Raw genomic sequence first — 56,023 nt, forward strand, 5'->3', positions numbered from 1 at the left:
CACCCCCACACACCCCCATCCCCGGCATAAAATAGACCCTCATTCCCCGATTCACCCAAGAAGCAGCACCGGCACTCAACACCATGACGCAACAAGCAGACACCTTCACCCTCGCTGGCCGCGAATACAAATCCCGCCTACTGGTAGGCACCGGCAAATACAAGGATTTCGAAGAAACCCGCTTGGCGCTGGAAGCCAGCGAGGCCGAAATCGTCACCGTCGCCATTCGCCGCAGCAACATCGGCCAAAACCCAGACGAACCGAATCTGCTCGACGTCATCCCCCCCGACCGCTACACCATCCTGCCCAATACCGCCGGCTGCTACACCGCACAAGAAGCCGTCCGCACATTGCGTCTCGCACGCGAACTGCTGGATGGCCACAACCTCGTCAAACTGGAAGTCCTGGGCGACAAAGACAACCTGTTCCCCAACATGCCCGCCACCCTGGAGGCCGCACGCACACTGGTGGCCGACGGTTTCAAAGTCATGGTGTATTGCACCGACGACCCCATCCAGTGCCGCATGCTGGAAGATATCGGCTGCATTGCCATCATGCCCCTGGCCTCACTCATTGGCTCCGGCATGGGCATTCTCAACCCCTGGAACCTGCGTCTCATCATTGACCAATCCAGCGTGCCCGTGCTGGTTGACGCCGGCGTGGGCACCGCCTCCGATGCCGCCATCGCCATGGAACTCGGTTGCGACGGGGTATTAATGAACACCGCCATCGCCGGCGCGCGCAACCCCATCCTCATGGCATCGGCCATGAAGAAAGCCGTACAAGCCGGCCGTGAAGCCTGGCGTGCAGGCCGCATTCCGCGCAAGTTCTACAGTGCAGACCCCAGCTCCCCGGAAGAAGGGTTGCTGACTCCCCTGAACACATAACAATCAAGCCATGATCCCCAACACCCTTACCATTGCCGGGGTAGACCCCTCCGGCGGGGCCGGTATTCTGGCCGATATCAAAGCCATGAGCGCACTGGGCGCCTATGGCACTGCCGTAGTCGCCGCGCTCACGGCACAGAACACCCAGGGCGTGACCGGCATCTCAGCCGTGCCTGCGGATTTCGTCGCCGCACAGATCGACACGCTATTTGCCGACGTACGCATTGACGCCGTAAAAATCGGCATGCTCGGCCAGCAAGCAGTTACCCGCGCCGTCGCAGACCGCCTGGAACATTGGAAGCCCAAACATATCGTGCTGGACCCGGTCATGATCGCCAAAAGCGGCGATGCCTTGCTGGAGCGCAGCGCCGTGGATGAATTGCGCGAAAGCCTGGTGCCGCAATCCACCATGATTACCCCCAACTTACCCGAGGCCGGAGTATTGCTGGACAGCCGCCCGGCGGAAAACCTCAAGGAAATGCGCCGCGCCGCTGAACGCCTGCGCCGCCTGCTGGCCGACGATGGCCAGCGCTGGGTCTTCCTGAAAGGCGGCCACTTGCCGGGCAACGACACCATCGACGTGCTGCACGACGGCGACCAGATGCTGGAACTGCCGGGCACACGCATTCACACACGCAACACACACGGCACGGGCTGCACCTTGTCTGCCGCCCTGGCTGCCCTGCTGCCCCAGTGCGCCGATGTTCCCGAAGCGGCACAACGCGCCAAGGCCTACCTAGTTGAAGCCATCGCCCGTTCCGGCGAACTTGAGGTGGGTTCCGGCCATGGGCCGGTTCACCATTTCCATGCGCTATGGGGCGGCACAAATAGGCTATAGTAGGCAGATTGCACATGCTGCGGCCTGCCGCACGCACTTGTCAGAAACATCATCCAGAAAAGATCATGAACGCCACAGCCCTTTCCGAACTCGAACTTGCTCGCTTCAACATGGTGGAACAACAAATCCGCCCATGGGATGTCAGCGACGAAAACGTTCTGCAGGCGCTTTTCGATGTCCCTCGCGAACGCTATGTTCCCGCCCCCATGCAGGGTCTGGCTTTCTCCGATATCGAGCTGCCGCTCATCATCAATTCGGAAGACACCCGGGAAACCATGTTGCACCCCAAGCTGGAAGCTCGCTTGGCTCAGGAACTGCAACTTAAACCCACAGATTGCGTACTGGAAATCGGCACAGGCTCCGGCTACCAAGCCGCCCTGCTCGCCCGCCTGGCCCAACAGGTCACCACGGTAGAAGTCGACAGCCGCCTGGCCGCTTTTGGCGCCGAGAACCTTAAGCGCAACCAGGTGCACAACGTCACGGTGGAAACCGGCGACGCGCATGAAGGCTGGGGCACCACCGAATACGACGCCATTCTGGTCACCGGCTCCGTTCCCACCGTACCCGATGCACTCAAGTACCAGTTGCGCGTGGGCGGCCGCTTAGTCGTTGTAGTCGGTCAAGCGCCCGTCATGACCGCCTACCGCATCACTCGCAGCAGCGCCGCCAGCTTTGAAAGCACGGCCCTGTTCGACACCCTGATCAAGCCGCTGCGCGGCGTGTCCGTCTCTCAATTCAAATTCTGAATGCGTTGGCGTAGTTGGCACGCACTGCCATTGGTGCTGGCCCTGTTTGCGGGCCAGTCTTCTGCACAGGGCCGCGACCTCATGGAGGTCTGGCAACTCGCGCTTGAGCGCGACCCCATCTACGCCGCCAGCGGGTTCGCCAGAACCGCCGAACAAGAACGCGTACCTCAGGCGCGTGCGCAGTTACTGCCCCACGTAACCGCCGATGCAGGCGCACAGCTCGACAACAGCCGCCGCACCCGCAATCTTTCGGGTAGTGAAAGCCAGCGGCGCGCTGCATGGTCACTGGCTCTTGTACAGCCACTATTCGACCTGCCCGCGTGGAACACACTGCAGCAGGCCGATTTCTTCGCCAGCCAGGCCGACATCGCCTACCGCATGGCTTATCAGGATCTTCTGCTGCGCACGGCACAAGCGTATTTCGATGTGCTGGCCGCCCAAGACAGCCTGCGAGCCTTGCTGAGCGAGAAAGCGGCCATCGAAACTCAGCTCAGAGCGGCCCAGCAAAGCTTTGAACTGGGCGCCACCACCATAACCGACGCGCATGAAGCCCAAGCACGGCTAGACTTGGTCAGCGCCAGTGAAATCAACCTGCGTAATGAACTGCAACTGGCTGAAGACGCACTAGCACGCATCATTGCCGAGCGCCCAGGCGAACTGGCGGTACTGGCGCGCGATGCCGCGCTGCCTGCTCCTGAGCCTAACCGCCTGGACGACTGGGCTACCCAGGCCTCCCATGCGGGCTTGAGCGTAGCGAACGCGGATCTCCAAACGCGTATTGCGCAGAAAGAACTGGATATCGCCCGGGGCCAGCACGCCCCCACAGTCGAATTTGTTGCCCGCACCGGCAGCGCTTCCGACTACGGCATGAATGGCTACCGCTCAGGCCCCCGCTCACTCGACAGTACGGTGGGTGTGCAGCTGTCCATTCCCCTATTCACAGGCGGAAGCATTTCTTCACGTGTGCGCGAACAGACATCCCGGCTGCAGCAGTCCCGTGCGCTACTGGAAAACACCCGTCGTGAAGCCGTGCAAGCCGCCCAGCGCTATTTCAATGGCGTGGTCTCCGGGTTATCTCAAGTCGCCGCTCTGGAAGCGGCAGAGCGTTCCAGCCAGGCGGCTCTGCAAGCCAACCGCACGGGCTATGAAGTCGGCGTGCGCATCAATATCGATGTTTTGAATGCCGAACAACAGCTGTATGTGACTCAGCGCGCACTGGCTCGCGCCCGTTACGACACGCTGATGGACGGCCTGCGCCTCAAGGCCGCTGCCGGTATTTTGCAAGACGCCGACCTCGCCGCCATCAACGAACTGCTTACTCCGCCCGAATCTTCTTCAGAAGCGCAGTAGTCGAGCGCTCAAACTCAAACGGGATTGCCACGGCGTCACCCCCCCAACTGCGCACAGCCGCCGTTTCTGGCAGAGTTTCCATGTCGTAATCGCCCCCCTTCACAATGAGTTCGGGCTGCAGGGCTTCTATCAGCGCCTGGGGGGTATCTTCATCAAACCAAGTCACGACATCCACACACCCTAATGCCGCCATCATGGCCAGGCGGTCGGCATGGTTGTTGAGCGGGCGATCGTCGCCCTTACCCAGCCTCCGCACCGAAGCGTCGGTATTCAGCGCCACAACCAGCGTAGCGCCAAGTTGAGCGGCGGCATCCAGATACGTGGCGTGGCCACGGTGCAGAATGTCGAACACGCCGTTGGTGAACACCAGCGGGCGCGGAATCTGGCCTTCTTGCAAACGTTGACGCAAGGTGGCGGGATCTATGATTTTGGATTCGAAGCGGGCGGACATAGGCGATGAATAGAGTGGAATATCAGCGAAGAATGGCCCAGACCGCGACGCCCACGCCCACCGCCATCACAGCGATCAGCGCACTCAGCAGGCGGTTATTGCGCCGCTGCGCCTCGTGCAGCTGTTGCAGTTCATGCCGGATAGCCGGGCCGGAATCTGGGGTGGCCAGCCTGGCATGAACCAGCCGGGGCAGCTGCGGCAGCAATTGCGCCCATTGGCTGGCTTCTTTTTCTAGCTGAGTCTTCAGGCCCGACAAGCCAATGCGCTCGTGCATCCAGCGCTCAAGATAGGGTTTGGCGGTTTTCCAGAGATCCAGGCCCGGATCCAGCTCACGCCCCATGCCTTCCACATTCAACAGCGTCTTTTGCAACAACACCAGTTGCGGCTGAATTTCCACATTGAAGCGCCGAGAGGTCTGGAACAGCCGCAGCAACACCTGCCCCAGAGAGATTTCCGACAAAGGCCGGTCGAAGTAAGGCTCGCATACCGCGCGTACAGCCCCTTCAAGCTCCTCTTCGCGAGTGGTGGCAGGCGCCCAGCCCGATTCGATATGCAGCTGCGCCACGCGCCGGTAATCACGCTGGAAGAACGCCAGGAAGTTCTGGGCCAGATAGTTTTTGTCGAATTCTGACAACGTGCCCACAATGCCGAAGTCTAGCGCGATGTAACGCCCCAGCGTGGCGGGCTCGTCAGAAACATAAATATTGCCCGGGTGCATGTCGGCATGGAAGAAACCGTCGGTAAACACCTGGGTGAAAAAAATCTCCACCCCGGTGCGGGCCAGCGCTTTGATATCGACGCCCGCTTCCGTCAGCCGGTCGATATGACTGACGGGAATACCACGCATCCATTCCATGGTAAAGACATTGGTAGCGCAGAACTCCCAGATAACTTCCGGCACCATGAGCAGGCCGACACGACCATTTTCCGGGCTGAAGTTACGGCGCAGCTGGCTGCAGTTGGCCGCTTCGCGTATGAGATCGAGTTCGTCGTTCAGGTAGGTATCAAATTCCGCCACCACCTGGCGCGGCTTCAGGCGCCGGGCGTCGGGAGACAACTTTTCCACCAGTCGCGCCACAACACGCATGAGGGTGAGATCTTTTTCCAGCACCTCGCGCATGCCGGGACGCAGCACTTTTACGGCGACTTCACGGCCATCGTGCAACACGGCGTAGTGCACTTGTGCGATGGAAGCCGAGGCGATGGGGTCAACCTCGAAATGGCGAAACAATGTGTGAGGCGACGCACCAAGGGCCGTTTCTATGATTGCCGCAGCCTGCGCGGATGGAAACGGCGGCACGCGGTCTTGTAGCAGCGCCAGTTCAATGGCGACATCCAGAGGGATGAGGTCGCGACGGGTGGAAAGCACCTGCCCGAACTTAACAAAAATCGGCCCCAGGGTTTCAAGTGCGCGACGCAAGCGCACGCCGCGCTCCATCTTAGGCGGGCGCCCAAACCGTAGAATCTTAAGCAGGCTGTAGGCCAGCGGGTGACGGATGCCCGAGACCACGAGTTCGTCGAGCCTGTAGCGCAGGCAAACGAGAATAATGTAGAAAAGGCGGAACACGGGAAACATGGTCAGCTCTCCGCTGCCGCACGCTCGGCGTTGGCGACCCGCTGCTCAAGCGCATCCAGCCTGCGCTGCAAGGCGGCGCAATCGGCGTTGAAAGCGGATACACCATGCCGCGTTGCCAGCACCTGCCCTTCCTCGCCCAAGAATTCCGCTGCGTTAGCAGCAAGCCGCCTTGCCGCAGAATCAGCAAACCCAACGGCCGTCCGCCCGCCTTGCACCAGCCCCGGCCCGATCAGGTCGCCAAAGCGGCTGGCCAGGTCTTCTTCGATATCCCACCGCAAATCGCGAGCGAGTTCTGACACCAGGGTCGCAAGCGCCGCGTCGCCCTGCACGTGGAGCTTCTCCGTGATGGCGTCGAGATCGCCCCCGCGCAAAATGCCCGGCAGATCGACCAAATGCTCGGTGGCGATAGACAGCGACACATCAGGCACAACAGCCGGATGACTGGCCCGCAACATGCCTGTCGCTTCGATGCTGTAAATCACCTGAAGGCGACCCACGTTAAAACGCAAGGATTTCCCTGCATGGCGGCTTAACTTGTCCGCCGCCCACGGCTCGCGGCGTAACAACGCGTTCAGTAAGAAAGCGGTCATCACATTGGGAGAAAACACCGAAGGCAAGGGCAGCATGGAACAAGCACTCAGAGAGGCATCAGGCTCCCCAATGGAGCGCTGAACAAGCCTAGAGTTTAACGGGAATTGAAGAAGGCACCACCAGGGTGCCTTCAGAAAGCCGGATGGCCGCAGCCATGCTTGCGAGACCCGGCTTGCGACCGGCCAAAACCGCTTAGCTGGCGTATTCCACAGGAATCTGCTGAATACCGGCCAACAGCCAGCCTGCGTTCTCGCCCTTGTAGAGATTCCAGACTTCCTCGAATCGGAACGCTTCGCCCTCACGGTTTTCGCGCAGCATGCCGGAATAACGCACACTGGCCAGATGGCCGTCGGACACTTGCTCAATGCCCAACAGCTCGGCGTTCAGCAATACGACTTCAGTGTGGTTATCTTCGCCACGGCCCATGAGTTCGGGCTTGATCTCGGCGATGAGGTCGTCAGTCATGTAGTCGCGCAGTTCGTCGAGGTCGCCGCGATCCCAGATGCCTTGGATCTTGATGAACTGCTGCTTGGCGTTGGCCAGAAAAGCCGGAGTGTCGAAATCTTCTGGCACAAACCAGCTTTTATCGACCGGCGCGGCAGGTACCGCCGGAGCCGCAGCCACAGGCGCTGCCGCCGGGGCAGCCGGAGCTACGGGCGCGGAGGGCTGCTGACGCTGAAAGCTGCCACCCGTGTCGGCGTTACGATAGCTATTGTTGTTGCCTGCCTGCGCCATGGCCGGCTGGCGCGCACCGCCACGCAGACGGCGCACGAGATACATAACGGCAAACACCACTAGACCAATAAGAATGGCGCTGGACAGAAATTCAAGTAAAGCACCGCCCAGGCCTAAGTGCGACAGCAAAGCGGCGATGCCCAGACCTGCCGCAATACCTGCGATGGGGCCCAGAAAGCGGGACATGCCGCTACGCGCGGCGCCTGCGGTTGCCGCACCAGCGGCTGCACTGGAAGCCGGCGCTGTGGCGCTGCGAGTGGGGTTGGTGGTGGCTGCAGGCGGTGTGGCAGGCGCACGCTGAGTAGTGACGTTGCGGGACTGCATGCCAAAGCTCTTGCCACCGCCGGCGCGGCGGGCTTCAGCATCGAACGGCATGGCCAGCATGCTGACAGCCGAAACCGCCAGGATCGCCATGGCGAAGAATCGCGAAATACGACGTTGCGACATTATGAATGTCTCCTGTGGGCGCACGACCAAACCGTGCGCAGAAATGAAAATCAGGGATTAAGAACTGAATCTTACAAGAAGCTGAACGATGACACAATGCTGGGTGACCACGCAGTGTGCTACTTCTTATAGATTGACGCCCTCGTGCAAGGCGACAATACCTGCGCTCAAGTTGAAGTACTTCACCCGAGACAGGCCCGCCGCTTCAAGCATGCCGGCCAGTTCCTGCTGGCCAGGATGAACCCGTATGGATTCGGCCAGGTAGCGGTAGCTTTCAGCGTCGCCGGCCACGCGGGAGCCGAGCCAGGGCAACACATTAAAGGAGTACCAGTCGTACAAAGGCGCCAAAGGCTTGGCCACCTTGGAAAACTCCAGCACCAAGAGCTTGCCGCCGGGCTTGAGCACCCGACGCATCTCGGCGAGCGCACGGTCTTTGTGGGTCATGTTGCGCAAGCCGAACGCCACGCTGACCCGGTCGAAATAACCATCGGGAAACGGCAGTTTTTCGGCGTCGCAAACGGCAGTCGGCAGCAGCAGGCCGTCGTCAGTGAGGCGGTCGCGGCCAACCCGCAGCATGGATTCGTTGATGTCTGTCAGCCAGACTTCGCCGCCGGCCCCTGCACGCCGCGCAAAAGCGCGTGCGAGGTCGCCCGTGCCGCCCGCGATATCGAGCACTTTCATGCCGGGGCGGACATCGGCCCGGGCAATGGTGAAGGCCTTCCAGGCGCGATGCAACACGCCCGACATCAGGTCGTTCATGATGTCGTAGCGGCTTGCCACGGAATGGAAAACTTCGGCCACCTTGGCAGCCTTTTCGCTTTCGCGCACGCTGCTGTAGCCGAAATGAGTGGTGGCGTCGGTGTCGGAGGGGGAAGAAGGCGTTTCTTTCATGATTTTCGTATCGTACATCATCCATTCGTGGCCGTGAGCCACAAAATGCGTTCAACAATTCACAAACCTGTAATATTGCCGCCATAGTATGCAGGGAGCGCTAAAACAAAATGCCAGCGCAACACGACTCAAAGCTTTCCGGTAAGAACGCTGCGACGGCATGCACTCCCTGACCTTATTCAGACTATATAGATATGAGCACCACCATACTCGTTGTTGAAGACGAGCCAGCCATCCAGGAACTGATTTCCGTCAACCTTTCCTTTGCCGGCCATAAGGTGCTGCGCGCTTTTGACGCTGAACAAGCCCAAACTCTGATTCGCGCCGAACTGCCCGACCTTATTCTGTTGGACTGGATGCTGCCGGGCGCTTCCGGCATCACTCTGGCACGCAGCCTGCGCAGCGATGAGCGCACCCGTCAGGTACCGCTCATCATGCTCACGGCCAAAGGCGCCGAGCACGACAAGGTAGAAGGCCTGGAAGCGGGCGCCGACGACTACATCACCAAGCCGTTTTCGCCCAAAGAGCTGATCGCCCGCATAAAGGCCGTGCTGCGCCGCCGCGCACCGCAGCTGACCGATGACATTGTCGAAATCGGCACCTTGAGCCTCGACCCCAGCACTCACCGCGTAGCAGGCAACCAGAAAGCGCTGTCTGTCGGCCCGACCGAATTCCGGCTGCTGCACTTCTTCATGACACATACTGAACGCGTGTTTTCGCGCGCGCAGTTGCTTGATCAAGTTTGGGGCGACCACGTTTTCGTCGAAGAACGAACCGTAGACGTGCACATCCGCCGATTGCGCAAAGCTCTTGAGCCCACCGGACACGATGCGCATATAGAAACCGTGCGCGGTGCGGGTTATCGTTTCGCTGTCCAACCTCTACGCTGATTTTAGGCGGCCATCGTTCCGCAGACCGTATGACGAAAACGTTGTTTACAGTATTTTTATGGGCCCTCGCAGGCTATGCCTTGGGCTCGTGGTTCGGCCCGCATATCGGCTGGGGCACGCTCGTCTTCGGTTTATTGCTGATGGTATTGGTCAGCGGCAGGCAGGTGTCACAAATCACGCGCTGGGCGCAGGATATCGAACGCGCGCCGCCCGCTTCAGTCGGCCCGTGGGATGACATTCTTTCGCTCATCTACCGCAAGCTGCGCAACGACCGCAGGGTGATCGAAAGCCAGGAAAACGACATGAAGCGCATGCTGGAAGCGGCTGAAGCATTACCTGACGGTGCGGTGACGCTGGACGGCGATATGAATCTGACCTGGTGCAACCGCAGTGCACGCCAACACCTGGGCCTGCGCTCCAAAACCGATATTGGTCACAGCATATTCAATATCCTGCGTGCCCCCGAATTCGCCGCCTACGCCCGCCAGGGGCGCTGGAACGAAGCCTTACAACTGCACACGCAAAGCAGCGACGGCCAGCCCAAGACCCTGCTCCTGCAACTGGTGGACTACGGGCGGGATCGCTTTTTGATGGTGACCCGCGACATCACCCAGATTGAAAGGCTGGAAACCACGCGCAAGGATTTCGTCGCCAACGTTTCCCACGAATTACGCACCCCCCTCACGGTGCTGACCGGCTTTCTGGAAACCCTGCAAGACATGCCGCCGGATTCCCTGTCTTCCGAACAGCGCCTGCGTTATGTAGGGCTGATGCAGGAACAGGCGGCACGCATGGAAGCCATTGTTTCCGACCTGCTAACGCTGTCCACCCTGGAATCCTCTCCTCTGGCCGATGCAGAGCCTGTTGATATTAGCGCTCTGGTACAAAAAGCTTTGCAGCAAGGTCGTGTACTATCGCGTGGGCAACACGTTTTCGTGGAGCACTGCGACGAGACCTTGCAAATTGAAGGCGTAGATACCGAACTGGCGTCAGCGATTTCCAACCTGATTACCAACGCTGTGCGCTACACCCCTAAAGACGGCACCATTACCGTGAGTTGGTATCGTGATAAAGACGGCAGCGCCGTGTATTCCGTGCAAGACACCGGCATTGGCATTGCTGCACAAGACCTCCCGCGCCTGACGGAACGCTTCTATCGGGCAGACCGAGGCCGCTCACGAGCCACCGGCGGCACCGGCCTGGGGCTGGCCATCACCAAGCATGTCGCAATGCGCCACGATGCCGAGCTGCGTATTCAAAGCCGCTACGGGTCAGGCAGCACCTTCTCTCTGGTGTTCCCGCCCAAACGCATCATCAACACCACCGAACAGGCCTGACCCCCCGCCGCTTTCGTGCCTGCGGGTTTCCGCTGTCTCGACGGCGCGGACCATCTGTATAAGAATACAGCCTGACCTTCAACCCTCACGTAGCACCGGAAACAGGGGCATGGCTGAATATTCTGAAGACACCGACTGGGATATCGTTGCGCATGGCGATCGCTGCCTGGTGATTCGTTTTGGCACCGGCATCGACATCACAATCGGCCACCGCTGTGGCGCTGCGGCAGCCGCCTTACGCAGAGCCGCAATACGCGGCGTCAGCGATATCGTTCCCACATTCAACACCGTGGCCGTTCATTACCTGCCGGGGCGCTTTTCCGTTAATACCAGCGTGCGCAACCTGCAGGCCGAAATCGAACGCGTGCTGCACGACGCCGATCTGGACACCGGCAGCACGGGGGGCCAGGTCATAGAGTTGCCCGTCTGCTATGGTGGGGAATACGGCCCTGATCTACCGGATGTCGCCCAACGCACGGGCCTGAGCGAAGAAGACGTCATCGCTTTACATGGCCGGGAACCTGCTTATGTATTCATGCTGGGTTTCGCCCCGGGCGCCCCTTTCATGGGGGTGCACGATGAGCTTTTCGCTCTGCCCCGCCGCCCCACGCCGCGCACCTCCATTCCGGCGGGCTCTGTCGCCATCGCCAACCGGCAGACTGTCATCTACCCCAACGACCTACCCGGAGGCTGGCACATTATCGGTCGCACGCCGCTGGCCCTGTTCGACCCGTTGCGTGAGCCCGCCACCCTGATTTCCCCCGGCGACTCTGTGCAGTTCCGCCCTATTTCCGCTGATGCATTCAAGGATTGGCCCCGGCAATGAGTATTACCGTCATCCGTCCCGGCCTAGCCAGCACTTTTCAGGACTGTGGCCGCCACGGCCACCAGCACCTGGGTGTGCCCGTAGGCGGCGCCATGGATTTGCGCGCCCATCAACTGGCCAATCTTATCGCTGGCAACGAGCACGACCACGCCACGCTGGAAATCACCCTGATGGGGCCGACATTACGCTTTGACGCACCGACGTGCATCGCCCTTACTGGCGCCGACCTCAGCCCTACGGTCAACGGCCTGACCGTCCCCTTGGGCAGGCCGCTCATCATGCATGCCGGCGATATCTTGTCTTTCGGCGAACGCCGCAACGGGGTGCGCTGCTATCTGGCCTGGCATGGGGGCATCGCGCTGCCTTCCCTGCTGGGTAGTCAGAGCACCTACTTGCGCGGTGCGCTGGGCGGCTTCCAGGGGCGGACTTTGCGCAAAGAAGATGTCCTGCCTCTCAATTTATCGTTGCGGGCCAACACCCTTGAGACGCTGGAGGAAAGCCTGGACAGAATGTCCATCTACCTGCCCTCTACCCTGGCGAACAACCCGCGCACGCATTTACGCGTTATGCGCGGCCCACATACGGAACTGTTCACACAAGAAGCCGTGCACGCGTTGTTTAACAGCCCTTATGTCATCACCAACGAATCCGACCGCATGGGTTTTCGCCTTCAGGGGCAGGCCTTGCCGGTACGCGAAAACCGCCAGCTGCTTTCCGAAGGGGCGACCTTTGGCAGCATACAAGTACCTGCCGACGGCCTGCCCATCGTGTTGATGGCCGACCGGCAATCCATTGGCGGGTATCCGAAAATCGGCCACGTGGCTACGGTAGATCTGCCGCAACTGGCCCAATGCATGCCAGGCGAAGCGGTGCGATTCGAGGAAATCAGCCTGGCTCAGGCTCAGCAGTTGGACAACCTGCGCGAGCAGGCTTTAGGGCGGCTGCGCACATCGCTGGCCGGCCTGCGCGAACTTATAGCGCGATGCGTTGCCAACCCTGCCCCATAAGGAAGCGCTGAGCCGGCCACCGCACTTCACACCCTCAAAGGCTTAAAGAAAGAGGGGGTAAGCCGGGTTGTCCGTTTCGTTCCAGTACGGGTAGCCCAGCCCTTCTAAAAACGCCTTGAGCGCTTTTTTATCGGAAGGCGGCACTTGCAGGCCGACCAGTACGCGCCCGTAATCATCACCTTGGTTGCGATAGTGGAACAGGCTGATATTCCATTCCGGGCTCATGGCGCTCAGGAAGGTGGTAAGTGCGCCAGGGCGCTCTGGGAACTCGAAACGGAACAGCATCTCGTTCTCGGCCAAAGGCGACTTCCCACCCACCATGTAGCGCAAATGGGTTTTAGCCATTTCATTGCCGGTGAGGTCCAGCGTTTCGAAGCCCTTACGGCGAAAGCCCGCTTCGAGCTTCTCGATTTCCGGTTCGGAACGTATTTGCAGCCCCACGAACACATGGGCTTTTTCCGAATCGGAAATGCGGTAGTTGAATTCGGTAACGTTACGCCGCCCCACCGCTTCGCACAAACGCATAAAGCTGCCGCGCTGCTCGGGTATGGTCAGCGCGAACACGGCTTCGCGCGCTTCGCCCACGTCGGCACGCTCCGCCACCAGGCGCAGGCGGTCGAAGTTCATATTGGCGCCACTGGTCACGGCCACCAAGGTTTTGCCCTTGAGCTTATGCTGGGCTGCATACCGCTTGGCGCCGGCCAACGAAAGCGCACCGGACGGCTCAACCACGCTGCGCGTGTCTTGGAAAACATCTTTGATGGCCGCACAGATGGCGTCGGTATCCACCAGCACGAAGTCATCCACGTACTTCTTCGTCAGGCGGAAGGTTTCTGCGCCAACGTGTTTCACCGCCGTGCCGTCGGCAAACAAGCCGACATCGTTCAACCGCAGGCGGCGACCGGCCTTGACACTGCGCGCCATGGCACAAGAATCCACGCTCTGAACACCGATCACCTTGATTTCGGGGCGTAGCTGCTTCACATAGGCGGCTACGCCGGAAATCAAACCGCCGCCCCCTACGGGCACGAAAATCGCCTCGATGGGGTCGGGGTGCTGACGCAGGATCTCCATGGCTATCGTGCCTTGGCCGGCAATCACGTCGGGGTCGTCGAAGGGGTGCACAAACGTGAGCTTCTCCTTCTTCTGCAACTCCATAGCGTGGTCGAAGGCGTCGTTATAGCTATCGCCCGCCAGCACAACCTCACCACCCAGCGTGCGCACAGCGTCGACTTTCACCTGAGGCGTGGTTTCCGGCATCACAATCACGGCGCGACAGCCCATGCGGCTGGCGCTCAACGCCACTCCTTGCGCATGATTGCCCGCCGAAGCGGCAATCACGCCGCGCTTGCGTTCAGCAGGCGTCAGCGCCGCCATCTTGTTGTACGCGCCACGCAACTTGAAACTAAATACCGGCTGAGTGTCTTCCCGCTTAAGCAACACCGTGTTGCCAATGCGCGCCGACACCTGAGGCGCCGGGTCAAGATCAGATTCAACAGCAACGTCATACACCCTGGCTGTCAGGATGCGTTTTAGATAATCAGTAGACATGAGAAGAGAACGCGCGCTCGAACGGCGAAGACAAGCCAAAAAGAATACCACCAAACTTGGCTAAATTGGGGTCTGACCCCATTTCAGCAAAAATCGGGGTCAGACCCCATTTATACTAGCGCTCTGTTTGACCCCGCTCTGAAATGGATGGGGCTTGCGCTTAAGCGCGTGGTCAGGCACGGCATTAGCGTTAGATGTAAGTATTAACCGAGCAGGACATTCTCGGCCTGTTCTGATGTGGTTGCTATGGAAGCCTGGCTATATTCTTCAATTCAATGGTTGCTGGACACCCTGGCCTTACCTAGTGTGGGGCTAAGCGCTATTTTTACCGTAGCACTGATCTCAGCGACCTTGCTGCCGTTGGGTTCCGAGCCGGCTGTGTTCGGCTATCTGCAGATTGCCGAAGGCATGTTCTGGCCTGCGGTGCTCGTCGCCACGCTGGGCAACACGATAGGCGGCACCATCAGCTATGGCATGGGTTATGGCGCTGTGAAGGCGGTGGATCGTTACCGCGAAAAGCATCCTTACCAGCCACGCACGCAAACCACCGGCCGCTGGCACGACTACGTGAGCTGGTGGCTGCATCGCCTGGGGCCGTCCGCCCTGCTGTTTTCATGGCTGCCGATCGTTGGCGACCCTCTGTGCTCGGTGGCGGGCTGGCTGAAACTGCCGTTATTGCCCAGCATAATTTATATGGCTATCGGCAAATTCTTGCGCTATGTGACGATGACCAGCGCTTTGCTGTGGTTTTTCCCCGGGAAAATCTGAAGCCGCAGCCCCATTCGATTAAACTGATGCTATCTATTCCCGCATCACTACCCTTTCAGGGTGACCGTTCCGCTCATGAATGCCCCCCTTGCCAGTCAAATGCTTGCCGCGCAGGCTCCCCAGCACGTTTCGCCGCGTCTACGCGAAATTCCTTATAACTACACATCGTATTCAGATCGAGAGATTGTTCTGCGCCTGTTGGGCGAAGAGGCCTGGCGGCTGTTGTCCGAACTGCGCGCTGAACGGGTCACCGGCCGTTCGGCTCGAATGCTGTTCGAGGTTCTGGGCGACATCTGGGTGGTTCGACGCAACCCCTATCTGCAGGACGACTTGCTCGACAACCCCAAGCGCCGCAAGTTGCTGATCGAGGCCCTTGAGCACCGCCTGGCCGAAGTTGACCGCCGCCGCGACCTGCGTCACCCCGAACGTGACGCCAAGGTAACCGGCCTGCTGTACGCCGCACGGGCGGCCGTACAGGATTTCGACAACGACTTCACACTGTCGAGCGAATTGCGTAAGCAAGTCGTGCGTAAACTGTCACGCATTACCGCCAAAGACAATATCAAGTTCGACGGGCTGTCGCGCGTCTCGCACGTCACCGACGCCACTGACTGGCGAGTGGAATACCCTTTTGTGGTGCTGACGCCTGATAGCGAAAGCGAAATCGCCGCCCTGGTGCGCGCCTGTATCGAGCTCGAACTCACCATTGTGCCGCGCGGCGGCGGCACCGGCTACACCGGCGGCGCCATCCCCCTCACCTGGCGCTCGGCCGTCATCAACACCGAAAAACTCGATCGCCTCACCGCAGTCGAACACGTCGAACTACCCGGCTTGGCCGACCCCGTTCCCACCATCCACACCGGTGCGGGCGTGGTCACACGCCGCATTGCCGAAGCCGCTGAAGCCGCAGGCTACGTATTTGCCGTTGACCCCACATCCGCCGACGCCTCCTGTGCGGGCGGCAACGTCGCCATGAACGCCGGTGGCAAAAAAGCCGTACTGTGGGGCACTGCGCTGGACAACCTCGCCTGGTGGCGCATGGTGGACCCGGAAGGCAACTGGCTGGACGTTACCCGTGTCAGCCATAACCTCGGCAAAATTCACGAAGTCGACGAGGCCCGCTTCGAACTGGTGTGGTCTGATGGCAAAAGCGCACCCGGCGCGATTGTGCTGCGCAGGGAAACCTTGGTTATTGAAGGCAGCCGCTTTCGCAAAGTGGGCCTGGGTAAAGATGTCACGGACAAGTTCTTGGCCGGCCTGCCCGGCGTACAAAAAGAAGGCTGTGATGGCCTGATCACCGCAGCCCGCTGGATTGTGCACCGCATGCCCGCCCATACGCGCACGGTCTGTATGGAATTTTTCGGCCAGGCGCGCAATGCCGTGCCTTCGATTGTCGAAGTCAAACAATATCTTGACGGCCCGGGGCGCGAGCGCGGCGCTTTGCTGGCCGGCCTGGAGCACCTGGACGAACGTTATCTGCGGGCTGTGGGTTACGCCACCAAAAGCAAGCGCGGCGACCTGCCCAAAATGGTGCTGATTGGCGACATCGTCGGCGATGACGAAAACGCCGTGGCCATCGCCGCCAGCGAGGTCGTGCGCATTGCCAACAGCCGTCACGGCGAAGGCTTTGTCGCCGTGACCCCTGAAGCCCGCAAAAAATTCTGGCTGGACCGCGCCCGTACGGCCGCCATCGCCCGCCACACCAACGCCTTCAAAATCAACGAAGACGTGGTGATTCCGCTGGACCGCATGGGCGAATACACCGATGCCATCGAACGCATCAATATCGAACTGTCGACTCGCAACAAGCTGCGCCTGCTCGATGAAATCGAGACCTTTCTGCAAGGCGAGCTGCCCGTCGGCAAGGTAGACATCGACGACGTTGAGCACACACGCGAAGCCGTCCTGGCTCGCCGCACCGAAGACGCCGTCGCCGCCCTGCGCGGGGTACGCGAACGCTGGAGCTGGCTGCTGGCCAACCTGGATGAAAGGCTTTCGCAAAGCCTGGACACGCTTGAGGCCATTGGCCTGGGAGACCTCAACGAGGCCTTCAAGCAAAGGCTGGTTGAACAGCCCAACACCACTGTGTTCGATCTGGTGCAAGACCACACCATCCGCATTTCGTGGAAGACCGAAGTGCGGGCGCTCATGGAACGGCTTTTCGCCGGGGCAGATTGCGCCGCTGTGCTGGCCGGCATTCAGGCCGTTCACGACCGTGTGCTCAAAAGCCGTGTATTTGTGGCGCTACACATGCATGCGGGCGACGGCAACGTGCACACCAACATCCCGGTCAACTCCGACGATTACGGCATGCTTCAGGAGGCCAACGAAACCGTTGTCCGCATCATGAAGATCGCCCGCGATTTGAATGGTGTGATTTCCGGTGAACACGGCATCGGCCTGACCAAATACGAGTTCCTCACGGAAGAAGAGCTGCGCCCCTTCCACGAGTACAAACAGCGCATCGACCCGAATGGCCGCTTCAACGCGGGCAAGCTGATGCCGGGCGCTGACCTGCGCAACGCCTGGACGCCCAGCTTCAACCTCCTGGGCCACGAATCGCTCATCATGCAGCGCAGCGAAATCGGCGACATTTCCCACGCCATCAAAGACTGCCTGCGCTGCGGCAAATGCAAACCGGTCTGTGCCACCCATGTGCCGCGCGCCAACCTGCTGTATTCGCCGCGCAACAAGATTCTCGCCACTTCACTGCTGATCGAGGCCTTCCTGTACGAAGAACAGACCCGACGTGGCGTCAGCATCAAGCACTGGGCCGAGTTCGAAGATGTGGCCGACCACTGCACCATCTGCCACAAGTGCTACAACCCCTGTCCGGTGGATATCGACTTTGGCGATGTCTCCATGGCCATGCGTTCGCTGCTACGCAATATGGGCAAGAAGTCGTTCAACCCCGGCACAACCGCGGCGATGTTCTTCTTGAACGCCAAAGACCCTCGCGTGATCAAGGCGACACGCAAGGGCATGATTGACCTGGGCTACAAGGCGCAGCGCATGGCGCACGATATGCTGGCGCCCACCGCCCGCAAACAGCTGTCCACCCCGCCCGCCACTGTAGGCAAGGCACCGTTGCGTGAGCAAGTGATTCACTTCGTCAACAAGCGCATGCCCGGCGGCCTGCCCACGCAAACGGCCCGCAAGCTGCTCGATATCGAAGACGCTCGCTACATTCCCATCATCCGCGACCCACAAGCCACCACAGCAGAAACCGAATCGGTCTTCTACTTTCCGGGCTGTGGTTCCGAACGCCTGTTCTCGCAAGTGGGCCTGGCCACGCAAGCCATGCTGTGGCATGCAGGCGTACAAACGGTGCTGCCGCCCGGCTACCTGTGCTGTGGCTACCCGCAACGCGGCAATGGCATGGAAGACAAGGCGGAAAAAATCATCACTGATAACCGGGTGCTGTTCCACCGCCTGTCCACCACGCTGAACTACCTGGATATCAAGACCGTGGTGGTGAGCTGTGGCACCTGTTACGACCAACTGGCCGGCTACGAATTCGAAAGAATTTTCCCAGGCTGCCGCTTGATCGACATCCACGAATACCTGCTGGAAAAAGGCATTGATATTCAGGGTGTAGAAGGCACGCGTTACGTGTATCACGACCCCTGTCACACGCCGATGAAGCTGCAGGACCCGATGAAAACGGTGAAGGCACTGGTGGGCGACACCGCCATCAAGACCGACCGCTGCTGCGGTGAATCCGGCACCTTGGCAGTGAGCCGCCCCGACATCTCTACCCAGGTGCGCTTCCGCAAGCAGGAAGAATTGGCCAAGAACAGCCAGCAAATCCGCGCCGACGGCTACACCGGCGAAGTGAAGATGCTCACGTCCTGCCCGTCCTGTCTGCAGGGCATGTCACGCTATTCGGAAGACACCGGCATGCAGGCCGACTACATCGTGGTCGAAATGGCCCGCCACATCCTGGGCCAAGACTGGCTGCAGAACTACGTGAAGCAAGCCAACAACGGCGGCATTGAGCGCGTATTGCTGTAAGTTTGAACACTTATCTTCGGCGCCTGGGCCCGCCATGCTGCGTTGCAAATCCTCGCGATAGCACGCTATCGCTGCGGTTTGCGCCTTGCCTGACAAGCCCATGCATCCGAATCTAAGCGCACAAACCAACAAAACCAGGCACCCCGGATCGGGATGGAATACGAGGCGCAAAGCACAGCAATAGTTCACTATTGCGAGGATTTGCAACGAAGTAGATCGCCCGCTCCCCACGGTTCCAGGCGCCTCGGAGCGGGATGAGATACGAGGCGCAAACCACAGCAATAGTCATACTATTGCGAGGATTTGCAACGAAGTAGATCGCCCGCTCCGAGGATGCCTTAAGGGTCAGAGCTGGAGAAGGAGCAGACCGTGTACACCTCTAGCCCACTATCACGCATGGATTGCCCGCCGCCCAGGTCGGGAAGCTCAATGATGGCGGCGGCTTCGTGTACGTTGGCGCCCAGGCGTTGCAGCAGCTTGGAGGCCGCAATCATGGTGCCGCCTGTAGCGATGAGGTCGTCGATGAGCAGAACGCGCTGGCCGGGACGTACGGAGTCGGTGTGCATTTCGACCGTCGCATTACCGTATTCGAGCGAATATTCTTCCGCTACAGTGCGAAACGGCAGTTTGCCCTTTTTGCGCACCGGCACAAAGCCTAGGTTGAGCTCGTAAGCCAGCACAGAGCCGAGGATGAAGCCCCGCGCATCCACGCCTGCGACAAGGTCCAGGCGCTGACGCATGTAGCGGTATACAAACATGTCAATCAGGACGCGGAAGGAGCGCGGGTCCTGCAAAACCGGAGTAATGTCCCGGAAGGTCACACCCGGCTTGGGCCAGTCCGGCACGCTACGAATCGCATTTCGGACATAGACGGCAGGATCGATATTCATGTGGGATGACGCCTGAAGGCGCTGAAATGAAGACAACCGTGGCAGTGTACACAATGCCGATTAAAATTCAGTCATGAACCAAGATACTAGCGTAGGGTCGAGCCAACATCTGGCTTCCGCCCGTCGGACGTTCTCTATAGAGATACAGGCGCTGCAGGCGCTGCGCGACCGCCTGGATGAGCACTTTGAGCAGGCTGTCGAGATGCTGCTGGGCTGCCAGGGGCGCGTGGTCGTCACCGGTATTGGAAAATCCGGCCACATCGCACGTAAAGTGGCGGCCACCTTGGCTTCCACCGGCACCCCTGCCTTTTTCATGCACGGTGCTGAAGCGATACACGGCGACCTGGGCATGTTAACGGGGCAGGACATCGTGATCGCTATTTCGTATTCCGGTTCCGCTGCCGAGCTCATGACAATTCTGACTGTTGCCAAACGCATGGGCGCGCGCATTATCACGATTACCGGCAACCCCCAGTCTGAACTGGCGGTTAATGCCGACCTGCACCTGGACGGCGGCGTTGAGCACGAAGCTTGCCCGCTTAACCTGGCCCCCACAGCCAGCACCACCGCCGCCCTGGTGCTGGGCGATGCCTTAGCGGTGGCTTGCTTGCAGGCCCGCCACTTCAGCGCTGAAGACTTTGCCCGTTCACACCCGGGCGGCGCGCTGGGCAGGCGGCTTCTGACCTATGTACGCGATGTCATGCGCCATGGCGACGCCCTGCCGCTGGTGCATGAAGACACCCCCATGCACGAAGCGCTGAAGGAGATGTCTGCCAAAAGCATGGGCATGACGATTGTCATCGACGCTGAGCGGCATCCTATTGGTATTTTTACCGACGGCGATCTGCGCCGCCTGATCGAAAAGCGCGGTGATGTGCGGCACCTAAAGGTGGGCGATGGGATGACACGAAACCCGCGCACCGTTTCTCCCAACACCCTGGCCATCGAAGCTGCGGCTTATATGGACGCCGGGCGCCTCAATCAGATTCTCGTGGTTGACGAGGCCGGGCTATTATTGGGGGCTCTGCACATGCACGACCTTATGGCCGCAAAAGTGATTTGAACCATGAACATCAACAACATTCCTCACCCCGCTGAAGCCCTGATCCTCTCAAAAGCCAGCGCTGCCGTTATTGAGCGCGTCCGGCCGCTACGGCTTATGGCGTTTGATGTGGATGGCGTGCTGACTGACGGCCGCCTCTGGTACAGCGCGGAAGGCGAACAGCTCAAGTGCTTTCATGTGCTTGATGGGCACGGCCTCAAAATGCTGATGGAAAGCGGTATTCTCGTTGCCCTGATCACGGCCCGCGATGGCGCGGTGATCGGCCGCCGCGCGGCGGAATTGGGCATCGGCCTCGTGCAGCATGGCATACGCGACAAGGCCCAGGCTCTGCAGGCACTGGCTCAGGAACACAATTGCAATCTGAGCGAAGTCGGCTACATGGGTGACGACATCATCGACGTGCCCGCCATGCAGCGTGCAGGCTTTGCCGCCAGCGTGGCCAACGCCCCGGCTTATGTCGCGCAAGCGGCCCACTGGCAAGCGCCATCAGCGGGCGGCGCGGGTGCGGTACGCGACTGCTGCGACCTCATCCTGGCCGCACAAGGCAAGCTGGGGGCCTTCTTTTCCCCAAACACGCTACGCCCCGGCGGTACGATTCAATAGTGGTTCGCCGCCTGTTTGCCGCCCATAACCGTGCGGCACACCTCCCAATATGAAAGATCGCCTGCCCTCCGTCGTCGCCCTTATATTGCTGATCGGTTTGGTTATCGGCACTTGGTGGGCGGCCGACTATGCCCAACGGGCCGTTCCCATCGACCCGCCTCGCCGCGTGACACACGAGCCCGACCATTGGGCCTCCCAGTTCGTGCTGATTCGCGGCGACGAACACGGCATGGCCATCAATCGGCTGGAAGGGGATTATCTGGAACACTTCCCGGATGATGACTCATACGAGATTCAACAGGCGCACGCCATTGGCCAACGGCCCGATTCGCCCTTGACCATTGCCTCTTCCGACACTGCGGTGATGGATGAAGACGGCGCCCGCATCACCATGACGGGCAACGCCCACGTGCATCGCAAGGAAGACGCAGAAAACCGGCCGCTCGATGTCAAAAGCGATGTCTTAATTCTTTTGCCTGACGAAGACGTGGTTTATACCGACCACCCCGCCCTGGTTGTGCATGGCAAATCGACCATGAACGGCACCGGCATGCGCTACGATAACAAGACTCAGCAATTGCAGGTCTATTCAGCCACCGACGTCAAAATTTCCGGGCAAGACACCCAGGAACGCCGTTCGCGCTCCTCTGATAGGACAGAAAAACAACCATGACGCCACTTCGCCTACTTATTCCTTCCCTCCTGGCCGCCAGCCTGGCATTGAGCGCCCCCGCCGCCGCCCAGCAAGGGCAGGCTCAGGAAGAACCCGACACTCTCATCATTTCCGACACGCTCAACTACGACGACGGCACCAAAGAAAGCATCTTCACAGGCAATGTGGTGCTCACCCGAGGCAACATGACTTTGCATTCCGATCGCCTGGTCATGCGTGAAGATGCCGAAGGCTTCCAGCACGGTACCGCCACCGTGGCAGCCGGCAAGCTAGTCTTCCTGCGCCAGGAAAACCCTGACAAATTTGAAGTCTTGGAAGCGCGCGGTGAGCGGGCCGAATACAACGGCAAGACCGAAGAAGTCGAGATGATCGGCAAAGCCATCGTCACACGCTTTATCTGTGGCAAGCCCTTCGACAACATTCAGGGCGAACGCGTCATCTACCGGCAAAAATCCGAAACCTACCAAGCGTTTGGCGGCCCCAACTCCGCCGCCCCAGGCGGGCGTGTGCGTTCACTGGCCACGCCTCGTGCACGTGCCGATGCGGCCATCGAAGCCTGTCGTAAGCAGCAGGGCGCTGGGAATTAAGGAGCCATCTTGCCTAGCAACAACTCTTCATCGAGAAACGCTCTCGCGGGCCAAGCGCGTCGCGCTGCCAGCAACGTTCCTGGCAGCCTGCGGGCCACGGGCTTGCGCAAGATCTATGGCAAACGCACCGTGGTCGAAGACGTCTCTCTGTCGGTCGATAGCGGCGAAGTCGTGGGCCTGCTTGGCCCCAACGGGGCGGGTAAAACAACCAGCTTCTACATGATTGTCGGCATCGTCCCGGCTGATTCCGGTCGTATCGAGATCGATAACCAGGCAATTACCAACATGCCCATGCACCGGCGCGCGCGGCTAGGGCTGTCGTACCTGCCTCAGGACGCATCCGTTTTCCGTCGCCTGACAGTCGAAGAAAACATCCGCGCGGTGCTGGAACTACAGCTCGACGACAACAACCGCCCCCTTTCCTCAGCCCAGATCGGCGAGGCGCTTGAATCGCTGATTGATGAGCTGCAGATCAATCACATCCGCAACAACACCGCCATTTCTCTATCCGGTGGTGAACGCCGCCGAGTGGAAATCGCCCGGGCATTGGCCACCAGCCCGCGCTTCATTTTGCTGGACGAACCGTTCGCGGGGGTCGACCCCATCGCGGTCATCGAAATTCAACGTATCGTCCAGTTTTTGAAAAATCGCAATATCGGCGTACTCATAACCGACCATAATGTCCGTGAAACCCTAGGCATTTGCGACCGCGCCTACATCATCAGCGAAGGCCGCGTGCTGACAAGTGGACACCCGAACGAAATCATCGATAACGAAGCCGTACGGAAGGTCTACCTGGGTAAGAACTTCAAAATGTAATCGTGTTCAGGCCAACCTGACATCCAGCTGAAATGGGGACAGACCCCTGTTGATTTTGGCGCCCGAAGCGATACACTGAAGTTATTGTTTCAACCCACTTTATAAGGAGCCCCGAACCAGCCAGACACTGGCGCAATCTGCGCCGCAAACCTTAACTGTAGGAGCGTTTTATATGAACCTGAGCATCAGTGGACGTCATCTCGAAATCACCCCAGCCATCCGTGAATACGCATCTTCCAAGATGGCGCGCATCGGTCGCCACTTCGACAATGTCATCGACGCACAAGTCATGCTCTCGATCGAGAAGCTTCAACATACCGCCGAAGTGACCGTCCGCCTTCCGGGCAAAGACATTCACTGCGGAGCCAGTGACGAAAACCTTTACGCTTCCATCGACCTGCTGGCTGACAAAATCGATCGCCAGGTCATCAAGTACAAGAGCAAGCTTCAAAATCACGCTCACGAGCCCATGAAGAGGCAGGAAGTGCCCGCCGAATAAACCGGCGTCGTTGTACACCTGCCAACAAGCCCCCGGAGTCATGAACAACCCGGGGCGAAGAAAGCTCTGAAACCCCCGCTGCGGGCTGTGTTCAGAGCTTTCTTGGTTTCCAGCCCCCGTTTGTATAAGACCGCCGCGCACACGCAACACTCCCTTTGTATGTTGCAGAGCAATAAACATATAATGAGCGGCATGAACCTAATGTCGCGCATCCTCCCGCTGTCGAATGTTGTTCTTGACCTCACGGTCACAAGTAAGAAACGGGCATTCGAACAAGCTGGCCTACTCTTTGAAAACCATAACGGCATTTCACGGACTGCCGTATTTCAAAGCCTCATCACGCGTGAACGCCTCGGTTCCACTGCCCTGGGGCATCAGGTCGCAGTTCCGCATGGCCGCATCAAAGATCTTAAAGAACCCTGTGCGGCATTTATCCGCCTCACCGACCCGGTACGGTTTGACGCAACCGACGGTCGCGCAGCCAGCCTGCTGTTCATTCTGCTCGTCCCGGAAAACGCCACCCAAACCCACCTTGATCTGCTCGCCGAAATCGCCCGGCTCATGTCCAACGCCGACATCCGCCACGCCTTGGCAACAGAAACCGACCCGGAAGTCGTCCACCGCCTGCTGACCAGCCCCATTTCCCAGGAATAAAGCCATGCTGACCGTGCGAGAGCTTGTCAAGGACAATGCCAACGACATCAGCTTCATCTGGCTGGCCGGCCAGCAAGCCACAGACCAAGCTCTCACCAACCACCCTGGTCGCGCCAGCGCCGACTTGGTCGGTCACCTCAACCTCATTCATCCCTCCCGCATCCAGGTGCTGGGCGCTGAAGAACTCGCCTACTACACCAACTTCAATGCGGCGCGACGCCTCCATCTGTTAGAAGAATTGCAAGCGGGCGGTGTACCCGCCATTCTTATTGCCGAAGGCCTGCAAGCGCCGGACGGGCTGCGCGACTTTTGCGAAACGAACGCGATTCCTCTGCTTGCCACCCACATTGACGCCGCCCAGCTCATCGACTTGCTACGCATCTATCTGGGTAAACGTCTGGCGCCCAAAACCCTGATGCATGGGGTCTTTCTCGATGTGCTGGGGGTGGGCGTACTCATCACAGGAGAATCGGGCCTGGGTAAAAGCGAGCTGGCGCTGGAACTGATTTCACGCGGCCACGGCCTGGTGGCAGACGACGCAGTAGAACTCTCGCGCATCGCCCCCAGTATTGTGGAAGGGCACTGCCCTGCCTTGTTGCAAAATCTGCTGGAAGTGCGGGGTCTCGGCCTGCTCGATATCCGCACCATCTTTGGCGAGACATCCGTGCGCCGCAAGATGAAGCTCAGCCTGATGGTCCACTTGGTGCGCTCCACTCCGGAAAACTTCGAACGCCTGCCCGTCCAAGACCAGACCGAAGACGTGCTGGGCATTCCTGTGCCGCGCGTCATGCTGCAAGTTGCTGCGGGGCGCAACTTGGCCGTGCTGGTGGAAGCCGCCGTGCGTAACGCCATCCTGACCTTGCGTGGCATCGACACCATGGGCGAATTCATCGAACGCCAAGCGCTGGCCATCATGGAAAACAGCCGCAAAGATTAGCCACCTCACCCGCCCTCGCCGGGGGCGATTAGAGGTAAGGGCAGTCAATCTGCTTCGCACTTCGGGCTGCACGCCGCGCAACTGACACCACAATCCGCTGTGGACTGTCACTCAACTTTGGTACCATTGTCTGGCAGCAAGCCTGCAAACACGCGGGCACCGGCCAACACTGAAGATCATTCCATGCAAAACATCGTTCTCCTCACCGGCATTTCAGGCTCTGGGAAATCCGTGGCTTTGCGCTTGCTGGAAGACGCGGGTTATGTCTGCGTCGACAATTTGCCAGTACGCTTCCTTCAGGAATTCATCTCCACCACACAACAGCAGGGGATAGAACGCGTAGCCGTCGCCATCGATGTGCGCACAGTAGGCGAACTGGATGAGCTCCCGGCCACTGTTCAAGAAATGCGGGCACAGGGCACCGCATTCCGCGTCATCTTCCTGGATGCCAACGACCATACCCTGCGCCAGCGTTATTCTGAATCCCGGCGCCGCCATCCACTGACAGACAGGCTGGCACTGCAGCATGGCCGCACGCCGTCGCTGCAGGAATGTATCGACACCGAACGTGAAATGCTGGCGCCCCTGCGCGAGCAAGAACATACCATCGACACGTCCGACCTCACCCCTGGCCAGTTGCGCGCCTGGGTGCGCGATCTCGTGCAAGCCGACCGGGCGCCTGTGGTGCTGACCTTTGCCTCATTTGCCTATAAGCGCGGCGTACCGGGCGACGCCGACCTCGTATTCGACGTGCGCTGCCTGCCCAACCCCCACTACGACCAAGCGCTGCGCCCCCTTACCGGGCGTGATGAACCGGTAGCGAAATGGCTGTCGCAGTTCGGCAGCGTGGAAGCCATGGTGACAGACATCGCCGGTTATATAGAGCGCTGGCTGCCCCTGTACATGCAAGACACCCGCAACTACCTCACCGTAGCCATTGGCTGCACGGGTGGTAAACATCGTTCGGTGTATGTGGCCGAAGAACTTGCCCGCCGCTTTGCGGATCATGCGCCGCTGATCCGGCACCGCAACCAACCACCGCCTCCTGAGCGCCCTTAGGAGCCCACGCCGGCCATGACGACAACGCCTTCCCCAAGTACACCCTGGAAAACGCTTGCCGTTTTGCTAACGATTGCGGCCATGCTGGCAGGCTGCGGCTCATCGCCCAAGCAGCGCTCGTCAGCAAGAGGCGCCCCGCCCTATACGGGCGGCGGCTATTACAAAGACGACGGCCCTGGCCGCAACATCCCCGCCAATGTGGCCAACACGCCCGATGCCGTACCGCGCATCGAGCCTCACAACAGCGCCAATTTCCGCCCCTATACAGTGTTGGGCCAGCGCTTTGTGCCCGTCAGCGCCACCACCCAATTGCGCCAGCGCGGGGTGGCGTCGTGGTATGGCCGTAAATTCCATGGCCAGAAAACGGCTAACGGCGAAACCTACGACATGTACGCTATGACAGCGGCCCACCCAACCCTGCCGCTACCCAGCTACGCCCGGGTCACGCATGTGCAAAGCGGCCGCAGCATCATTGTGCGCGTGAACGACCGCGGCCCTTTCCTGCGAGGCCGCATCATCGACCTCTCCTACGCAGCAGCTGCCAAGCTGGGCATCATTGGTCAGGGCAGCGATGTGGTGGAAGTCGAAGCCATCACCCATGCGGATATCCGCAAGGGGCTGAACATGGCGGCCGCTCCGGCGCCCTCCAAATCCATCGCAACCCAAACGGTGCAGCCAACGAAAACTGTGGCCTCGGCGGCCCATGCACCCGCACCGGAACCCGCCCGGGCCTCGGCTTCCCCCAATTCCCAAGGATCGGAGCCTGACACCACTCCAGCACCGATTCCAGTGGCCACCAGTTCCCCTCACAGCCCCCAGGAAGTCGCCGCCGACTCCCCCGTCACGCCCGACGCCCTGGCGGCGCTTGATCAGCAAACACTAGAAACCTTACGAGGCAGCCACAGCCCGGCTGTCACTCAAGAACCGAGCGAAGGCATTTATCTGCAGTTCGGCGCTTTTGGCAGCTATATTTCTGCCGATCAACTTGCCAACCGCCTGAACAACGAAATCGCCCACGTAGAAACCCGCAACGCCCGCGTCCATAGCGGGCAAGACTTGCACCGGGTACGCATCGGCCCTTACCCATCCCGCACTGCTGCGGTCAACGCGGCTGTCCGTATCCAAGAGGCGACTGGCTTGCAACCCACTCTGGCGCAGCGGTAAGTCAGGCCGCGGCAAGCACACCGCGGCTCTAGGGCCAACCGTGTTTCCTAAGAATCTCTGCTTGCGCTACGCTCTAGCGCCACGGCGTACAGTGCATCGCGCGGGGCGCCACTCACTTTGGCCGCCACCTTTACCGCATCACGCACGGACAACACCTCAAGTAAAGCGTCCAATAAGGTAAGCGCCTGCGCATCTATGGCGTCGCCGACAGCAGCTTCGGCTTCGTGCAGAATCAGCACGAACTCCCCCTGGCTGCGGTGGCTCTCGGCATCGAACCAAGCCGCCGCGTCGGCCAGCGCCAGTGTTTCTACCTGTTCGAAGCGCTTAGTCAGTTCCCGGGCAATGCTCAAGCGCCGCGTTGGACCCCATACAGCCAGCATGTCATCAACCGTGGCCCGTACCCGGTGCGGCGACTCGAACAGCACCACAGGTGCCGCCATGGCGCCCCACTTCTGTAACCACTTGCGGCGGGCGCCCTGCTTTGGCGGCGCAAACCCGGCGAATATAAAGGCTGGGTTTTCATCAGAAGTAACACCTGCCGCCATCAGCGCCGTAATCACCGCACTTGCACCCGGTATCGGCACCACTTGATAGCCCGCCTCGCGCACCCGCCGCACAATGCGCCCGCCTGGGTCGCTGACAGCCGGTGCACCAGCGTCGGAAATCAGGGCCACTCGTTCACCAGCCTCCAGGCGCTGCACAATAGCGTCGGCTGCGGCCGCCTCGTTATGCCGATGCGCCGCCATAAGCGGGGTGCTGATGCCCCAGGCGTCCAGCAAGGGGCGACTGGAACGGGTGTCTTCGGCAGCAATCACATCGCATTGCCGTAAGGCCTGCCAGGCTCGCAAACCCAAATCGCCCAGATTGCCGATCGGCGTTGCGACGACATATAGCGCCGCCGTCGGCCAGTGCTGGCCCGCCACACGCTCAGCGAGATGTTTCCATGTCGCTGAGGCTTCCATAAATTGACTATCGTCGTTCATACTGCGCTTATCCCGCGTAAAGGCAATGATGACATGGCACCTTCCCCCTCCCAGACAACCGGCCATCAATCAGAACACCGCAGCGCTGTCTGGCTGGAACGTCAGGGCTTGCAGGTGCTAGAGCGCAATTTGCTCTGCCGGGCCGGCGAAATCGATCTGGTTGCCCGCGATGGCGACGTGCTGGTATTCGTGGAAGTCAGACACCGGGGCTCCGCCAGCCACGGCGGAGCCGCTGCCAGTGTAAACCGCCGTAAACAACAGCGCTTGCTACGGGCTGCCCGATTTTTCCTTCCAAGTATCGTCCGGCGTCACTTTCTGGGGCGCACTCCCGCCTGCCGTTTTGACGTCATCTGCGAGCAGGAAGGGCGGATTGAATGGATTCGACACGCCTTCATGCAAGAATACCGCTGACTAAAAATCGAAAAATGAGATAATCGGGTCTATGGACATGACAGCACACATGGCATCGCACTTTGACGACGCCGTCGATACGTTCAAAGCCAGCGCGCGCGAACTGGCTGCGCCGCTCTCGGTCGCCGTTGAACACCTCTTTGGCGCACTAGCCAACAACAACAAAATACTCGCGTGCGGCAATGGGGGTTCTGCAGCGGATGCCCAGCACTTCATTGCCGAACTCGTCGGCCGCTTTGAGCGCGACCGTCTGCCGCTTGCAGGTATCGCCCTCAACACAGACACCTCTATTCTCACCGCCGTGGGTAACGATTACGGCTTCAACGCTGTATTCGAGCGCCAGGTCAACGCACTGGGCCAGCCGGGAGATGTCTTGGTGGCAATATCCACCAGCGGCAACTCGCCCAACGTCATCAAAGCCATCGAGGCCGCCCACGACCGCGAAATGACGGTGATCGCCCTTACCGGTAAGGGCGGTGGCGAAATCGGCGGCATGCTCAGCGACGCCGACATCCACCTTTGCGTTCCGCATGACCGCACCATGCGCATCCAAGAAGTCCACATCCTTTTGCTGCACGCTTTGTGCGACGGCATCGACGCCCTGCTCCTCGGAGACACACTCTAATGTCACGTACCCATTCCTCGCCACGCCTGCTGTTCACTTGCCTGTCTCTGGCCGCCCTGGTCACATTATCCGGCTGCGGCGCAATTGTTGTTGGCGGCGCTGCGGCGACCACTGCAGTTGTCGCTACCGACAGGCGCACTGCAGGCGAACAGGTTGAAGACAAGGCCATCGTTCTGAAGGTCGAAAATGAAATGCGCAACCTCTTTGCCGACACCCAGAATCTGCGCATCAATGCCTATTCCTATGCCGGCCAAGTTCTGCTGCTGGGCGATGTCCCCACCGCACAAGACAAACAACGCGCCGGCGAGGCGGCGGCCAAAGTAGAAAAAGTCCGGCGAGTCGTTAACGAATTGCGGGTGGGCGATATCACGCCGGTCAGCGTACGCACCAACGACACCTGGCTTAGCTCCAAGGTTCGCACTACGCTTATCAACACCAAAGACGTCCCGTTCCGCACCATCAACGTCACGACGGAACGAGGCATCGTTTATCTTCAGGGCCGCGTCACCCAAGACGAAGCCGACCGTGCGGGCATTGCTACTGCCGGCGTATCCGGTATCAACAAAGTCGTAAAATTGTTCGACATCGTTTCGCCCGAAAGCCTGCTGCAACCGACGTCGTCCGCGCCGATCGAAGAGCCTAACCTACAGTCCACCAATAACACCACCGACACCGCCCCCCAAACCGGCGATGTCCAAGCAATGCCTGTGCAATGAAGAAACTATTTTTAGCCATCATCGCCATCGTAGTCGTAGCAGCCGTGGTTGTCTGGCAACTGCCTAGCGACGCCCAAACCGCGCCTGATGTCCAATTTACTACGCTGGACGGCGAACAGTTCACCACTCAAGACCTGCGTGGCAAGGTCGTGCTCGTAAAGTTCTGGGCCACAAACTGCACCACCTGTGTTGCACAAATGCCCAGCAACATCGAGAACTACAACAACCTGAAAGATCGTGGTTACGACACCATTGCTGTAGCCATGAAGTATGATCCGCCCAATTACGTAAAGAACTTTGCTGAATCGCGTCAGCTGCCCTTTAAGGTCGTCATCGACTCCACCGGCGAACTCGCCCAAGCATTTGGCGATGTCCGCCTGACACCGACTGCATTTCTCATCGACAAGCAGGGCAACATCATCCGGCGCTACCTCGGCAACTACGACAAAGAAGCCTTTCTGGCTACTGTTAACAAGGCTTTGGGCTGATCCCACCTACGAGACATGACTGACACCGAAAAAAATTACTCCGCCACCGTCAAGGCTGACGTCCTTTCGGAGGCCTTGCCGTATATCCGTCGTTTCCATGGCAAAACCATTGTCATCAAATACGGCGGCAACGCCATGACGGAAGAGCACCTGCAGCGCAGCTTTGCGCACGATGTGGTGTTGTTGAAATTGGTTGGCATCAACCCCGTCGTCGTGCACGGAGGCGGCCCGCAAATCAATGCAGCGCTGAAGCGCATTGGCAAGGAAGGCACGTTCATCCAAGGCATGCGCGTCACCGACGCCGAAACCATGGAAGTGGTTGAATGGGTGCTGGGCGGCCAAGTGCAACAGGACATCGTCATGATGATTAACGAGGCGGGTGGCAAGGCCGTCGGCCTCACAGGGAAAGACGGCTGCCTGATCCAAGCGCGCAAAAAGCTGATGGACAACCCGGATCAACCCGGCGAAACCCTCGACATCGGCTTTGTGGGCGACATCACCCGGGTGGAGCCTGCCGTCGTCAAGGCTCTGCAGGACGACCAGTTCATCCCGGTGATTTCTTCTATTGGTTACAACGAAAGCGATGGCCAGGCCTACAACATCAACGCCGACGTCGTCGCCGGCAAGATGGCCGAAGTGCTGGGTGCAGAAAAACTCGTCATGCTGACCAACACACCTGGCGTGCTCGACAAACAAGGTGAGCTGCTGCGCAAACTTTCTGCCAGCACCATCGACGCGCTATTCGCAGACGGCACGATTTCCGGCGGCATGCTGCCAAAAATCGCCTCGGCACTTGATGCCGCCCGCACAGGCGTCAATTCCGTTCACATCGTAGATGGCCGAGTTCCGCATTGCCTGTTGCTGGAAATCCTGACCGACCAGGGCGTCGGCACCATGATCACTTCGCATTAATTCAGGTGCTCATTCCCGCCCCGGTATGGCCACGCCGGGGCGCCAGTCGCGCAAGCGCCTACCGCTGCACAATAGGCGCTGCCGTAAACCGGGGCGGCAGCCCTGCTTCCTCTCAAATGCCCCCATTACGCAAACCCACCGCCTTGCACTACCCTCGCCGCCCTGGCGCGGACGACACGGTATGGCTGTTTGACCTCGACAATACGCTGCACGATTGCTCACGCCATATCTTCCAGCGTATCGACAGCAAAATGTCCGACCTCATCATGGAATGGCTGGATCTTGACCGTAACGAGGCCGACGCATTGCGTCTGGACTACTGGAAGCGCTACGGCGCCACCGCAGCGGGCCTGGAGCTTCACCATGACATCGCCGCTTCCGACTTCATCGCAGCCGCTCACGACTTTGATGTGCGTGGCCTAGTTCACGCCGAACGCGGGCTGGCTCGCAAGCTGGCCCAATTGCGGGGGCGAAAAATACTACTGACTAACGCACCGGAACGCTACGCACGCGACGTTCTACGCATTCTGGGAATCTTGCACCACTTTGAAATGCTCTGGAGCATCGACCACATGCACCTCCAGGGGCGACTGCGCTGCAAACCCTCCGTCGCCATGATGCGCCAGCTGCTGGCCCGCCTACGCGTACCCGCCCATCGAGTCGTGCTAGTGGACGACACCCTTGCCAACTTGCGTAGCGCCAAAGCCATCGGCATGGGCACCGTACTGTGCCACCACCCCGACACCCCGCACAACGCCCGCCACCATGGCCGCAGCCCCTACATCGACAAACGCATCAACCGCATCGGCCAACTCCTTAAAACGGGGTCTGTCCCGGTTTAAGGAGTTTGTCAGGTTTATTAGCGGCTGGTGGTGGCTTCCATGCTGCGCATGACTTCTTCTTGCACGGTGCCCCAGATTTGGGACTTCAGTTCGTTGTAGCGCGCCGAGAGTTGGACGTCGGCATTGCGCGGCATGGGCAGGTCGTTCTGCAAGTCAGTGACGATGCGACCGGGGCGGGCGCTCATGATGAGCATGCGTGTAGACAGCAGCAAGGCTTCATCAATTGAGTGGGTGATGAAGACAATGGTCTTGCCGCTTTGTTCGTAGATACGCAGCAATTCGTCTTGCAGGACTTGGCGCGTCATGGCGTCAAGCGCGGCAAAGGGTTCATCCAGCAGAATGACGTCGGGGTCGTTGGCCAGCACTCGGGCAATTGAAACGCGCTGTCGCATGCCGCCGGACAGGGCATTGGGGAACTTATCTTCAAAGCCCTGCAGCCCGACCATGTCGATAAATCGCTTGGCCGTTTCGTTGCGTTCGGCTTTGCCGATGCCCTTCATCTTCAGGCCAAACGCCACGTTGTCCAATACGGTCAGCCACGGAAATAAAGCGTATTGCTGGAACACCATGCCACAATGCGGGTCCACCTTGGTGACTTCGCGACCGTTGACCATGATGCGCCCTTGTGTCGGGCTGAGGAAGCCCGTGATCAGGTTCAGTAAAGTGGATTTCCCACAACCTGATGCCCCAAGCAGTACGGCGAATTCGCCCCGCTTGATTTCAAGATCGACATTTTGCAGGGCTTGAAATTCGCCGAAATTCTTCGAAACGCCCTGGATGGAAATCATGGATTCACTCATTGCTGCCACCTCAGGATGTGGTTTTCGATCAGTCTGAACACGAGGTCGGTGATCAACACCGTTATGCTGATCATCACCATGCCCAGTACGACCACTTCCGTTTGGAAGAACTCCTTACCGTTCATGATGAGGAAACCCAGGCCTTCGCGCGCAGCAATCAATTCCGCCGAGATCACACATGTCCAGGCAAGGCCCAGAATAACTTTCATGCCGCTCAGAATCTGCGGCAGGCTACCTGGCAGAATCACTTCCCGCATGACTTGCCAACGGCTGGCGCCCAGATTCTGTGCGGCACGAATCCACAAAGGGTCTACATTACGAGTCGCTTCAATGACGTAGACCAGAGCGGGCGCAAACGTGCCCATAAAGACAATGCTGTACTTCTGAGTTTCGGTGATGCCGAACCACAGCAGGGAAAGCGGAATCCAGCTCATAGAAGGCAGCGGCCGCAAAAACGACAGCAGCGGGTCGAATGCGGCGCGGGCATAGCGCGAGGTGCCCAGCACAATGCCCAGCGGTATCGCTACGATCACCGCTGCCAGGAAACCCATCATGACCCGACGCGCTGAAGCTAGCACATGGCCAAGCAGCGAGCCGTCCTCCCCCATGGCTATGCCCTTACTCAGAACATCACTGGGCGGCGGCAGAAAAATCGGGTCGACTAGACCCACCCTGCAGGCAAGTTCCCAGAACGCCAGAAACACCAACACCGAGACTGCGCTCGTTGTCAGTAGCGACGCCCTAGAGGGAGTGACATGGCTCATATAGTTATCTCCTGTGAAACTCAGATGAAGGACGCATCCACCCAATCCTTGACGGTAGGCGCCTTATCAATCTGCTTGTAGCGGACCAACATTTCCGCCAGCTCCTGCAAACCACCGATGAACGGGCCGTTCAACAAACCGTCCTGCTGGCTTGCGTCGAACCAGTCCGCGCCCTTAACAGCAGCCAGTTGATCTTCAATGTCGATATTGGTCAGGGTGAGGAGCTTCTGAGCAGCCTCTTCGGGTTTGTCGCGCAGGAATTCGCAGGCGCGGAAGTAGGCACGCAGATAAGCCTTCACGGTATCGGGGTTCTTTTCTGCGAACTCGCGGCGCACGATCAGCACGTCCGGGCCCGGCGTGACTTGGTGGGAGTCATAGAGCGAAAACGCCGTATCGTCAGCCAACAGCGTGTTGCCGGGCTGACGCAAAATATGGTCGAACTGGGGCGTCCAGGCTGCGGCGACATCAATCTGACCGGCTTGCATGGCAGCGGGCAGCTCAGGGGCGGGCACATTCAGCACTGTGACGTCTTTCTCAGTCAGGCCGGCTTGGTCAAGAATATCCAGCACTAGCAGGTGGGCGCTGGATGCAAAAGTCACACCCACCTTCTTGCCTTTCAGGTCGTCCAGGCTTTTGACGTTTTCACGCCCGATCAGCCCTTCCACCCGGCCAAAGGTCTCAGGAATCGCAATAATCGAAAACTGGCGAGCGCCACGCGCCATCAGGGCCAGCGCCGACACGATGCCGGTGCAGGCAATATCGACGCCGCCTGACATCACCGCCGTCATGCGTGCGGAAGATGTGCCGAACGATTCCCAGCTCTGCTCAATGCCTTCCTTGCCGAACAGGCCTTCGTTCATCGCCAGGTAGGCCGGATAATGGCCCAGCCAGGCGGACCCACCATAGCGCACGGCCTGTTTATTGGCCCACGCCATGCTGGGCAAGGCAGCGACAACGCCCGATGCGGCGGCTACCTTGAGAAAATCTCGACGATTCTGTTTCATGCAGTTCTCCTTTTTTATGAATGCAAGGGCTGGTTGCTCCGACCTGACGACTCAAGACAAAGTCATGCTGTCGTCTAGCCAAGGGATGTAATCCCTGAGCAGAGGGAAAATTTCTCCCTCCAGCACACTACGGCTGGCCTGAAAAACGTGGCCGGCCATTTCTTCGTACTCGCCTTCGCGCGACAGCTGATGCACCGTGCGCGAAAACGGTGTTCCGGGAAGCGGAAGAATGGCTATTTGCTGCAAATAGGCTCTGCCTTGCAGCACACATAGCGGGGTTGTGATCGACCAGCCGAGGCCCGCGGCCACCATGGCCATCACAACGTCGGCAGTGTCAATCTCCAGCGATGGCACAGGGGAATGGCCAGTGCGTCGCAAATGGCGCTCAATCGTGGCTCCGAAATGCGAACGCGCGCTGAAGCGGATGAAGGGAGCAAGCTGAATCGCCTGCAAAAGGCTGACGCCTTCGAATTCTTTCTTCTTCTGAGCCGGTACTACCAGAATAAATGGCTCCGTAAAGATAACACGTCTAACGATTCGATCAACGTCCTCTAGGGTATCAGAAGTGATGATGAGATCGAGCTGGCGGTTCAAGAGGGCCTGAGAGTGGCTATTGGCCAGCCCCGACCACAGCAGCAATTGGCTGGCTGAAGCGGTGACCTTCTTGACGATGGCCGGCCCGGCAGTCGCCGCGAACGAGTCGATCATGCCCACCCGGATGGCGGGGCGGCTGGCTAGATCTGCTTCACGCACGTCAGACACGAGGCGATCGATATCGTCGACGATGTGGCGCGCGCGGCGGCTTAGCGCGATGCCTGCTGGAGTCAGCGTGAATGGACGGTGCGCGCGATCAAATACCGGCGTTCCCAAAATGCGCTCCACCTGGGCCAGCGCCTGCGAAACGGCTGATTGCGTGATTCCTAGTTTTTCAGCAGCGCGAGAGACATTGCCGGTGGCGGCAACTGCCTCGAAAATACGCAACATGCGCACATCCAGCAGCCCCCCTTGCTTCACGCAGCGCCCCCCAGCGTTGATTTATCAAAATTTGTTCTAATGGTAACGATTAGGAGGGCTAACGTACATCAACTTAAGAAAAACTAATAATTATTATCAGCACTACTCATGGACCGCCCCCTTCCTTACAAACACCTGAAACCGGGACAGACCCCATTTTTGAGCAGACGGGGCATGCGGGGTCGCGGCTGTAGCGCAGGGTTTGCCATTGCATGGTGAGGGCGTCCAGGCAGAGCAGGCGGCCGGTGAGGGGTTCGCCCATGCCGACCAGCAGTTTGATGGCTTCGATGGCTTGTGTGGCGCCGACGACGCCTACCAGCGGGCCCAGTACGCCGGTGGTGGCACAACGTAGTTCTTCGACGTCTTCTGCTTCGGGAAACAGGCAGTGGTAGCAGGGCGCGTCGTCACGTCGCAAGTCGAAGACGCTGATCTGGCCCGCGAAGCGGATGGCTGCACCCGACACGAGTGGCTTACGCAGGGCCACGCAGGCCCGGTTGACCGCATGCCGGGTGGCGAAGTTATCGCAGCAATCCATGACCAGGTCGACTTTGGCCACCCACTCGAGCAAGGCGGCATCATCAAGACGCTGCACCACGGGCAGCACCTGGACTTCGGGGTTCAGCGCGGCCAGGGTGCGCCGCCCCGATTCCGCTTTGGGCATGCCCACGCGATCTTGGCCATGCAAGATTTGCCGTTGCAGGTTGCTAAGGTCCACCTCGTCGTCGTCGGCCAGAATCAGCGTACCGACGCCCGCTGCCGCCATGTACAGGGCTGCGGGCGACCCCAGGCCGCCGGCCCCCACAATCAGCACTCGGGCAGCGCTCAGACGCTCCTGCCCCTCAATGCCGAACTCATCGAGAAGAATATGTCGCGCATAGCGCAAAAGCTGATCGTCATTCATGCTGCAAAGGAACCCGTCGCAGCGCTGCAACGGGTTCGGAGCTTCCTTGTTTATTGAGGAACGCGCTCCATGCCTTGCGGCGTGATGCGGAAGCGCTCCACCGGGCCGTCAGGGCTGATCAGGGAGTTTTTTTTTCAGCCGCGCGATTTTCCTCACGTTCCTTCTTGGCCTTGGCGACCAAATCGGGATCATTGCGCTGCACCGGCCGCCCTTCCAGGAAGTTGATCGCCTGTTGAAGCTGATAATCTTCATCGCCGCCGAATTCGAACATGCGGGCGATATCGACGATTTCGTCTTCTTCTTCGGCCAAGCTGGATTCATCGAAACTACCGTTGACCAGATGGCGTTGCAGGTCGGCTTCGCGCGGCAGTCGGAACAAATTGCCCTGTGCAGTGTCGTCCACCGTGATGTCTGGCGACACACCGGTGACCTGGATAGATTGCCCGCTAGGCGTGTAGTAGCGAGCGGTGGTGAGCTTAATGCCCGTATCTTCGCTCAAAGGCAGCACACTTTGCACTGACCCTTTGCCGAATGTGCGGTTGCCCAGCACAGTGGCCCGCTTGTGGTCTTGCAAGGCGCCCGCCACGATTTCAGAGGCGGAAGCCGAGCCCACGTTCACCAGTACGACCATGGGTACGGTTTTGACCCACTCGCCGACTTTGGCGACGTAATCATTGGTGTCGCTGCCCAAGTAATTGCGCAGGTAATCGGCAGGCTTAGCGTGGTATTCGCGGTTAGCCGAAGGAATGCGCCCCTTGGTGGAGACCACCAGAACATCGGGTTGCAAGAAGGCCGACGACACGGCAATGGCACTGTCGAGCAGGCCGCCCGGATCGTTACGCAGGTCGAGAATCAGCCCCTTGGGCGCTTGTTCACCGGCAAGGTCGCCCAGGTGGCGCACGAGATCGGGCGCCGTGCGTTCTTGGAACTGGGCGATACGCACATAGGCAATGCCGTTATCGAGCATCTTGCTGCGCACACTACGCACCTTGATGATGTCGCGCACAATGGTGAGTTCAAGCGGTTTGTCGCGCCCCGGGCGGCTGATCATCAGCACAATGCTGGTGTTGGGCTCGCCACGCATCAGTTTGATGGCTTCGTTGAGCGTCATGCCCTTGGTGGGCTTGCCGTCGATGTGCGTGATGATGTCACCCGCCAGAATCCCCGCACGGAAGGCCGGCGTATCTTCGATGGGAGAAATCACCTTGGGCTGGCCGTCTTCGCTGCCGATTTCAATGCCCAGGCCGCCGAACCCGCCTTGCGTGATGGCTTCCATTTCCTTGAAGGCTTCAGCATCGAGGTAGGCGGAATGCGGGTCGAGGTCATCGAACATGCCTTTGATCGCATCGTTGATGAGCTTGTCGTCGCTAACCGGCTCGACATAACTGGCCTTGATCGCCGCAAACACATTGGCAAACTGTTGCAGCTCCTTGAGCGGCAAAGGTTCGCCGCGTTGTGCGACGGCTGAAATTCCTAGACTGAGAAGTAGCCCGCCGACTGCGCCAGCCAGCACCAGACCAAAACTGCGTACCCTACGAGTGCCCATGCACATACCCGATTTATAGTGTTCTCATTGACGCCGCCTTGCGACGCGTATAGGCAGATAGTACCGAAACTATTCGCCAAGTGAAGCGCCTTGTCATGGTTTTCCCAGCCAAAGTAAAGGATTGACAGGTTTACCCTCATGACGGATTTCAAAGTATAGACCGGGCTCCACCTGGCCACCGGTCGCTCCCACCGTGGCCACGGCCTCTCCGGCTTGAACATATTGCCCTACCTGTTTGAGCAGGCTCTGGTTGTAGGCGTATACGCTCAAATATTTTTCACCGTGGTCAATAATTAAAAGATTGCCAAAGCCCCCCAGCCAACCTGCGTAGACCACCTGCCCGGGAGCCACGGCGGCCACCCGCGCGCCATCAGCGGCTCGCAGCACAATGCCCCGCCACACGCCGCCTTCCGGGCGCTCCATGCCAAAGCGGCCCTGGACTTCGCCGCGCACGGGGTATGGCAAGCCTTTACTCAAGCCCTGCTGCGTTGCCCGGGCCACCTGCGGAGCCGCCTCACGCGGCGCGGGCTCGGGCGAGGCGCTGCTCTTTGCTTGCGCTGCCGCTTGCTGAGCGCGAATGGCCTCCGCCGCACGACGCGCCTCAGCCACCTTGCGAGCCTCTTCTTCCTTGGCGTCTCTTTGCGCCTGTGTCTCAGCTCGCCTACGCGCTTCTGCCGCACGCTGGGCCTCTTCGGCCTTGCGCCGTTCCTCGGCCTCTCGCTGTTCGCGCGCCCGGCGCTGCTCTTCGGCTAAACGACGGGCAGCCTCCTCGCGCCGCCGCGCTTCTGCGGCCTCTTCTTCAATGGCCACCGCCAGCGCATCCACCAGTTTGCTAAGTTGTGCTTCGTTGCGTTCCAAGGTGCGGGCCTCGCTGCGCTGTTTTTTTAGCTCTGCCTCAATGCGCGTCAAAACTTCCTGACGCTCCGCCTGCTGAGATTCCAGCTCCTCACGACGCTGCAGAGTCTCCTTGGCCAAACGCTGCAATTCGATTTCGTGGGCCTGGGCCTGCTTTTGCAGTGCAGTCAATTCATCCAACGCCGCACGCACCGCCAGCAAAGCGTCTGCCTGGGCCTTGGCCACATATTCCAAATAGCCCAATTCGCGTGCAATATCCTGCGGGTCTTCCCCGGACAACAACGCAGCCCACGGCGACAAGCCTCCCGCATACTGCGCCCGCAACTGTTCGGCCAGATGTTCCTGCCGTTTGCCCAGCTCTGCTGATTGCTCGCTTATCCGGCGTTGTGTTTCTTGTAGTTGTTGATTCGCCTGTTCGGTTTCAGTCTGCAGATTTTCTAATTGGCGGTCGAGTTCGGAAATCGCAGTTTCTGACTTCTTGAGCGCCACTGTGATATCGCGGCGCGACGATTCACTGCCGACAATCTGCTTTTCCAACCGAGCGATACGATCGCGTAGCGCCGATTGATCGCGCCGCGCCTCAGCCTGACGCTGCTGCAACTCACTTTCAGCGGCCCACACCTGCGGGCCGCTGAAAGCACACAACAACGCCAGAACAAACGCGGCGTAGCGCATGTCGTCAGCCTTGCTTTGCCTTGCCCTGCGCAGCCACGGCTGCCATCGCAGCTTCGATTTCTGCCGGGTCACCCAGGTAGTAATGGCGGGTAGGACGCAGTTGTTCGTCCAGCTCGTAAACCAGGGGCTGGCCGGTAGGAATGTTCAGGTGAACGATTTCGTCTTCCGGCATATCTGTCAGGTGCTTGATAAGTGCGCGCAAGCTGTTGCCGTGTGCGGCGATCAGCACGCGGCGGCCCGAACGAACCGCCGGCGCGATAGAGTCGTTCCAGAACGGCACGACGCGAGCGACGGTGTCCTTCAGACACTCGGTCGCCGGTAGCAAGGCGGGATCGACTTTAGCGTAGCGGCGATCAAAGCGCGGGTGACGCTCGTCGTTGGTATCCAGAGGGTCGGGGGCAATGCCATAGGCGCGGCGCCAGATCAGCACCTGCTCATCACCAAATTTGGCCGCGGTTTCCGCCTTGTTCAGGCCTTGCAACGCACCGTAGTGGCGCTCGTTAAGCCGCCAGCTCAGCCCGATAGGCGTATGCATTGCGTCCATAGCGTCCAGCGCAATCCAGGTGGTGCGGATGGCGCGCTTCAGCACCGAACAAAAAACCAGATCGAACTCATACCCTTTTTCTTTGAGCAATTCGCCGGCCTTGCGTGCCTGCTCACGCCCAGTTTCCGTCAGATCGACGTCGGCCCAGCCGGTGAAACGATTTTCGCGGTTCCATTGGCTTTCGCCGTGGCGCATCAGGACGATTTTGTACATGGTAAATGTCACCTGAAAGTTAATAATCTCTGTCCATTTTATAATCGACAGATTCAGCCCATCACGCTATCCCATTTCCGGAACGAATCGTGGACTTTTTTTCTGACCAGACCAACCTACTTCTCATTGTCGTTGCAATCACTGCAGCGGTCGCTTTAGCCCTGCCGAGCTTTCTGCAACGGGGCGCTAAACAGATCGGCGTAAACGACGCCATCAAACTCACTAACGACCAGGACGGCCTCTTCCTGGACATCCGCAGCGCGGAGCATTTCAAAGCCGGCCACATTCCGCAATCCCGTAATGTACCTGCCGCCGACATCGCCAGCAAAATGGGCAGCCTGCCCAAAGGTAAACCCATTATCGTGGTCTGCGAGCGTGGCCGTTCGTCTGTAGGCGTGGTAAACACGCTCAAGAGCAATAGTTTTGAGCACGTTTACTCTCTGCAAGGCGGCCTGGCTGCTTGGATAGAAGCCGGCATGCCGTTGGCCAAGAAACACTAAGCAAGGAACACCATGGTAAAAGTGTCCATGTACACCACCGCTGTATGCCCGTTCTGCGTGCGGGCCGAAATGCTGCTTAAGCAGCGCGGCGTGGAAGAGATCGAAAAAATTCGTATTGACCTCGACCCGGAGCAACGCGCCCAGATGATGGAGCGCACGGGGCGACGCACGGTTCCGCAGATTTACATCGGCGACACCCATGTGGGCGGCTACGATGATCTGGCGGCCCTCGATCGCGCCGGCAAGCTGTTGCCCCTGCTAGAGCAATAACACGCAATATTCGCGCGACGGCTGAATGGCTGCCGCTTTAACCGACTCAACTTAGGAACTACTCATGGCCGAGCAACCCAATAGCCAGGACACCCAAGCGCCCAGCTTTTCGATGCAGCGCACCTACCTCAAAGACCTTTCCCTGGAAATGCCTAACGCGCCAGAAATCCTGCTGGAGCAGCAAGGCCCGGCTGTCGAGGTTTCGCTGAATATCGGCGGTAAACGCTTGGCAGAAACGCTGTTTGAAACCAGCGTGACCGTCACCGTCACCACCCGCATCAACGACAAAGTGCTGTACTTGGTTGAAGCCACTCAGGCCGGTATTTTTGAAGCGGCCAATATTCCGGCTGAACAGCTCGATCCGCTTCTGGGCATTGTCTGCCCCACCATGCTTTACCCCTACCTGCGCGCCAACGTGGCCGACGCCATCACCCGTACTTCGCTGCCTGCGCTGCACTTGGCCGAAGTTAACTTCCAAACACTCTACGAACAGCGCATCGCTGAGTTGGCCAAGCAACAACAAGAACAGCCGCAAGAAAGTGGTTCCGGCCTGTACGTTCCGCCAGGCGCCAAAACCAACTAAGTTCGCATGAGCGCCACCACGTTGCCGACACGCGTTGCCGTATTGGGCGCCGGAAGTTGGGGGTCGGCGCTCGCCGCGCTGGCCGCTGAACACGCCGACACCCTGATCTGGGCCCGTCGCTCTGAAGCGGCCGCCGAAATTAACGACACACACCGCAACACCCGCTACCTGCCGGACATTCCCCTCCCCGACTCACTGCGTGCCACGAGCGACTTCAACACCGCCATCGACCATGTCTGCGCAGCACAATCCGATGCGCTCATCATCCTTGGCGTGCCTGTCGCGGGAATGGCGGACATCTGCCAGAAATTAGCGCAAAGCCTGGCCGCCCGCCGCCACCCTACGGTGCATGTGGTGTGGACGTGCAAAGGCGTGCAGCCCGATACGGGCCAGTTACCTCACGAAGTCGCCAGCGCCGCACTCTCCGGCCTCTCTGGGGTCGAATTAGGCGTCTTATCCGGCCCTTCATTCGCGCTGGAAGTGGCCCAAGGGCTGCCGGTGGCGCTCACCATCGCCAGCCACACGGCTTCTACAGGCGACATCGTTCTGGCCGCACTGCACAGCCAACGCTGCCGCGTGTACACCAGCCAGGATATAACCGGCGTAGAAGTCGGCGGCGCCCTGAAAAACGTCATGGCTATCGCCTGCGGTATTTCCGATGGCCTGGGCCTGGGTTCAAACGCCCGGGCTGCGCTCATTACGCGCGGGCTGGCAGAAATCCAGAGACTGGCGCGTGCGCTGGGCGGCGAAGCCGAAACCGTGCAGGGGCTGACCGGGCTGGGTGACCTCGTTCTCACCGCCACCGGGCCGCTGTCGCGCAACCGGCAGGTTGGCCTGGCCATTGGGCAAGGCCGTACGCTTGAAGACATTCTGGCGGGCGGCATGACAGCCGAAGGCGTGCGCTGCGCCCGGGCCGCTCTGGCTCTTGGCGAACGTCATGGCGTGGAACTGCCCATCACGGCTGCTGTCTGCCGCGTACTGTTCGAAGGGCAGTCGCCACAAGGCGCCGTCGCCGCCCTGCTGTCGCGCGACTCGCGCCCCGAATCGCCTAACTCTTATCGCTAACTGGGTCTTTTGTTCATGCGTTATTCCAGCGTCCGTCGTCGTTTGAGCCTGTCTATCATTGGCCTGGCTGCCTCACTACTTGCGGTTCCCGCCTGGTCACAAGCCGCTGAATGGCCCACCCGGCCCATTCACATGATTGTGCCCTTCCCACCGGGCTCTTCGCCCGATACCTTGGCCCGCATGATTGCCGACCCCATGGCTCAAAAGCTCGGCCAGCCTGTGGTGGTGGAAAACAAAGCCGGCGCCGGCGGCAATATTGGCACCCGTCAGGCGGCACAAGCCAAGCCCGATGGCTACACCATTCTGCTGACCATTAACGGCCCCATTGTCACCGCTCCGGCACTGTACAAGAACACCTTGGGCTACGACCCGGACACCGACCTGCAAGTCATCAGCATGGTCGGCACCAGCCCCAATGTGCTCGTCGTTCCCGCCAACGCTCCTGCCGACAATGTCCAACAATTCGTAGAACGCGCCCGTGCACAACCCGGTGCGCTCAACTACGGCACCGTGGGCCCGGGCAGTTCCTCACACTTGGGCATGGCCATGCTTGAACAAGAAGCAGGCATTTCACTGCTACAAGTACCGTATTCCGGTTTCCCCCAGGTCATCACCTCCATTGTGGCGGGCGATGTACACGCGGGCTTTATGGTGCCCGGCGTCGCCATGCCCCAAGTCGAGGCGGGGCGCGTCAAAGTGCTGGGCATCACCAGCCTTGAGGAAAGTGAAATTCTTCCCGGCCTGCCTACCGTAGCCTCCCAAGGCTACCCCGGCTTTGAGTCCATTTCCTGGGACGCCCTCTTCGTCCCCGCCGGCACGCCCGAGGACATCGTCGCGAAGCTGAATCAAACCGTCCTGGAAGTCCTGGACATGCCGCAGGTTCAGCAACAACTCGCCACCCTGTACTTCACCGCCGCCCCCACCTCACCCACCGAAGCCCAAGCCATGATTCGCGCGGAAAAAGAAAAACTCACCGCCCTCATCGAAAAACTGGGCCTCACCCTCGACTAAAAATGGGGTCTGTCCCGGTTTAAGGGAAATGTCAGGTTCCGCCGTGGTAGTCGGTTTGGCGCCAGGCTTCGAAGATGGTGACGGCGACGGCGTTGGAGAGGTTGAGGCTGCGTTGGCCGGGGCGCATGGGCAGGCGCAGGCGTTGTTGGGGGCCGAAGTGCTGGAGTTCGGTGTCGGATAGGCCGGCGGTTTCGCGACCGAATACGAAGGCGTCGCCCGGCTGCAGCGGCACACCGGCGAACGATCGCGCGCCGCGTGTGGTCATGGCGAAACAGCGTTCGGCCGCCGCGCCCGTGGCCGCCAGCGCGGTGGTCAGGTCGTCGTGCACCAACATACGCGCCCATTCGTGGTAATCCAGCCCAGCGCGCTTTAAACGGACGTCATCCAACTCGAAGCCCAATGGCCGCACCAGATGCAAATACGCACCGGTATTGGCCGCCAGCCGAATGACGTTGCCGGTATTAGGGGGAATTTCGGGCGAAACAAGAACGATATGGAACATGGCGCTAACAGAAAGTGATGGCGGATTATCGCATTCCTGTGTCTTCATCGATAATAAGGGGCGATTCCCCTCTTCCAAGAAAACGAATTTCAATGAGCAAGCGCCGCAGCCAAGAACAATTCTTCCAGGAGCTTACGCAGTTACTGATTACCGAAGGTATTTCCAGGCTGACCATCGCTGAAATGGCTGCACGGCTGAAATGCTCAAGGCGCAGGCTTTATGAAATCGCCCCCAGCAAGGAAGAGATTTTCACCAAAGTCTGCGAACAGGTGTTCAACGGCAATTTGCAACGGAGTTTGCTGGCGGCAAGTAAGCAAGACAGGCCGGACGCAGCCATTTCCGTATACCTGCGCTCGGCGCTCAATAGCTCGGGCATGAGTAAAGCGGCTTTGATCGACCTGGACAACCTTGTCGAAGGTCGGGCGATTTTCGATGCCTATCAGAAAGCACGTATGCACGCCTTGCAGGACTTGATGCGCAAGGGAATGGAAGAAGGCGTGTTGATGCCCCACCATCCACGGGCGATATCAGAAGCCCTGCTCGGTGCGGCATTCAGGCTGAGAGATCAGAAATTCTTGGAAGAAGAGGGCTTGTCTATCGGGGACGCCTTCAATGAGTTCTACAACGTCATCCTGCACGGCCTGTTGAAGAGGCCGTAAGCCCCCTTCAACGCCCGCTCATTCAGCCAACTGGAAAAAAGGCAGAGTCCTGCCATCTTCAATCGGCATCATATGCGCTTGCACTGCGGCACCGATACGAATCTGGTCGGGTTCGGCCTTCAGCAGATTGCTGAGGATGATGGGGCCGTCGTCCAGACGCACATAGACCAACACATACGAAGGGTCGGCACGCTCCACTACGCTGTACGAATAGATTGTGCCTCGCCCGCTGCTTTCTACCCAATGGAGATCATCGCTGCCGCACAGCGGGCACACAACACGTGGGTACCAATGGGCCTTTTCGCACGCCTTGCAGCGTTTTAGCAGGAAGGTTCCCTCTGCTGCGGCAGCCCAAAATTCGCCGTTTTCCGGGTAGGCCTGGACAAAAGGGCTGTGTTGATAATCAGTCATTCCCATAAATCGCCCGCTACTCTCGTTCAAGAATGATGGTGGAATGCGCATGACCCACGCCTTGCACCAGCCCGGGCCCGGAAGCCAAAGCCAGATCGCAATCGGGGACTTGTACGCTGGGGTGGGCCTCGCCGCGCAGTTGCCGTACGGCTTCAATAAGTTTGGTCATGCCGCCTCGGTTCGACGGGTGGTTATTGCATAACCCCCCGCCGTCCGTGTTGAAGGGCAAACTGCCGCGGCCAGCGATTAAATTGCCTTCCGCAACAAATGGCCCGGCCTGCCCTTTCTTGCAAAAACCCAGGTCTTCCAGCTGCATCAGCACCATAATGGTGAAGTTGTCGTAAATGGAAGCGTATTTGATATCTTTTACGCCAACCCCCGCTTCTGCGAAGGCCATCGGGCCCGACACAGCGGCACCCGTTGTGGTGGCATCAAAATACCCGCCATTGCTGGTATTGATGGTTTCCCCCGTTCCCCGTATGGTGACCCGGGGCCGGTTCAGCCTGCGAGCAATCTCTGCACTGGTGACCACCAGCGCACCGCCTCCATCCGATATCACGCAACAATCCAAGCGACGCAAAGGGCTGGCAATCACAGGTGAAGCCAGTACATCTTCCACCGTTACCACGTTACGCAATACGGCGTGCTCGTTGTATTGCGCGTGCGTGGAGGCCGCCACCTTAACGGCGGCCAGATGCTCGGGCTTGGTGCCGAACTCGTGCATGTGACGATGCGCCAACATGCCATAAATGCCAGTGATAACAGGCTTGAAGGGAAGATCCCATGCCGTTTCAGGGCGCTCCGGGCCAAGCGCCCGCACTGCAGTGCCAGTGGCCATCCCCATACTTTTGGGGCGCCCCGCCAGCGTAATCAACGCCACGGAACACTTACCTTGGGCGATGGCCAGCGCCGCATGCCTGAGCAGCACCATGTAAGAACACCCGCCCAGCTCAGAACCATCCACCCATTTCAGCTTCAGGTTGAGGTATTCCACCATGGACAGCGGCCCGCCGCCCGGCACGTCGCCGGCACAAAAGTAGCCGTCAACATCGCGCGTACTGAGCCCGGCATCGCGCAACGCCCCCAATGCGCACTCTGCGTGGAGCTGCGTCACGGATTTATCCGGTCCGAAACGTGTGGGGTGTTCGTACGCACCAACGATATAGGCTTTCCCTTTCAAGCTCACGACCTGTCCTTAATTGATGGGAGCGATGTTGCCCTCACGAATGACGCGACCCCATTTCTCATACTCAGCGTTAACAAATTTCGTCACATCCTCAGGCGTAGCCGCCGGGCGCACCAGCGCGGCAACATCCAGGGTTTTCTGTAATGCCGGGTTGTTTTTCGCCTCTTCAAGCGCCGCATGCAGGCGCTCGATAATTTCCGGCGAAACGCCCTTGGGCGCGAACGCGGCGATCCAGCCAATGACTTCGAAGCCCGGCACACCCGCTTCCGATATCGTCGGGACATCCGGTAATGAGTCGACTCTTTGCGATGTTGTGACCGCGAGCGCCTTGATACGGCCCGATTGAATCTGGCTGACCGCGGCTCCGATATTGGCGAAACTGAAGTCCACATGACCGCCAATCAAAGCGCTCATGGCTTCGGAAGGGCCACCGTAAGGAACGTGCATGTAGTCCAGCCCTTCCACTTCCTGTTTGAGCAACTCTGCGGCCAGATGGGCAGAGCTGCCCACACTGCCCGAAGCATAGTTAGCCTCATCCTTTTTTTCCTTCATCAGCGCAATGAATTCTCCGAAGTTATTAGCGGGGAAATCATCTCGCACAATCAGCACATTGCCATTCGTGCCAAACAGCCCAATCGCCTGAAAATCCTTAAGCGGATCGTAAGGGACAGACTGCATTAACTGCGGGTTAATCGCATGGGTAACGTTCGTACCCAAGAGCATGGTGTAACCATCTGCCGGCGCTTTTGCCACGTGGTTGGCGCCAATGGTGGCGCCTGCGCCGGCCCGGTTCTCAACCACTATCGTGCCATTCAGCACTTCACTCATATGGTGGGCGTATGTGCGCCCGGTCAGGTCGGTGACCCCGCCCGGCCCGAAGGGCACGACGAGCTTTATCGGCTGGCTTGGGTAGTTTGTCTCAGCGTGGGCGGATGTACCGATCAACCCCGCCAACAACACGGCTGCGGCTCCCAGATATCGTTGCATTTTCATGTTGTCTCCTTGTGTTCAAAAAATTACGCCGTCAGATCTGGCGGATGGTGTTATCCCAGAACTGTTTCCTCAAAGTTTTTTTGTCTATCTTTCCAAGCGCGGTCAGCGGCAGTTCGTCCGTAAAAACTACCTGCTTGGGTGTTTCAACCGGACCCTTGCGTTGCATCACGTACTCGATCAACGCCGGCTCCGCACACGTTTCGCCATCTTTAAGCACGACAACGGCGGTCACCCTTTCCCCCCATTTCTCGTCCGGCACGCCGATTACGGCACACATGGCGACTTGTGGGTGTTGTGCCAGGCACGCTTCAACCTCGCTTGGGTAAACGTTGAACCCGCCTGAAATAATCATGTCCTTGGCGCGATCAACCAGGTACAGATAACCGTCTTCATCCATGCGGGCCATATCACCCGTGTGCAGCCAGCCACCAGCAAAGACCTTTTCCGTTTCCTCTGGTCGGTTCAGGTAGCCTTCCATCACCAGCGGGCCACGCACGCAGATTTCACCCACTTCCCCAACGAGAACGGGCTGCATCTGGGAGTCAAACAAACCGACACGGGTGCCAACCACCACTTTCCCACACGAAGCCAGCAAATGCGGCCGCTTAAGGTCGTGCTCTTTCTTAGGCAGATACGCAATCGTCATGGGTGCTTCCGCCTGGCCATACAACTGCCCAAATACCGGGCCAATGGCCTCAATGGCTTGGGCCAGCTTGGCTGGGGCGATAGGCGCTGCGCCGTACAGCACCAGTTCAAGCGACGATAGATCTCGCTGCTTAACCGCGGGCTCTTCTAGCAGGCCGTATATCTGTGTGGGAACCAAAAACGTCAGATTAATGCGGTGTTGCTCCACCAGCCTGCAAAAATCCGCCGTACTGAATTTTTCCATCAAGACCACGGTCCCGCCCTTGAGAAAGGTCGGTAGCAGCAGGCTGCCCGCCGCATGGGAAATCGGGGTCGTCACCAGATAACGCGGCGGCAACGGCCATTCATAGGTCGCCAGCATCTGCATAATCATGGTGACGGTGGTGCGATGCGTATGCCGTATACCTTTAGAACGCCCGGTCGTGCCGCCGGTGTAGGCGAGCCGGAACACCTCCTGGGGGTTATCCGACACCGGCATCGGGCCGGTCTCGCAGGAAGCGGATGCGCTGATCAACCCCGGTGCTTCCGGCGTGTCGTACAAACTCAATACGAGGGAAACGCTGGAAGCCAGTTCCGTCGCTCTTTCCGCATAACGGCTGTTATCCACGAGCAAAGCTTTGACACCTGCATCTTCCAGCACGAAACGATGGTCTGCCAGCGAAGCCAGGGGGTGCAGCGAAAGGTATTTCAACCCCAACAACTGCACGGCGAGAATCGCCACCACCGCCTCAAGGCGGTTGCCAAACAGCAGCGCGGCCGTGTCGCCTCGGCTCAGGCCCGCCTGCTGCAGTGCGCGTACCACCTGCCAGCATTTATCGCGCAACTCGCCATAGGTCATTTGCTCCTCGCCCGACGTCATGGCCACCTGCTGCGCAGGTTGGCTCAAGGCTCTTACAACAAGCTCGGCGACCGTCAGCCCCGCATGTACCGGGCTCCCCCTTTTCTGCATGATTTTGCTCTCTTGTTCTACAGTTGATAAATCAGCATAAAAGCCCAATCGGTACCAAGTCAAACTATTTGGTACCGCATGCGGGTAAACACCAAATCAGCCAGAAGAACGTTGCGGCGTACGTGCAAGCACTACGCCCCATATTTTGGCGGCACCCTGCGCCTTCAAGACATCGGCCACCGCACTCAAGGTGCTGCCGGTGGTCATGACATCGTCTACCACCACAACCTCTCGCCCCGCCACACCGGCCTGCGTACAGCGGTAAAGGCCACGCACGGCGTGGCGCCGGGCCTCGCGGCCTAAGGCTGTCTGACCCGCTCTTTCGCGGGTACGCTGCAGCAGCTCGGGGCGCCATTCCAGGCCAAGGCGGCGAGCCAGCGCACGCCCGACCTCACCCGCCGGGTTGTAGCCTCGTACTACCAAAGCGCGGCGGCTGGATGGGACGGCTGTGACCCATGCGCCAGCCCCGACCCCAAGCGGTGGCGCCGCTGCGGCGTCGAGTGAGCGCACCGCCTGGCAGCGCGCTGCCAACAAGCCAGCCAGCACGGGCACACAGGAGAACTGCCCGCGCCGCTTAAGGCGTTGAATCAGCAGATCTCCGGGCCAGGCATAATCAAAAGCCGCCACCACCCTTTCCAGCGCAGGCGTGAGAGCCGGGCAGTCGGCGCAATGAACGGAATCCGAGGCCAGCAAGCCATCGCAACGTTCACAACGCCGCTGGGCGGAGGCCATGGAATCACAGACGGCCTGCCGACAATAGCGGCACAAGCCGCCGGGCGTGCGTGTCCGGCACATCAAGCACGCCATAGGCAGCCTGTCTCGCACACAAAGCAGTCGCGCTTGAAATTCGCGCCATAGCGGCAGATAAGCCATAATGAAGAACTCCCGTCACAAAGCATCCTGATCTAAACACATGGGCCGTCGCCCGCCCAGCGTCAGTTCACGCAAATGTCACAGTCATTTCTTCCAATCAACGCCCAGCACGTGCGGCAACAATTCAACCGGCGCGCACCGTTGGACGACGCTCAATTTCTTTATGGTGAAATTTCCAACCGCATGCTGCACCGGCTCGGCTACATTCGCGTCAAGCCTGGCAAGCTGCTGGACGCCGGTTGTGGCGCCGGCCATGCCATTGAACCGCTGCGCGTGCATTATCCAGAAATGGAATACACAGGGCTTGATGCCAGCCCAGCCCTGCTAAAAGTCGCCAGAAAGCGTTTTCAGTCCAAACCGGGCCTGTGGCAAAGGCTGCGCAACAAACCCATGCTCCCGGTGGAATTCATCGAAGCCGACATGGCGGCCACGCCCCTGCCCCCTGAAAGCCAGGATCTCGTGTGGTCCAACATGGCTTTGCACTGGCACCCGGCGCCCCATGATGTGCTGACCGAATGGCGCCGCATCCTTAAACCCGGCGCATTGGTGATGTTTTCCAGCCTGGGGCCGGGCTCGTTTGCCGAGCTACGCGCCGCCGTGCAGCAGGCAGGGCTGGAAACCGCTACCCCACCCTATGTGGACATGCACGATTTCGGCGACATGCTGGTACAACTGGGTTTTTCCGACCCGGTTATGGACCAGGAAATCATTACGCTGACCTACCGCAATGCCGAAAAATTGCTTGAAGACGTTCGCCTGCTGGGCGGCAACCCCAACCCAGAAAGGCGCCCTGGCCTGCCTGGCCGCACATGGCGGCAACGGCTGCTGGATGCGCTGGATGCGCAGCGCGGCATGGACGGCCTTATCAAGCTCAGCCTGGAGGTCGCTTACGGCCACGCCTGGCGTGGCAACACGGTACGCGGCCCGTTCGGGGAAACGCGGATTTCCATCGCCTCCATCGGCCACAACCCGGCAAGCGGCGGCCCGACCGTCAAGCCGCGTCAGGAAGGCAGCAACAAGCCGTCCGGCGACGACACGGGCACTTGAAAGAAAAACGTCGGCCAAGGCCGACGTTTTAACTAAAGCAGCGCCCAGCGCCTGAAGCATTCAGGACGACGACGATGCCGCCAGGCTGCGGCGACGCGAAGCGTCGATGCCAAGCTGCTTAAGCTTGCGATACAGGTGGGTGCGTTCCAAGCCGGTGCGTTCCGAAACCCGCGTCATGCTGTGGTTTTCGCGGCCCAGATGGTATTCAAAATAAATGCGTTCGAATTCATCACGCGCATCGCGCAGCGGCTGATCAAGGGAAATCACGCTCAAGGGTGAGACGTTTTCATCCGCTGCAGAGGTATCGGCTTCGTCTTGAGACACTTGCTGGCCAGCCGCTGCAGCCGGCGCAGCCTGGTGCGCCCGCCGATTTGCCGCTTCACCGCCAACCAGCGGTGGTGCACTGGCTACGGCAGGCTTGGCCAGGGCTGCGGAAATCGTGCTCAGCAGCTTCTGCAGCGTAATGGGTTTTTCGAGGAAATCGGCCGCCCCAATACGGGTGGCTTCTACCGCAGTATCGACGGTGGCATGCCCGCTCATCATGATGACAGGCATATCCAGCAACCCTTGCGCGGCCCATTCCTTCAGCAAGCTGACACCATCGGTGTCAGGCATCCAGATATCCAGCAGGACGAGATCGGGGCGATAGTTCTGGCGGGCCGCACGCGCTTGTGCAGCATTTTCCGCAAGATCCACCGAATGACCTTCGTCGTAAAGGATTTCGGACAGAAGTTCGCGAATTCCAATTTCGTCGTCAACAACCAGAATTCTGGCCATATAGCCTCACCTAACTATTTTTACTCATTATCGTTTGCCTGAACGGCTACGTCCAGAGATGCGCTCTTGCCCGCCAGGCGCGTCAGCAGCAAGGACACCCGCGCACCGCCCTCTCGGCGGTTTGCAAGGTCGATACTGCCGCCGTGTTCTTCCATAATCTTCTTCACTATAGCAAGACCCAGGCCGGTTCCCGTCGCTTTAGTGGTCACATAGGGCTCAAAGACGCGATCCGCCACCTGTGGTTCAAAACCCGGGCCGTTATCCGTCACGGTAATACGAACCGCCTGACGCTGCGAATCATCGGCCGTCGGCGTCAGCACCAGCTTGGTCTGCACCGTGACGCAGGCCTGTTCGGCAGGCTGCCCTTGTACCGCCGCCTCACAAGCGTTAGCCAGCAGATTGTGAATAACCTGTCTCAATTGAGTCGTATCGCCCTCTACCAGCGGCAGATCGTCAGCGAAATCGACTTCCAGCACCACCCCCTGCCCCCGTGCCACGCCTTCTTCAGGGTCCCAACCGTATAGGGTCAGCACTTCGCCAATCAGGGCATTGACGTCCAGCGGCTGCATTTGCGCAGGCGGCGTGCGGGCGTATTCACGGAAATCATCCACCATTTTCTTCAATGACGCCACTTGATTGACGATGGTATTGGTGGAACGCTGCAGCATGGCCGCATCGGTTTCGTTCAAGCGGTCTGCCAGCTTCATCGCCAGACGCTCGGCGGACAGCTGAATCGGTGTCAGGGGATTCTTGATCTCGTGGGCAAGGCGGCGGGCCACTTCCCCCCATGCCACCGTACGGCTGGCGGAAATCACTTCGCTAATGTCATCAAACACTACCAGATAACCATTGCCGCGCCCGGCGATTCTTAGTTCCGTACCGCGCGCCAGAATCGTCACTACATGGTGGCGTGCCATTTCATCTTGGCCGGACACCTCCAGTTCGAACTGTTGCTGCCAATACTGGCGTTCGGAATCCATGGCCGCATGTGCGGCGAACGCCTTTTTAATGTGTTGCGACAGCTCGAAGGCTTCCTCCACCGTTTCCAGCGGCCTGCCCTGCACCGAACGCAAGTCGGCACGCAAAATAGACTGTGCGCCCTGGTTGAACATGGCAACGCGGAACATCTCATCAAAAACCAGCACGCCGGAAGACAGGTTGCCCAGCACCGATTCCAGGTAGACATTGCTGCGCTCCAGCTGCAGGCGGTTGCGCTCTACCTGCTGCCGGGCCTCTTCAAGCTGCCGCGTCATGGCGTTGAAGGAGCGCATCAGTTGGCCGATCTCATCGGTGCGTGGCGGTTCGGGCAGGGGCCGGTAATCGCCCACCCCCACAGCCTGCGTGCCACTGGCTAGCGCCAGCAAAGGCCGCACCAAGCGGCGCGAAATCGCCAGTGCCGCCACCACTGCAGCGAACACCGCCAGCAGCAGCGCCATGGTGAGCGTAATGCCATACAGTTTGCGCAGGCCCAGGCGCGAGAGCGCCAGTTCCTGGTAGTCGCGGAAACCTTCCTGCACCTGATTAGCGTTGTGGGCAATGAGGTCGGGCACCGGCTCAATCACTTGCAACCAGCGGGTATCGTGGGCAACCCCCAGCAGTTGCCCAAACTGGCCGCCGCTGTTAACTGGCACCACCACGCGCAGGCGCAAGCCGCCACTCTGACGCCCCTCCTCGTCACCCCCCATATTTGCAGGGCTTAGTTCAGCCGCTGCATAAGTACGGGAGACTCTCAGATGGTTGAAAACCGAAGGGGGGGGAAGATCCGGCACCAACTGGCCGAAGGTGGTGGAAGAAAACGCCACCAGCCGGCTGTTGCCCGTGAACACCATGGCTTCGGATATCTGATTGCTTTCGCGCAGAGCGCCAATCACCAAAGCCATATCGGCATCACTGCTGTTGCCCAGCCGCGCCGCCATGGTTTGCGCACGTACTTTGAGGTCGGCCAATTGCGTGTCCAGTGCTGCACGCCCCAGATTCAACCCTGCTTCCAGGGCGGTATCCACCCGCACGTTGAACCAAGACTCAATCGAACGCGACATAAACTGCACGGAAAGCACATAGATGAGCGCGCCGGGCAGGATGCCGATCAAGGTGAAATACAGAGCGAAGCGGGACGTCAGCCGGGCGCCGAACTGCCGCTTTCTGACTTGCCTGAGCAAGCGCCCGCCCAACACCACCACCCACGACAGCATGGCTGCCGCAAGAATACCGTTGAGGACCAGCAAAACGTCGTATTGCTGGGCAAAGCGCGAAGCATTACCCGTTGACCACACCAGCAGGCCCAGCAACGATAATGCGCTGATCGCCGCAACGACCAGAGCAATGCGCGAGGTCCAGCGCACTAGCGCGGAAGCTCGGCGTCGGAAATCGAAAAGCTGAAGTCTTTCCATGGGGTAGAAAGCGACCAGGCGCTGCTATTGATGGCATGCACCCTGAACGGGCGCGCCAAAAGCGAAGTATCCAACCGGACACGCATCCGGCCCGTGTAAAGCTCGCCCGTAGCCAACTCGGCGCTGGGCACCACGGCCCAATGCCGAATATGGCGTACCAGCGACAAGGCATCGTCAAGGGACGCTTCCGGCAAGGACAGTTCGCCCGTACCGATGCGCCATTGGCGGGTCAAGGCGTTATAGACGACCCGCCAGGTTTTCTGAGTTTTGATGATTTCTTTATCAAACCACCAACTGCGTGGCTTTGTGATTTCGATGTCGGCTGTGAAATACAGGGTGACGCCCCGCTCGGCTGAATAGCGCAACTCATCCGACAAAGGCAGATGCACTTCTGCATCGACATTCAGCCAGCCTTCGGACAACACAGGTTCAATGCTCAGAATGCGCGGGTCGCCCGATAACTCTTCCTGTGCATGCGCCATGCTCAGGAAAAAACACAGAACCAGGAAGAGCATTCGTCGCAACGGCATGACTACCTTGCAAGCTCGCACAAAGGAGACAACCGCCATTGTTGTCGAGTCACACACTCTTGGCAAACAACGCATAGAAAAAACCATCGCCAACGGCCAGCGCCCCGTTGTCGGCCAGCCCGTCGTCTTCAAACACACCTTGCGGCTCCAGAGGAAGGATCTGCCCCGGCGCGCCCAATCGCCGGGCATCGCCGTGGCGCTTTGCAAACGCGGCGGCCTGCAATTCGCCTTCTTCAGGAAAAAAAGAGCACGTGGCGTAAAGCAGGTTACCGCCGGGCTTTAGGGTGGCCCACAGAGCATCGACAATACGCCGCTGCAAAGACGCCGTACGGGCGATATCGTCTTCACGCCGCAGCCAGCGGATATCCGGGTGACGCCTGACCACGCCCGAAGCCGTACAAGGGACATCCGCCAAAATCGCATCAAAGGGCTGGCCGTCCCACCAGGCGTCAAGCTCAACCGCATCGGCGCATTTCAGGGCAACAC

The 56,023-nt window shown here is 59.4% G+C and carries 59 protein-coding genes (1 of these 59 cut by a window edge); 33 read left to right on the top strand and 26 right to left on the bottom strand.

The annotated features are described in order from the left end of the window. Positions 1-83 precede the first annotated feature (83 nt). The 4 genes from VRY85_RS01935 to VRY85_RS01950 all read left to right on the top strand — a co-directional run bounded on the left by VRY85_RS01935 (position 84) and on the right by VRY85_RS01950 (position 3,821). Positions 84-887 (top strand): thiazole synthase, encoded by an 804-nt coding sequence (locus VRY85_RS01935; protein WP_414596921.1) that lies wholly within the window; start codon positions 84-86, stop codon positions 885-887. Positions 888-897: 10 nt separating this feature from the next. Beyond that, positions 898-1,725 carry a bifunctional hydroxymethylpyrimidine kinase/phosphomethylpyrimidine kinase gene (gene thiD, locus VRY85_RS01940; RefSeq protein WP_414596922.1) on the top strand — a complete coding sequence of 276 codons (828 nt, stop codon included), beginning with the start codon at positions 898-900 and terminating at the stop codon, positions 1,723-1,725. 65 nt (positions 1,726-1,790) lie between these two features. Beyond that, positions 1,791-2,471 carry a protein-L-isoaspartate O-methyltransferase family protein gene (locus tag VRY85_RS01945; protein ID WP_414596923.1) on the top strand — a complete coding sequence of 227 codons (681 nt, stop codon included), beginning with the start codon at positions 1,791-1,793 and terminating at the stop codon, positions 2,469-2,471. After that, complete coding sequence (locus VRY85_RS01950; protein WP_414596924.1) at positions 2,472-3,821, top strand: TolC family outer membrane protein; 1,350 nt, start codon at positions 2,472-2,474, stop codon at positions 3,819-3,821. Here the strand turns inward: VRY85_RS01950 and VRY85_RS01955 are convergent. The 5 genes from VRY85_RS01955 to ubiE form a co-directional block, all read right to left on the bottom strand. After that, the gene (locus tag VRY85_RS01955) at positions 3,787-4,272 is read right to left on the bottom strand and encodes an adenylyltransferase/cytidyltransferase family protein (RefSeq protein ID WP_414596925.1); all 486 of its coding nucleotides are present in this window, start codon (positions 4,270-4,272) and stop codon (positions 3,787-3,789) included. The two genes, VRY85_RS01950 and VRY85_RS01955, sit on opposite strands and share 35 nt — an antisense overlap. 22 nt (positions 4,273-4,294) lie before the next feature. Then, positions 4,295-5,848 carry a ubiquinone biosynthesis regulatory protein kinase UbiB gene (gene ubiB / locus VRY85_RS01960; RefSeq protein WP_414596926.1) on the bottom strand — a complete coding sequence of 518 codons (1,554 nt, stop codon included), beginning with the start codon at positions 5,846-5,848 and terminating at the stop codon, positions 4,295-4,297. Between the two features lie 2 nt (positions 5,849-5,850). After that, positions 5,851-6,474, bottom strand: coding sequence for an SCP2 domain-containing protein (locus tag VRY85_RS01965; RefSeq protein WP_414596927.1), 624 nt, complete (start codon positions 6,472-6,474; stop codon positions 5,851-5,853). 157 nt (positions 6,475-6,631) lie between these two features. Continuing rightward, positions 6,632-7,621, bottom strand: a complete 990-nt coding sequence (locus tag VRY85_RS01970) for a Tim44 domain-containing protein (RefSeq protein WP_414596928.1) — start codon at positions 7,619-7,621, stop codon at positions 6,632-6,634. A 126-nt stretch (positions 7,622-7,747) separates the two neighbouring features. Continuing rightward, positions 7,748-8,512 (bottom strand): bifunctional demethylmenaquinone methyltransferase/2-methoxy-6-polyprenyl-1,4-benzoquinol methylase UbiE, encoded by a 765-nt coding sequence (ubiE, locus tag VRY85_RS01975; RefSeq protein ID WP_414596929.1) that lies wholly within the window; start codon positions 8,510-8,512, stop codon positions 7,748-7,750. A 194-nt stretch (positions 8,513-8,706) separates the two neighbouring features. On the opposite strand from ubiE, the gene phoB reads away from it, so the two are divergent. The 4 genes from phoB to VRY85_RS01995 all read left to right on the top strand — a co-directional run bounded on the left by phoB (position 8,707) and on the right by VRY85_RS01995 (position 12,572). Continuing rightward, complete coding sequence (phoB, locus tag VRY85_RS01980; RefSeq protein WP_414596930.1) at positions 8,707-9,402, top strand: phosphate regulon transcriptional regulator PhoB; 696 nt, start codon at positions 8,707-8,709, stop codon at positions 9,400-9,402. A gap of 29 nt (positions 9,403-9,431) precedes the next feature. Further along, positions 9,432-10,739 (top strand): phosphate regulon sensor histidine kinase PhoR, encoded by a 1,308-nt coding sequence (gene phoR, locus VRY85_RS01985; RefSeq protein WP_414596931.1) that lies wholly within the window; start codon positions 9,432-9,434, stop codon positions 10,737-10,739. 109 nt (positions 10,740-10,848) lie between these two features. After that, positions 10,849-11,565 (top strand): 5-oxoprolinase subunit PxpB, encoded by a 717-nt coding sequence (pxpB, locus tag VRY85_RS01990; RefSeq protein WP_414596932.1) that lies wholly within the window; start codon positions 10,849-10,851, stop codon positions 11,563-11,565. Beyond that, positions 11,562-12,572, top strand: a complete 1,011-nt coding sequence (locus VRY85_RS01995; protein WP_414596933.1) for a biotin-dependent carboxyltransferase family protein — start codon at positions 11,562-11,564, stop codon at positions 12,570-12,572. The genes pxpB and VRY85_RS01995 overlap by 4 nt, the downstream gene beginning before the upstream one ends. Positions 12,573-12,614: 42 nt before the next feature. On the opposite strand, the gene ilvA is transcribed toward VRY85_RS01995, so the two are convergent. Continuing rightward, the gene (gene ilvA, locus VRY85_RS02000) at positions 12,615-14,162 is read right to left on the bottom strand and encodes a threonine ammonia-lyase, biosynthetic (RefSeq protein WP_414596934.1); all 1,548 of its coding nucleotides are present in this window, start codon (positions 14,160-14,162) and stop codon (positions 12,615-12,617) included. Positions 14,163-14,369: 207 nt separating this feature from the next. On the opposite strand from ilvA, the gene VRY85_RS02005 reads away from it, so the two are divergent. Beyond that, the gene (locus VRY85_RS02005; RefSeq protein WP_414596935.1) at positions 14,370-14,891 is read left to right on the top strand and encodes a YqaA family protein; all 522 of its coding nucleotides are present in this window, start codon (positions 14,370-14,372) and stop codon (positions 14,889-14,891) included. Positions 14,892-14,966: 75 nt separating this feature from the next. Beyond that, on the top strand, positions 14,967-18,905 hold the full coding sequence (locus VRY85_RS02010) for a DUF3683 domain-containing protein (RefSeq protein WP_414596936.1): 3,939 nt from the start codon (positions 14,967-14,969) through the stop codon (positions 18,903-18,905). 338 nt (positions 18,906-19,243) lie between these two features. On the opposite strand, the gene VRY85_RS02015 is transcribed toward VRY85_RS02010, so the two are convergent. Continuing rightward, positions 19,244-19,795: an adenine phosphoribosyltransferase gene (locus tag VRY85_RS02015; protein ID WP_414596937.1), complete on the bottom strand. Its 552-nt coding sequence runs from the start codon at positions 19,793-19,795 to the stop codon at positions 19,244-19,246. Positions 19,796-19,868: 73 nt separating this feature from the next. Between VRY85_RS02015 and VRY85_RS02020 the strand changes: the two genes are divergently transcribed. From VRY85_RS02020 to VRY85_RS02065, 10 genes are all read left to right on the top strand, one after another. Then, positions 19,869-20,858, top strand: coding sequence for a KpsF/GutQ family sugar-phosphate isomerase (locus VRY85_RS02020; protein ID WP_414596938.1), 990 nt, complete (start codon positions 19,869-19,871; stop codon positions 20,856-20,858). 3 nt (positions 20,859-20,861) lie between these two features. Then, entirely contained in the window at positions 20,862-21,461 is a 600-nt protein-coding gene (locus tag VRY85_RS02025; protein WP_414596939.1) for a KdsC family phosphatase, read from the top strand. A 49-nt stretch (positions 21,462-21,510) separates the two neighbouring features. Beyond that, positions 21,511-22,134, top strand: coding sequence for an LPS export ABC transporter periplasmic protein LptC (gene lptC / locus VRY85_RS02030; protein WP_414596940.1), 624 nt, complete (start codon positions 21,511-21,513; stop codon positions 22,132-22,134). Continuing rightward, complete coding sequence (lptA, locus tag VRY85_RS02035) at positions 22,131-22,721, top strand: lipopolysaccharide transport periplasmic protein LptA (protein WP_414596941.1); 591 nt, start codon at positions 22,131-22,133, stop codon at positions 22,719-22,721. Before lptC ends, lptA begins: the two co-directional genes overlap by 4 nt. A gap of 87 nt (positions 22,722-22,808) precedes the next feature. Next, positions 22,809-23,540: an LPS export ABC transporter ATP-binding protein gene (gene lptB / locus VRY85_RS02040; RefSeq protein ID WP_414597239.1), complete on the top strand. Its 732-nt coding sequence runs from the start codon at positions 22,809-22,811 to the stop codon at positions 23,538-23,540. A gap of 172 nt (positions 23,541-23,712) precedes the next feature. Further along, a complete protein-coding gene (gene hpf, locus VRY85_RS02045) occupies positions 23,713-24,039 on the top strand; it encodes a ribosome hibernation-promoting factor, HPF/YfiA family (RefSeq protein ID WP_414596942.1) in 327 nt (108 codons plus the stop codon). A 192-nt stretch (positions 24,040-24,231) separates the two neighbouring features. Next, positions 24,232-24,693, top strand: a complete 462-nt coding sequence (locus VRY85_RS02050; protein ID WP_414597240.1) for a PTS sugar transporter subunit IIA — start codon at positions 24,232-24,234, stop codon at positions 24,691-24,693. A 4-nt stretch (positions 24,694-24,697) separates the two neighbouring features. Then, a complete protein-coding gene (gene hprK, locus VRY85_RS02055) occupies positions 24,698-25,630 on the top strand; it encodes an HPr(Ser) kinase/phosphatase (RefSeq protein WP_414596943.1) in 933 nt (310 codons plus the stop codon). A gap of 183 nt (positions 25,631-25,813) precedes the next feature. Continuing rightward, positions 25,814-26,689, top strand: coding sequence for an RNase adapter RapZ (rapZ, locus tag VRY85_RS02060; protein ID WP_414596944.1), 876 nt, complete (start codon positions 25,814-25,816; stop codon positions 26,687-26,689). 15 nt (positions 26,690-26,704) lie between these two features. Then, the gene (locus VRY85_RS02065) at positions 26,705-27,853 is read left to right on the top strand and encodes a septal ring lytic transglycosylase RlpA family protein (protein WP_414596945.1); all 1,149 of its coding nucleotides are present in this window, start codon (positions 26,705-26,707) and stop codon (positions 27,851-27,853) included. A 47-nt stretch (positions 27,854-27,900) separates the two neighbouring features. Here VRY85_RS02065 and rsmI read toward each other — a convergent pair whose 3' ends face one another. Next, positions 27,901-28,836: a 16S rRNA (cytidine(1402)-2'-O)-methyltransferase gene (gene rsmI / locus VRY85_RS02070; protein WP_414596946.1), complete on the bottom strand. Its 936-nt coding sequence runs from the start codon at positions 28,834-28,836 to the stop codon at positions 27,901-27,903. Positions 28,837-28,869: 33 nt separating this feature from the next. Between rsmI and VRY85_RS02075 the strand changes: the two genes are divergently transcribed. The 6 genes from VRY85_RS02075 to VRY85_RS02100 all read left to right on the top strand — a co-directional run bounded on the left by VRY85_RS02075 (position 28,870) and on the right by VRY85_RS02100 (position 32,830). Next, entirely contained in the window at positions 28,870-29,247 is a 378-nt protein-coding gene (locus tag VRY85_RS02075; protein WP_414596947.1) for a YraN family protein, read from the top strand. Positions 29,248-29,278: 31 nt separating this feature from the next. Next, a complete protein-coding gene (locus VRY85_RS02080) occupies positions 29,279-29,872 on the top strand; it encodes a phosphoheptose isomerase (RefSeq protein ID WP_414596948.1) in 594 nt (197 codons plus the stop codon). Then, entirely contained in the window at positions 29,872-30,588 is a 717-nt protein-coding gene (locus VRY85_RS02085) for a BON domain-containing protein (RefSeq protein WP_414596949.1), read from the top strand. Before VRY85_RS02080 ends, VRY85_RS02085 begins: the two co-directional genes overlap by 1 nt. Beyond that, on the top strand, positions 30,585-31,076 hold the full coding sequence (locus VRY85_RS02090; protein WP_414596950.1) for a peroxiredoxin family protein: 492 nt from the start codon (positions 30,585-30,587) through the stop codon (positions 31,074-31,076). Before VRY85_RS02085 ends, VRY85_RS02090 begins: the two co-directional genes overlap by 4 nt. A gap of 15 nt (positions 31,077-31,091) precedes the next feature. Continuing rightward, entirely contained in the window at positions 31,092-31,988 is an 897-nt protein-coding gene (gene argB / locus VRY85_RS02095) for an acetylglutamate kinase (RefSeq protein ID WP_414596951.1), read from the top strand. 116 nt (positions 31,989-32,104) lie between these two features. Continuing rightward, positions 32,105-32,830: a pyrimidine 5'-nucleotidase gene (locus VRY85_RS02100; RefSeq protein ID WP_414596952.1), complete on the top strand. Its 726-nt coding sequence runs from the start codon at positions 32,105-32,107 to the stop codon at positions 32,828-32,830. A 17-nt stretch (positions 32,831-32,847) separates the two neighbouring features. Here the strand turns inward: VRY85_RS02100 and VRY85_RS02105 are convergent, their stop codons facing one another. From VRY85_RS02105 to gpmA, 8 genes are all read right to left on the bottom strand, one after another. Then, complete coding sequence (locus tag VRY85_RS02105) at positions 32,848-33,618, bottom strand: ABC transporter ATP-binding protein (RefSeq protein WP_414597241.1); 771 nt, start codon at positions 33,616-33,618, stop codon at positions 32,848-32,850. Between the two features lie 8 nt (positions 33,619-33,626). Further along, a complete protein-coding gene (locus tag VRY85_RS02110; protein WP_414596953.1) occupies positions 33,627-34,394 on the bottom strand; it encodes an ABC transporter permease in 768 nt (255 codons plus the stop codon). 20 nt (positions 34,395-34,414) lie between these two features. After that, positions 34,415-35,398, bottom strand: coding sequence for an ABC transporter substrate-binding protein (locus VRY85_RS02115; RefSeq protein WP_414596954.1), 984 nt, complete (start codon positions 35,396-35,398; stop codon positions 34,415-34,417). A gap of 51 nt (positions 35,399-35,449) precedes the next feature. Then, on the bottom strand, positions 35,450-36,412 hold the full coding sequence (locus VRY85_RS02120) for a LysR family transcriptional regulator (RefSeq protein WP_414596955.1): 963 nt from the start codon (positions 36,410-36,412) through the stop codon (positions 35,450-35,452). Between the two features lie 106 nt (positions 36,413-36,518). Next, positions 36,519-37,313, bottom strand: a complete 795-nt coding sequence (locus VRY85_RS02125) for a HesA/MoeB/ThiF family protein (RefSeq protein WP_414596956.1) — start codon at positions 37,311-37,313, stop codon at positions 36,519-36,521. A 118-nt stretch (positions 37,314-37,431) separates the two neighbouring features. Next, entirely contained in the window at positions 37,432-38,859 is a 1,428-nt protein-coding gene (locus VRY85_RS02130; RefSeq protein ID WP_414596957.1) for a S41 family peptidase, read from the bottom strand. Between the two features lie 93 nt (positions 38,860-38,952). After that, positions 38,953-40,389 (bottom strand): murein hydrolase activator EnvC family protein, encoded by a 1,437-nt coding sequence (locus VRY85_RS02135; RefSeq protein ID WP_414596958.1) that lies wholly within the window; start codon positions 40,387-40,389, stop codon positions 38,953-38,955. 4 nt (positions 40,390-40,393) lie between these two features. Beyond that, positions 40,394-41,146, bottom strand: a complete 753-nt coding sequence (gene gpmA, locus VRY85_RS02140; protein ID WP_414596959.1) for a 2,3-diphosphoglycerate-dependent phosphoglycerate mutase — start codon at positions 41,144-41,146, stop codon at positions 40,394-40,396. A gap of 89 nt (positions 41,147-41,235) precedes the next feature. On the opposite strand from gpmA, the gene VRY85_RS02145 reads away from it, so the two are divergent. From VRY85_RS02145 to VRY85_RS02165, 5 genes are all read left to right on the top strand, one after another. Next, positions 41,236-41,646 carry a rhodanese-like domain-containing protein gene (locus VRY85_RS02145; RefSeq protein ID WP_414596960.1) on the top strand — a complete coding sequence of 137 codons (411 nt, stop codon included), beginning with the start codon at positions 41,236-41,238 and terminating at the stop codon, positions 41,644-41,646. A 12-nt stretch (positions 41,647-41,658) separates the two neighbouring features. Further along, positions 41,659-41,916, top strand: coding sequence for a glutaredoxin 3 (gene grxC / locus VRY85_RS02150; protein ID WP_414596961.1), 258 nt, complete (start codon positions 41,659-41,661; stop codon positions 41,914-41,916). A gap of 64 nt (positions 41,917-41,980) precedes the next feature. Next, a complete protein-coding gene (gene secB, locus VRY85_RS02155) occupies positions 41,981-42,499 on the top strand; it encodes a protein-export chaperone SecB (protein ID WP_414596962.1) in 519 nt (172 codons plus the stop codon). 6 nt (positions 42,500-42,505) lie between these two features. Continuing rightward, complete coding sequence (locus VRY85_RS02160) at positions 42,506-43,564, top strand: NAD(P)H-dependent glycerol-3-phosphate dehydrogenase (RefSeq protein WP_414596963.1); 1,059 nt, start codon at positions 42,506-42,508, stop codon at positions 43,562-43,564. 15 nt (positions 43,565-43,579) lie between these two features. After that, on the top strand, positions 43,580-44,575 hold the full coding sequence (locus tag VRY85_RS02165; protein WP_414596964.1) for a Bug family tripartite tricarboxylate transporter substrate binding protein: 996 nt from the start codon (positions 43,580-43,582) through the stop codon (positions 44,573-44,575). Between the two features lie 31 nt (positions 44,576-44,606). Here the strand turns inward: VRY85_RS02165 and VRY85_RS02170 are convergent, their stop codons facing one another. Next, positions 44,607-45,077, bottom strand: coding sequence for a tRNA (cytidine(34)-2'-O)-methyltransferase (locus tag VRY85_RS02170; protein WP_414596965.1), 471 nt, complete (start codon positions 45,075-45,077; stop codon positions 44,607-44,609). Between the two features lie 92 nt (positions 45,078-45,169). On the opposite strand from VRY85_RS02170, the gene VRY85_RS02175 reads away from it, so the two are divergent. Continuing rightward, on the top strand, positions 45,170-45,736 hold the full coding sequence (locus tag VRY85_RS02175) for a TetR/AcrR family transcriptional regulator (RefSeq protein WP_414596966.1): 567 nt from the start codon (positions 45,170-45,172) through the stop codon (positions 45,734-45,736). 18 nt (positions 45,737-45,754) lie between these two features. Here VRY85_RS02175 and VRY85_RS02180 read toward each other — a convergent pair whose 3' ends face one another. From VRY85_RS02180 to VRY85_RS02200, 5 genes are all read right to left on the bottom strand, one after another. Continuing rightward, a complete protein-coding gene (locus tag VRY85_RS02180; RefSeq protein ID WP_414596967.1) occupies positions 45,755-46,147 on the bottom strand; it encodes a Zn-ribbon domain-containing OB-fold protein in 393 nt (130 codons plus the stop codon). Positions 46,148-46,163: 16 nt separating this feature from the next. Beyond that, entirely contained in the window at positions 46,164-47,333 is a 1,170-nt protein-coding gene (locus VRY85_RS02185) for a thiolase domain-containing protein (protein ID WP_414596968.1), read from the bottom strand. A 9-nt stretch (positions 47,334-47,342) separates the two neighbouring features. Further along, positions 47,343-48,326 (bottom strand): Bug family tripartite tricarboxylate transporter substrate binding protein, encoded by a 984-nt coding sequence (locus tag VRY85_RS02190; protein ID WP_414596969.1) that lies wholly within the window; start codon positions 48,324-48,326, stop codon positions 47,343-47,345. Positions 48,327-48,357: 31 nt separating this feature from the next. Further along, the gene (locus VRY85_RS02195) at positions 48,358-49,920 is read right to left on the bottom strand and encodes an AMP-binding protein (RefSeq protein WP_414596970.1); all 1,563 of its coding nucleotides are present in this window, start codon (positions 49,918-49,920) and stop codon (positions 48,358-48,360) included. 96 nt (positions 49,921-50,016) lie between these two features. Further along, the gene (locus tag VRY85_RS02200; protein WP_414596971.1) at positions 50,017-50,793 is read right to left on the bottom strand and encodes a ComF family protein; all 777 of its coding nucleotides are present in this window, start codon (positions 50,791-50,793) and stop codon (positions 50,017-50,019) included. Between the two features lie 75 nt (positions 50,794-50,868). Between VRY85_RS02200 and VRY85_RS02205 the strand changes: the two genes are divergently transcribed. Beyond that, on the top strand, positions 50,869-51,840 hold the full coding sequence (locus VRY85_RS02205; RefSeq protein WP_414596972.1) for a methyltransferase domain-containing protein: 972 nt from the start codon (positions 50,869-50,871) through the stop codon (positions 51,838-51,840). Between the two features lie 60 nt (positions 51,841-51,900). On the opposite strand, the gene VRY85_RS02210 is transcribed toward VRY85_RS02205, so the two are convergent. The 4 genes in view from VRY85_RS02210 to rsmB are tightly spaced (at most 49 nt apart) and all read right to left on the bottom strand, a layout consistent with a single transcriptional unit that may run on beyond the window. Continuing rightward, complete coding sequence (locus tag VRY85_RS02210) at positions 51,901-52,617, bottom strand: response regulator (RefSeq protein ID WP_414596973.1); 717 nt, start codon at positions 52,615-52,617, stop codon at positions 51,901-51,903. Between the two features lie 20 nt (positions 52,618-52,637). Then, the gene (locus tag VRY85_RS02215) at positions 52,638-54,959 is read right to left on the bottom strand and encodes an ATP-binding protein (protein ID WP_414597242.1); all 2,322 of its coding nucleotides are present in this window, start codon (positions 54,957-54,959) and stop codon (positions 52,638-52,640) included. After that, positions 54,959-55,537, bottom strand: a complete 579-nt coding sequence (locus VRY85_RS02220) for a DUF4390 domain-containing protein (RefSeq protein WP_414596974.1) — start codon at positions 55,535-55,537, stop codon at positions 54,959-54,961. The genes VRY85_RS02215 and VRY85_RS02220 overlap by 1 nt, the downstream gene beginning before the upstream one ends. 49 nt (positions 55,538-55,586) lie before the next feature. Further along, a protein-coding gene (gene rsmB / locus VRY85_RS02225) for a 16S rRNA (cytosine(967)-C(5))-methyltransferase RsmB (protein ID WP_414597243.1) crosses the window boundary here: on the bottom strand, positions 55,587-56,023 show its 3' end. The gene runs 955 nt beyond the window's last position; only the last 437 of its 1,392 coding nucleotides appear in the window; its start codon lies beyond the right edge, outside the window; it ends in the stop codon at positions 55,587-55,589.

The organism is Achromobacter sp. F4_2707, assembly GCF_047501535.1.
In the GTDB taxonomy this organism is placed as follows: domain Bacteria; phylum Pseudomonadota; class Gammaproteobacteria; order Burkholderiales; family Burkholderiaceae_B; genus Yanghanlia.

Excerpts from the sequence above, each read along its gene's own strand:
- VRY85_RS01935 (WP_414596921.1), top strand. The coding sequence starts at position 84 with ATGACGCAACAAGCAGACACCTTCACCCTCGCTGGCCGCGAATACAAA.
- thiD (WP_414596922.1), top strand. The coding sequence starts at position 898 with ATGATCCCCAACACCCTTACCATTGCCGGGGTAGACCCCTCCGGCGGG.
- VRY85_RS01945 (WP_414596923.1), top strand. The coding sequence starts at position 1,791 with ATGAACGCCACAGCCCTTTCCGAACTCGAACTTGCTCGCTTCAACATG.
- VRY85_RS01950 (WP_414596924.1), top strand. The coding sequence starts at position 2,472 with ATGCGTTGGCGTAGTTGGCACGCACTGCCATTGGTGCTGGCCCTGTTT.
- VRY85_RS01955 (WP_414596925.1), bottom strand. The coding sequence starts at position 4,272 with ATGTCCGCCCGCTTCGAATCCAAAATCATAGATCCCGCCACCTTGCGT.
- ubiB (WP_414596926.1), bottom strand. The coding sequence starts at position 5,848 with ATGTTTCCCGTGTTCCGCCTTTTCTACATTATTCTCGTTTGCCTGCGC.
- VRY85_RS01965 (WP_414596927.1), bottom strand. The coding sequence starts at position 6,474 with ATGCTGCCCTTGCCTTCGGTGTTTTCTCCCAATGTGATGACCGCTTTC.
- VRY85_RS01970 (WP_414596928.1), bottom strand. The coding sequence starts at position 7,621 with ATGTCGCAACGTCGTATTTCGCGATTCTTCGCCATGGCGATCCTGGCG.
- ubiE (WP_414596929.1), bottom strand. The coding sequence starts at position 8,512 with ATGAAAGAAACGCCTTCTTCCCCCTCCGACACCGACGCCACCACTCAT.
- phoB (WP_414596930.1), top strand. The coding sequence starts at position 8,707 with ATGAGCACCACCATACTCGTTGTTGAAGACGAGCCAGCCATCCAGGAA.
- phoR (WP_414596931.1), top strand. The coding sequence starts at position 9,432 with ATGACGAAAACGTTGTTTACAGTATTTTTATGGGCCCTCGCAGGCTAT.
- pxpB (WP_414596932.1), top strand. The coding sequence starts at position 10,849 with ATGGCTGAATATTCTGAAGACACCGACTGGGATATCGTTGCGCATGGC.
- VRY85_RS01995 (WP_414596933.1), top strand. The coding sequence starts at position 11,562 with ATGAGTATTACCGTCATCCGTCCCGGCCTAGCCAGCACTTTTCAGGAC.
- VRY85_RS02005 (WP_414596935.1), top strand. The coding sequence starts at position 14,370 with ATGGAAGCCTGGCTATATTCTTCAATTCAATGGTTGCTGGACACCCTG.
- VRY85_RS02010 (WP_414596936.1), top strand. The coding sequence starts at position 14,967 with ATGAATGCCCCCCTTGCCAGTCAAATGCTTGCCGCGCAGGCTCCCCAG.
- VRY85_RS02015 (WP_414596937.1), bottom strand. The coding sequence starts at position 19,795 with ATGAATATCGATCCTGCCGTCTATGTCCGAAATGCGATTCGTAGCGTG.
- VRY85_RS02020 (WP_414596938.1), top strand. The coding sequence starts at position 19,869 with ATGAACCAAGATACTAGCGTAGGGTCGAGCCAACATCTGGCTTCCGCC.
- VRY85_RS02025 (WP_414596939.1), top strand. The coding sequence starts at position 20,862 with ATGAACATCAACAACATTCCTCACCCCGCTGAAGCCCTGATCCTCTCA.
- lptC (WP_414596940.1), top strand. The coding sequence starts at position 21,511 with ATGAAAGATCGCCTGCCCTCCGTCGTCGCCCTTATATTGCTGATCGGT.
- lptA (WP_414596941.1), top strand. The coding sequence starts at position 22,131 with ATGACGCCACTTCGCCTACTTATTCCTTCCCTCCTGGCCGCCAGCCTG.
- hpf (WP_414596942.1), top strand. The coding sequence starts at position 23,713 with ATGAACCTGAGCATCAGTGGACGTCATCTCGAAATCACCCCAGCCATC.
- VRY85_RS02050 (WP_414597240.1), top strand. The coding sequence starts at position 24,232 with ATGAACCTAATGTCGCGCATCCTCCCGCTGTCGAATGTTGTTCTTGAC.
- hprK (WP_414596943.1), top strand. The coding sequence starts at position 24,698 with ATGCTGACCGTGCGAGAGCTTGTCAAGGACAATGCCAACGACATCAGC.
- rapZ (WP_414596944.1), top strand. The coding sequence starts at position 25,814 with ATGCAAAACATCGTTCTCCTCACCGGCATTTCAGGCTCTGGGAAATCC.
- VRY85_RS02065 (WP_414596945.1), top strand. The coding sequence starts at position 26,705 with ATGACGACAACGCCTTCCCCAAGTACACCCTGGAAAACGCTTGCCGTT.
- rsmI (WP_414596946.1), bottom strand. The coding sequence starts at position 28,836 with ATGAACGACGATAGTCAATTTATGGAAGCCTCAGCGACATGGAAACAT.
- VRY85_RS02075 (WP_414596947.1), top strand. The coding sequence starts at position 28,870 with ATGGCACCTTCCCCCTCCCAGACAACCGGCCATCAATCAGAACACCGC.
- VRY85_RS02080 (WP_414596948.1), top strand. The coding sequence starts at position 29,279 with ATGGACATGACAGCACACATGGCATCGCACTTTGACGACGCCGTCGAT.
- VRY85_RS02085 (WP_414596949.1), top strand. The coding sequence starts at position 29,872 with ATGTCACGTACCCATTCCTCGCCACGCCTGCTGTTCACTTGCCTGTCT.
- VRY85_RS02090 (WP_414596950.1), top strand. The coding sequence starts at position 30,585 with ATGAAGAAACTATTTTTAGCCATCATCGCCATCGTAGTCGTAGCAGCC.
- argB (WP_414596951.1), top strand. The coding sequence starts at position 31,092 with ATGACTGACACCGAAAAAAATTACTCCGCCACCGTCAAGGCTGACGTC.
- VRY85_RS02100 (WP_414596952.1), top strand. The coding sequence starts at position 32,105 with ATGCCCCCATTACGCAAACCCACCGCCTTGCACTACCCTCGCCGCCCT.
- VRY85_RS02105 (WP_414597241.1), bottom strand. The coding sequence starts at position 33,618 with ATGATTTCCATCCAGGGCGTTTCGAAGAATTTCGGCGAATTTCAAGCC.
- VRY85_RS02110 (WP_414596953.1), bottom strand. The coding sequence starts at position 34,394 with ATGAGCCATGTCACTCCCTCTAGGGCGTCGCTACTGACAACGAGCGCA.
- VRY85_RS02115 (WP_414596954.1), bottom strand. The coding sequence starts at position 35,398 with ATGAAACAGAATCGTCGAGATTTTCTCAAGGTAGCCGCCGCATCGGGC.
- VRY85_RS02125 (WP_414596956.1), bottom strand. The coding sequence starts at position 37,313 with ATGAATGACGATCAGCTTTTGCGCTATGCGCGACATATTCTTCTCGAT.
- VRY85_RS02130 (WP_414596957.1), bottom strand. The coding sequence starts at position 38,859 with ATGGGCACTCGTAGGGTACGCAGTTTTGGTCTGGTGCTGGCTGGCGCA.
- VRY85_RS02135 (WP_414596958.1), bottom strand. The coding sequence starts at position 40,389 with ATGCGCTACGCCGCGTTTGTTCTGGCGTTGTTGTGTGCTTTCAGCGGC.
- gpmA (WP_414596959.1), bottom strand. The coding sequence starts at position 41,146 with ATGTACAAAATCGTCCTGATGCGCCACGGCGAAAGCCAATGGAACCGC.
- grxC (WP_414596961.1), top strand. The coding sequence starts at position 41,659 with ATGGTAAAAGTGTCCATGTACACCACCGCTGTATGCCCGTTCTGCGTG.
- secB (WP_414596962.1), top strand. The coding sequence starts at position 41,981 with ATGGCCGAGCAACCCAATAGCCAGGACACCCAAGCGCCCAGCTTTTCG.
- VRY85_RS02160 (WP_414596963.1), top strand. The coding sequence starts at position 42,506 with ATGAGCGCCACCACGTTGCCGACACGCGTTGCCGTATTGGGCGCCGGA.
- VRY85_RS02165 (WP_414596964.1), top strand. The coding sequence starts at position 43,580 with ATGCGTTATTCCAGCGTCCGTCGTCGTTTGAGCCTGTCTATCATTGGC.
- VRY85_RS02170 (WP_414596965.1), bottom strand. The coding sequence starts at position 45,077 with ATGTTCCATATCGTTCTTGTTTCGCCCGAAATTCCCCCTAATACCGGC.
- VRY85_RS02175 (WP_414596966.1), top strand. The coding sequence starts at position 45,170 with ATGAGCAAGCGCCGCAGCCAAGAACAATTCTTCCAGGAGCTTACGCAG.
- VRY85_RS02180 (WP_414596967.1), bottom strand. The coding sequence starts at position 46,147 with ATGACTGATTATCAACACAGCCCTTTTGTCCAGGCCTACCCGGAAAAC.
- VRY85_RS02190 (WP_414596969.1), bottom strand. The coding sequence starts at position 48,326 with ATGAAAATGCAACGATATCTGGGAGCCGCAGCCGTGTTGTTGGCGGGG.
- VRY85_RS02195 (WP_414596970.1), bottom strand. The coding sequence starts at position 49,920 with ATGCAGAAAAGGGGGAGCCCGGTACATGCGGGGCTGACGGTCGCCGAG.
- VRY85_RS02200 (WP_414596971.1), bottom strand. The coding sequence starts at position 50,793 with ATGGCTTATCTGCCGCTATGGCGCGAATTTCAAGCGCGACTGCTTTGT.
- VRY85_RS02205 (WP_414596972.1), top strand. The coding sequence starts at position 50,869 with ATGTCACAGTCATTTCTTCCAATCAACGCCCAGCACGTGCGGCAACAA.
- VRY85_RS02210 (WP_414596973.1), bottom strand. The coding sequence starts at position 52,617 with ATGGCCAGAATTCTGGTTGTTGACGACGAAATTGGAATTCGCGAACTT.
- VRY85_RS02220 (WP_414596974.1), bottom strand. The coding sequence starts at position 55,537 with ATGCCGTTGCGACGAATGCTCTTCCTGGTTCTGTGTTTTTTCCTGAGC.